We start from the raw sequence: 56,341 nt of genomic DNA on the forward strand, positions 1-56,341 counted from the left end.
TCGACTGTCTGGTCGAAAAGCACGAAAACTGCTTCCCCATGATCCCGTCGGGCAAAGCGCATAACGAGATGCTGCTGGGCGAAGCCGAAACGCAGGGCGTGATCGATAGCAAAGGTTCGGTTCTGGTCTGACAAAATTCGACGAATTTTGTCGGGCGCGGCGCTGCGCCCGATGCGTTAAAATGACGAAAGGGACATAAATGTCTGCCCTACAAATCAAAAAAGGCTCTACCCGCCATTCGGCGTATAACCTAAGGCCCACGTTTTCCGACGTTCAGGAACGTCACACGATTGCCGTTCTGGTCGAAAACGAACCCGGTGTTCTGGCCCGTGTGATCGGCCTGTTCTCGGGCCGCGGGTATAACATCGAAAGCCTGACCGTGGCCGAGGTTGACCATACCGGCCACCTGAGCCGCATCACCATCGTCACCACCGGGACCCCGCAGGTGATCGAGCAGATCAAGGCGCAGCTGGGCCGGATCGTGACGGTTCACGATGTGCATGACCTGACGGTCGAGGGCCCTTCGGTCGAGCGGGAACTGGCGATCATCAAGGTCGTCGGTGAAGGTGACAAGCGGGTCGAGGCATTGCGGCTGGCCGATATTTTCCGCGCCAATGTGGTGGACAGCACGTTGAATTCATTCATCTTCGAGATCACCGGCGCCCCCGACAAGATCGACGCTTTCGCCGATCTGATGCGGCCGCTGGGTCTGGTCGAAATCGCCCGCACCGGTGTTGCCGCTTTGTTGCGCGGCGACTGATAAAATACCTGCCTTCGGCTGGGCAACCAGCCGAAGGTTTCTGACACTCCTCGAAAATCAGGGTTCGCCCATATGTTAAGCACGTGCTTGTCTAATAAATACGTGCTTTTTGGCCCACTTCCGCAATAAAGCTCAGACAAATCCACGCAAAACTGTTGCCTTTGACCTGCAGCGCGTTAGCTTGCTTTTCGCAGCGGTAGAAGGGGAAACGTTGCAGGGGTTCACCTTTGTGATTTCTAACGCGCGTTCGGTCTGCTGATCGGCGCCGTTGTGGTTTTTTCCTCAGAGTTGGAAGCAAGGCCTGGGATAGTATGACCGACCACATTCGCAGCCCGGCGGAACTGCGCGCCATGTTTGGCTCGAATCTCAATCGGTTGGTGCGGCGATACCCGACTGTCTCGGGGCTGTGTCGGCAGCTTGGCATCAACCGGACGCAGTTCAACCGCTACCTGACCGGCGAAAGCTTTCCGCGCCCCGAGGTGCTGGACCGCATCTGCCGGTTTTTCGACGTCGACGCGCGTATTCTGCTGACCAATCTGAATGATATTCCAAGGCCCTCAGATCACCCGGCGGCTTCGCTGTTGACCGAGTTTTTGGGTTCGGGCTCTGACTCCACCCAGAGCGCCGGTTTCCCGTCGGGCTTCTATAGCGTCACCGAACGCGACGGTGGCGGCATGCTGAACCTTTTGTATGCCAAGCGGTTGCCTCAATGCACGCTGGTGCGCGGGTACATCCCCCGCTCTGCTATGCCCCGTGCCCTGCCCAATGCGCGCGAGATACAAGGCATCGCCGCCGGTTCGGCGCAGCAGACCTATATCCTCATGTCCCGCCGCAATGGCGAGAACAGCCAGCTCTATCTGATCTCCAGATCACCGAACGGTGGCGAAACCGGTTGGAGCGGCGCGCTGATCCCGATTTCCAACCCGTCGCACGACGAAGGGCAAACCCGCCTGATCGATCTGCACCCTCTGGCGCAGGACGCGAAAGCTGTGCTGGGGGCCGCCCGCAAAGCGGCGGGGCCTCAGGTCGGGGCGCTTGAAGCTGAAATCGGCTAACCCCAGCTACCGCCCGCCTCGGTATCCTGAGTGATCTGACGGTACAAATGCCAACTGGCATGGCCCAACAGCGGAAGCACCAGAAACAGGCCCAGAAACCACGGGATCATCGACAAAAGCGTCACGACCGCGATGAACGCACCCCACCCGAGCATGACGGGCAGATTGGCCGCGACATAGGAATAGCTGGAGATCATCGCCGTCACAAAATCCAGTTCCCGATCCAGCAGCATCGGGATCGACAGCACGGTGATCATGTACAAAAGCGTCGCAAAGATGGCACCGACCGCTGTGCCCACCGCCAGCATCGTCAGACCGTTCAGGGTCCAAAACACTTCAAGCGATGAGGATACATTGGTCATCGTCGACAGCCCCATGAACAGCGCAAAGATCATGTGCCCGAGGAAGAACCAGAACAGAAACATGACAACGATAATGGCGCAGATCGACGGCAACTGGCGGCGGCTTTGCTGTACGACGACGCCGAAGATCGAGCTGAAATCCAGCGGCTCACCCTGTTCCAGCCGGTGCGAGACCTCGTATAGACCCACCGCCGCAAACGGGCCGATCAGCGGAAAACTGATGGCCGCAAGCACCAGCCAGAACGTTGTTCCGGTCTGGATCGTGACCCAAGCCATCGCCCAACCGGCCAGTACATAGACCCCCGCAAAGATCAGCCCAAACAGCGGCGCGCGCCGGAAATCGCCCCAGGCCTGCTGTAAGGCCGTGCGCAGCATCGCCGTATCAGCCGGGCGCATCTTGGGAACGCCAAACGGTTTGTCCATGTCTCTTCCTCCTCCCGTTCCGGCGTTATGGCATCGCCGGTCTTCTTTCCGGCCATCTGGTTGCCGCATGATAGGCCGCCCCGAATGACAACAGGCGCGCATCCGCCCCGCGTGGGCCGAAAAGCTGCACTCCCATCGGCAGCCCGTCCGCACCAAACCCTGCGGGCGCGGCCAGACAGGGCAACCCGATCAGGCTGACCGGAACCGTCACCTGCATCCAGCGATGATAGGTATCCATACCCTGCCCGGCAATCTGGGCCGGGTACTCCGCTTCGATGCCAAAGGGCCAGACCTGAGCTGCGGGCAGGACCAGCGCATCGTAGTCCTGAAACAGCGCAGCCGCTTTCCGGAACCAGTCAGACCGGATCAGGCTGGCCCGGTGCACCTCCATCGCTGTCATGGCAAGACCGCGATCCAGTTCCCACTGCGCGCTGTCTTTCAAAGATGCGCGGTGGTCCAGCAAGGGCTCAAGGCCCGTCGCCACGCTCCAGGATCGCAGGGTGATCCAGCTGTTCCACATCTTTTCCGGGTCGAAAGGCGGGGGCACAGCGTCGACCTGCGCACCGAGGTCTTCGAACACGGTCAGCGCATCCCGGCACAGGCTCAATATGCCGTCTTCCATCGGGAACGCTCCGCCCCAATCGCCAAGCCAGCCAATTCGAACGCCAGTCAGATCGGCGGCCTGCACCGGGGACACCGGTTCGTCTTGCGTTGCCAACGGCGACCGGGGGTCAGGCCCCGAGATCACGTCCAGCAGCAACCCCAAATCTTCGGGGCTGCGCGCCATGGGGCCGAGGGTTGATAGCTGATGCAGGAACCCGTCGCCGACCGGATCAGACGGCACCCTGCCCCAACTGGGCCGGAACCCGTAAACATTGTTCCACGCCGCCGGGTTGCGCAGGCTGCCCATCATGTCGGACCCGTCCGCCAGCGCCACCATCCCCGTCGCCAGTGCAACGGCAGCACCGCCGGACGACCCGCCGCAACTGCGGGCGATATCGTACGGGTTCCGGGTCGCCCCGTAGACCGGGTTGAACGTGTTTGAGCCCAAACCGAACTCTGGCGTGTTTGTCTTGCCGATGAGGATCGCCCCAGCCGCCCGCACCCGCTCCGCGATCAAGGCGTCCGTCTCCGGCACAAAGTCCCGAAAAATCGGAGAGCCCTGAGCCGACAGGATGCCCGCCACATCGACCAGATCCTTGACCGCAATCGGCAACCCGTGCAGCGGCCCGCGGATGGGTCCGGCATCACAGGCCTGCGCCTCGGCCAGCAAGGCGTCTTTACTCCGCAGCGCGACGATGGCGTTGACCGCGCCATTGACCGCTTCGATCCGGTCCAGCGTCTTATGCATCAGGTCCACGGCCGACAATTGGCGGTTCGCCAGCTTGCCCAGCAACTCGGTGGCTGATGTGAAAGGATGGATCATTCTTGCCTGCGCTGCTGCCGTTCGCGGCCAGCCTAACCAGACGTGCAGATCATTTAAACCTGCCGTTCAGATGTATTTTTACCCAAACCGCAGCGTTGATCAGGCTTACCCGTCGCCCTGCGCCTCGGACCGGCTTTTGCCTGCCACGTTCAGCGCCAGCGTCGCGGCCATGAAGCCGTCCAGATCACCGTCCAGAACCCCTTTGGTGTCCGAGGTTTCGTGGTTCGTCCGCAGGTCCTTCACCATCTGGTAGGGCTGCAACACGTAGGATCGGATCTGGTTGCCCCAGCCCGCATCGCCCTTGGCCTCATGCGCGGCGTTGATATCCGCATTGCGGCGGTCGAGTTCCTGCTGGTAGAGCCGCGATTTCAGCGCCTTCATTGCGATATCACGGTTCTGGTGCTGCGACTTTTCGGAACTGGTCACAACGATGCCCGTAGGAATATGCGTGATCCGCACCGCCGAGTCCGTGGTGTTCACGTGCTGACCGCCCGCGCCCGAGGACCGGTAGGTATCGATGCGGATATCCGCCGGGTTGACCTCGATCTCGATATTGTCGTCCACCACCGGATAGACCCAGACCGAACTGAACGAGGTATGCCGCTTGGCCGCCGAGTCATAGGGCGAGATGCGCACCAGCCGGTGCACGCCGCTTTCCGATTTCAGCCAGCCATAGGCGTTATGCCCGGAAATCTTGTAGGCGGCAGACTTGATCCCCGCCTCTTCCCCTGCCGTCTCGGACTGCAACTCGACGGTATAGCCCTTTTTCTCGGCCCAGCGCACATACATCCGTGCCAGCATCGATGCCCAATCGCAGCTTTCGGTCCCGCCTGCGCCCGAGTTGATCTCGAGGAAGGTGTCATTGCTGTCGGCTTCACCATCCAGCAGCGCTTCAAGCTCTTTCTTGGCGGCTTTGGCTTTCAGGGTCTTGATGGCAGCTTCGGCGTCCTGGACGACCTCTTCATCCTCTTCCATCTCACCCAGTTCGATCAGTTCGATATTGTCGCTCAGATCGGTCTTGATGGATTCGTAGGTCTCGATGGCGTCCACCAGCATCTGACGCTCGCGCATCAGTTTCTGGGCGTTTTCGGGGCTGTCCCACAGGTTCGGATCCTCGACGCGCGCGTTGAATTCCTCAAGCCGATGCGGCGCGGTTTCATAGTCCATGCGCTGCGCCAGCAGCTCCAGCGACTTTTCGATTTCCGCCACGATGTTCTGGGTTTCGGCGCGCATGGTCTTGTCCCAACTTGCTCAATCAGGCCTGCGTGATAGCAAGAGGCGCAGGCCACCACAAGACAGGCGAGACGCGAATGCAGAACCCTCCGCAGCAGATTCTGGATCAATGGGGTTTGACCTTGCCAATCGGCGTGGCCGACACCGGAGCGGCGCTCGTATGGAAGGTCATCCAGGCCGACGAGTCTGCTGCTGCGTTGAAACTGTATCGCAATCCTGATCGTGGCAACGAGGCGCCGGGCACGGCGTTGTTGACGGCATGGCAAGACCGAGGTGCCGTTCGGATCATTGCGGAGGTCGACAACGCTGTACTGATGGAGTGGCTGACCGGGCCCTCGCTGGGAGACATCGCGAGACGTGGTCAGGTGGACAACGCCACGCAGATGCTTGCGGAAACGGCGCATCAGTTGCACCGGCATCCACCGGTTCAATGCTCAGGATTAAAGCCTTTGGGTGATGTGTTTGCGCCCCTGTTCGATTGTACGTTCGCCGACAGTTGCCATACCGCTTTGGAAAGGGACATGCAGCGCGCAATGGCTTTGGCACAAGACCTGCTGGACACTCAGACAACGCTTGCACCGCTGCATGGGGATTTGCATCCCGACAATGTCATCCTGACGCTGGATGGTCCTCGTGTGATTGATGCCAAAGGGTATCTGGGCGACCCCGCCTTCGAACTGGCCAACGCGTTGCGTCATCCCAAGGGCATGCCCGACGTAGTGCGCCAAAGGCGGCAAATTGAGACCTGCCTGACCCTCTATGCAAACGCGATGGAACTGCCGCGCGCACGGCTTGCCAATTGGGCGGCAGCGAAATGCGCCTTGTCGATTTTCTGGAGGTCAAACGGCCTGGTCACCCACGATGACGAGGCCGATTTGCTGAACCTGTTCCTGAAAGCCGCAGGTCAGTAAAGCCCACCGGTCGTCACATCGCCCTGTGTGGCTTTCGGCCCGACAATGACGGTCTGACCGGTCGAGGTTTGCACCTGAACACCGGCGCGCTGCACCTCTTCGAACAAGGGCAGGTCCGAGCCGATGGCAAAGCCGCCGTCATAGACCCGATCGATGAACCCATCGACGCCGTCGCGGAAGTATTCAGCCACCACGTATTCGCCGCTGGCATCTGCGGGCAGACGCGCGCCGCTGAAACGATCGATCTTGATGAAGTGACCACCCGGAGGCACTTCGAACGGGCCGCCGCCATATTTCTCGACCGCTTTTTCCATGAAGCTCTGGAACACCGGGCCGCACATGGTGCCGCCGTAAGCCCCGCGCCCCATTGGACGGGGGCGGTCATAGCCGATGTAACACCCGGCAACGATGTTGGATGTGAAGCCGATAAACCACGCGTCCTTGGATTCGTTGGTCGTTCCGGTTTTACCGGCGGTCGGCACCGGCAGGTTCACATGACGGGACGCCGTGCCCCGATCCACAACGCCTTTCATCATCGAGGTCAGCTGATACGCGGTGATCGCGTCCATGACCTGGCTGCGGTTGGTCTCGATAGTGGGCGACTCATCCGGTTCCAGCCAGCTGGAATTACAATCCAGACACTGCCGGTCGTCATGACGGTAGATCGTTTTGCCGAACCGGTCCTGAATGCGGTCGACCAGAGTGGGTTCGACCCGCTCACCGCCATTGGCAAACATCGCGTAGGCGGCGACCATCTTGTAGAGCGTGGTTTCTTCGGACCCCAACGAGTTCGCCAGAAATGCGCCCATGCGGTCGTACACACCGAACCGTTCCGCGTATCCGGCGACAACCGGCATCGTGACCTCCTGCGCCAGACGGATGGTCATCAGGTTCCGCGATTGCTCGATCCCGGTGCGCAACGGCGTCGGGCCGTAGAACTTGTTGGATGAGTTCTTGGGCCGCCACAGGCCTTGTGGCGTGTTCACCTCGATCGGGGCATCCACAACAATGGTGGCGGGGCTATAGCCACTGTCCAGCGCGGCGGCGTAGACGAAGGGTTTGAAACTTGAACCGGGCTGGCGCTGCGCCTGCGTGGCGCGGTTGAATACGGTGTCCTGGTACGAGAACCCACCCTGCATTGCCAGAACGCGGCCCGAGTTCACGTCCATTGCGACAAAGCCGCCCTGCACTTCGGGCACCTGACGGGCGGACCACTGGCCCTCTTCCCCGGCCATGACAAGGATCACGTCGCCGCGTTTGAAATTGGCTGCGAAATCGCCCTGCATCCACTTGATGTCCGAACGCGGGATGATGCCGTCGGCGGGGCCGTCCTCGACCCCGACGGTCAGGGACTGATCGGCCACGTTCAGCACCACGGCAGGATACCATTGGGTCGGCAGCACCACATCGCGCGGGATTTCGATGATGGACAGCGCTTCGCGCCATTGCGCTTCATCTGACAGTTTTTCTTCGGCGATGACCTCGCCCGTGCCACGCCATTTGCCACGCGACAGGTCGTATTTCTGTAGCGCCTCGCGCAACGCGCGCGCCGCTTCGACCTGCATTTCTTCGTCGACCGAGGCGCGGACGGTGAAGCCGCCGGTAAAGAATTCACCCTCGCCGAAATCTTCGCTCAGCTGGCGGCGGATTTCGTCGGTAAAATAGTCACGCGGCGGCAAGGCGGTGCGGAAGCTTTCGAAATCACCGTTCTGGACAGAGCGCAGGGGCATCTCGACCTCGGTGTCATAGGTAGCCTGATTGATATAGCCGTTCTGACGCATCTCGCGCAGCACGTAGTTGCGGCGATCCAGCAAGCGCTGTTTCTGCCGAACCGGGTGGTAGTCCGAAGGTGCCTTGGGCATCGCGGCCAGCATCGCCGCTTCGTGCGGGGCCAGTTCCTGCAGCGTCTTGTTGAAATAGGTCTGGGCAGCGGCGGTCACGCCATAGGAGTTCTGGCCCAGAAAAATCTCGTTCATATAAAGTTCGAGGATCTGTTCCTTGTCCAACGTATCCTCAAGCCGTGTCGCAAGGATGATCTCCTTGATCTTGCGCTCGGCCCGGCGGTCACCGGACAGCAGGAAGTTTTTCATCACCTGCTGCGTGATGGTTGAGGCCCCGCGCACGGTCTCACCTTTGGTCCGCACGGCCTCAACCCCGGCGGCGATGATACCGCGCGGATCATAGCCCTGATGTGTATAGAAATTCTTGTCTTCCGCCGAGATGAACGCCTGTTTCACCAGATCGGGGATTTCCTCGGACGGCGTGAACAGGCGGCGTTCCTGTGCGAATTCGTCGATCAGTTGCCCTTCGCCTGAATAAATCCGGCTGATGGTCGGCGGCTTGTACTGCGCCAGCGATTCATGGCTGGGCAGGTCACGGCCATACATCCAGAACACCGCACCGATCACCAGTGCAGCCATAAAAATACCCAAAGTCACGAGGCTGAAGATCGCCCCGAAAATCGAAAGAATGAACCGGATCACGTTACTGCCTTTTTCTCGCGCTGCCGCCTATATAGGGATGCACCGCCCGAGGGTCAAAACCACAAGCGCATTCTAGCCGTTTTGGACGCCCGGGTCACTGACCAATGAGGGATTGCCTGATCACATCCTGCTGGTGCCAGTCCTCGAGCCCCTGATAGATGCCCTTTGCCATCCTGGCGCGCCATTCCGGATTTTTCAGGTTTTTCAAGTCTCTGGGGCTGGAAAGAAACCCAAGCTCAACAAGTACCGAGGGGATATCCGCCGCCTTGAGCACCGAAAAGGATGCCGTGCGCAAGGGTTTGCTGTTCATGGGTCCGCCCTGTTGCGCCATGCCGTTCGCCAAAGCCTGTGCCAGCGCGTTGGTGCGGGGTTTGGTTTCCTGCCGTGCCATGTCCAGCAGAACATCGGCCACCTGATCGTCGGCCCCGTTCAGATCGATGCCTGAAATCAGGTCGCCCCGGTCATGCCGTTCCGCCAGTTTTACACTGGCCACATCCGATGCGTCGGCGGACAGAGTATAGACCGCTGCACCATGTGCCTGCCCTTCAGAGAGTGAATCGGCATGCAGCGAAATGAACACATCCGCCCCGGCCCGATGCGCCAGCGCGATGCGGCGTTCCAGCGAGACGAACTGATCTTCGACGCGGGTCAGGATCACCTCGTAACCGCCTGACCGCAATAGCAGTTCCCGCAGCTCGCGCGCGAAAACCAGCATCATGGTCTTTTCGTCGATCCCGCCAAACTCGGCCCCCGGATCGATACCGCCGTGGCCCGGGTCCAGCATAACGCGCAGGGGGCGGTCTGCACGGCGTGGGGCCTCACCCTCGATCACAGCCGGTTCCGGCAAATCCCACCCGGGGTTGCGCGGCGCACCGGCCGCAGCGTTGAAGGCGTCGAAATAAGTACCTTTCAGATGCAGGGACAGCAGCGCTGCGCCCGAGCTTTCGTCGATCCGCAATTCCGCCGTATCCACTGCCATCGGCGCACCCAGTTCCAGCACCAGACGCGACCAGCCCGGCACATACGCTCCGAACTGCACACCGCTGATGCGCTTGGACTGCAGAAAGTCGTCGCGGGTCAGGCCGGTCCAGTCGACCTCCTGAAAATCCAGAACCATCCGGTAGGGATCGCGCAGGGTGAAGATGCGGTATGGCACGCCCTGGCTTAAACTCAGGTCCACGCGGACACCGGTTTGCCCGGTATCCACAATCCGGCTGTCCTTGGGCTGAACACGCGCCAACGCGCTGATATCCTGCGCAACGGCAGCACCAGCCAGCGCCCAGATCAGCGCAATGCAAAAGAGTATCCTGCTCATGGCCTCAAGTTTACCCGAGATCGTTTGCGCGCCAGCCTATCCCATCGGGGCGCGTTTGTGAACGGCTCAGGCCTGTTCCGTGACTGCCCCGCGTTCCGCCATGAAGATACGCAACCGGTCCAGCCCCTGCTGAATGTCAGCGGTGGCGCGGGCGTAGGAAAAGCGCAGCGTCCTGTGGCCGCGCTGAGGGTCGAAGTCCAGCCCCGGCGTCACAGCGACCCCGGCCTTGTCCAAGATCTCGGCCGCAAAGGCGCGGCTGTCATCGGTCAGGTCCGACACGTCGGCATAGACATAAAACGCCCCGTCAGGAGGCGCGATATTGGTGAATCCGGCCTTGGGCAGACCGTCCAGCATCAATGCACGGTTTCGGCGGTAGACGTCCAGATTGGCCTGCAACTCATCCTCGCAGTCCATCGCCGCCAGGGCCGCGACCTGACTGGCATGCGGCGCGCAGATGAACATGTTTTGCGCGATGCGCTCGACCACGCGCACCTGATCCTCGGGCACCACCATCCAGCCCACGCGCCAGCCAGTCATCGAGAAATACTTGGAGAACGAGTTGATCACGTAGCACTCATCCGTCAGTTCCAGCGCGGTGACGGCTTTGGCCTCATATTCCAGCCCGTGATAGATTTCGTCGCTGATGAAGGATGCGCCCTGCCCCTGCGCCGCGTCGATCAGAGACGACATCGCCGCATGATCCAGCATGGTGCCGGTGGGGTTAGCGGGCGAGGCAACCATAAGCCCCTGCAAGTCCAACCCGGCGAAATCGGTCGGAACCGGCTGCAGCCGGTTTTCCGGCGCGGTCGGCAGATCGACCGGAACCAGACCGAGCGCTTTCAAAATCTGACGGTACGAGGGGTAGCCCGGCGCACCGATCCCGACCCGATCTCCGCTGTCGAACAGTGCCGTGAAAGCCAGCAGAAAACCGCCCGAGGATCCGGGCGTGATCACCACCCGGTCAGGATTCAGATCGACGTTGTACCATTCGCCATACATCCGGGCGATGCGTTGGCGCAATGCGGGCAAACCAAGCGCCACGGTATAGCCCAGCGGGCCGTGTTCCATTGCGCTTGCCAAGGCCTCGGTCGCGCCTTTGGGGGCACCGGTTCCGGGCTGGCCGACCTCCATATGGATGACATGTCGCCCGGCCTCTTCCGCTTTGCGCGCGGCCTCCATCACATCCATCACAATGAAAGGATCGACCCCGGACCGGGTTGAGTTTCTCATGCCCATCTCCCATGTTTCTGACATGGCTTTTGAACGCGTATCCCGGCTGGCGTCAATCCCGGCCCTGATGCTGGCTGCGGTGATGTGGCTGGCAGCCGCCGCGCAAAGCCATGCACAAGGCCTGATCCGGGACCCAGATATCGAACACGGGCTGCGCGAACTGGCCTTTCCGGTGCTGCGCGCCGCTGGGCTGAACACCAACCGGGTTCGCATCCTTGTGGTCAATGACAGCACCTTCAACGCCTTCGTCATCGATTACAACGCCATCTATCTGAATTACGGGCTGATTCTGACGGTGGACAGCCCCGACATGCTGCAGGCCGTGATCGCGCATGAAGCCGCGCATATCGCCAACGGCCATCTGGCCCGGCGCGCCGAGAACCTGAAAGCTGCGAAGCGCAAGGCGGGTTTGGGAACGGCCCTTGCCTTGATCGCCGGTGCCGCCGGTGGCGGAGAGGCCGCCGCAGGCATCGCTGCGGGCACGCAATCCGCCGCCCTGCGCAGTTTTCTGGGACACACGCGCGCCGAGGAATCTGCCGCCGACCGCAGCGCCGCCGGTTATCTGCGATGGGCGGGCATTTCGCCCAGCGGCATGGTCAAACTGCACCGGAAGTTTGCGGGTCAGGAACTGCTGAGCCCGGCCAATCAGGACCCCTATATGCGCTCGCACCCCACCAGCCGCGAACGCTTGCGCGCTGCCGAAACCTTTCTGGATCAGTTCGGCGACAAGGCGCAGCCCAATGCCAATGCCGATTATTGGTTTGCGCGGGTCAAGGGCAAACTCTCGGCATTTCTGCGCTCGCCCGCCTGGACCCTGCGCCGGTCACATGAGGAAACCGATTACGACATCCGCATGATGCGCGAGGCCTCGGCCCATCACCAGAACCGCGATCTGGCCCGTGCCCGCGCCGCGATTGACGAGGCACTGGCAATGCGCCCCGACGATCCTTTCTACTATGATCTGAAAGGGCAAATCCTGCTGGAAAACAGACAGTTGTCCGAGGCTGTTGCAGCATACAGCCAGGCCGTGGACATGGCCCCCAATGACTCTCTGATCCTCGCCGGGTATGGCCGCGCCTTGCTGGCGCATGGCAAGACGAACGAAGCCCTGCAAGCCCTTGAAAAAGCACGCGCTCGGGACTATCGCGACGTCCGGCTGATGCGCGATCTGGGTGCGGCTTACGCCAAGGTTGGCAATAACGGGATGGCCTCGACCGTCACCGCAGAACGATACGCTTTGCAAGGCAAGCTCGCCGACGCAGGCATTCACGCAAAACGGGCCATTGGGCAGTTGCCCGAAGGCTCACCGGGTTGGCAAAGGGCGCAGGATGTGTTGATTGCTTCACAACGCGCCGAAAAGGAAAAAAGGAAACGGAAATGATCCTCAGACATGCAGCACCCGCCCTTCTGGGGCTTTCCATGCTCACCAGTCCTGCACAGGCGCTGGACCTGAACGCCATGAGCCAGGCCGAGAAAGACGAATTCGGCGCGCAGGTCCGTGAATACCTGCTGGAAAACCCCGAGGTGATCATCGAGGCGATCAATATTCTGGAACAACGCAACGCCGCCGCCGAAGCGCTGGCCGACAAGGAACTGGTCGCAGCAAATGCCGACGAGCTGTTCGACGATGGCTATAGCTGGGTCGGCGGCAACCCCGAGGGCGATATCACGCTGGTCGAGTTCATGGACTATCGCTGCGGCTATTGCCGCCGCGCCGTGCCCGAGGTGACCAGCCTACTGGCCGAAGACGGCAACATCCGCCTTGTGATCAAGGAGTTCCCGATTCTGGGCGAAGCGTCGGTCCTGTCCTCGCGGTTTGCGGTCGCAACCAAACATGTGGCCGGGGGCGATGCCTACAAGCAGGTGCATGACGCATTGCTGGAGTTCAGTGGAGAACCCTCCGAAGTCACCCTGCGCCGTATCTCGGACGGTCTGGGGCTGGACAGCGACGCGATCATTGCCGCGATGGACAGCGATAAAGTGACCGAGGAAATCGCCCAGACCCGCGCGCTGGCGCAACGGATGCAGATCACCGGCACGCCATCCTTCGTGCTGGGCACCGAAATGCTGCGGGGGTTCCTGCCAGCAGAGCAGATGCAGCAGATTGCCGATGGAGTTCGGGCTGAACAGGGGTGATTGGAGCGTTTTTTGAACGCGCCTTACCCTAGTACGGGTAGGGCGCGTTGCACTTCAAAGATACGAACCACTCAGGCGTTCCATCTCTGCTGAAACGCGTCGCAGACACTGGCTGCCCTTTGATTCCCGCTGGTATGACATCGCGACCTTGCCGGGTACTTTCGGCAAGAATGGCATTCAGATCCTCGGGTTTCGTGTAACGGCGTATCCCGGTGTTTTCGGTAATCGGCCCCGACCTGCAATAAGTTGCTCTCGCAATCTGCTTGGCCAAACCCAGCGCCGCAGCTTTATCCTGTCCGTCCCGCAAAGATACCGCCACGCGCGAAGCGAGTTGCGGGTCAGCGTTGATGATCGTCGACTTTCGTGACGGATTGCCCTGTCCGCCCGGTCCGATCCGCACCCGGGCCAGCGTGTTCGTCCCGCTTTCATTATACCCCGAAACATGAACAGACAGATATCCCAGCTGTGTTCCGGCTGTTGGCTGCGGCACCGGAACACTCACAAAACCCGGTCTGTTATCATATTCGCTTGAAGGACTGGTGCATGCCGTCAGAAGCACCGTAGCGACCAACGCCGCCGAAAACTTAAAATGCAAGGGAATCGCTCCGAAAACTGATTTTGTTCAGCCAGTTCTGGAACGGAAATTCGACCGAATGAAGGCATTCCGGAATGGTGAGTTACTCCGCCGCCTCTGCAGCAGCATCCAGTTCAGCCGCCTTCTTCTCGACCTGCTCGACGATGTGATCGATCATCTGTTCATTCGACATCTTGTGGCTGGCCTTGCCCGCCAGATAGACCATCCCCGACCCGGCCCCGCCGCCGGTGAAGCCCACGTCGGTCATCAACGCCTCACCCGGTCCGTTCACGACGCAGCCGATGATCGACAGGGACATGGGCGTCTTGATGTGTTCCAGCCGGTGTTCCAGCGCCTCGACCGTCTTGATCACGTCGAACCCCTGACGCGCGCAGGAGGGGCAGGAGATGATGTTGACGCCACGATGCCGCAGGCCGAGGGATTTGAGGATCTCAAACCCGACCTTGACCTCTTCCACCGGATCGGCGGACAGGCTTACGCGGATCGTGTCGCCGATGCCCATCCACAGCAGATTGCCCAGACCGATGGCCGATTTGATGGTGCCGCTGACCAGCCCGCCGGCCTCTGTAATGCCAAGATGGATCGGCGCGTCGGTGGCTTCGGCAATGCCCTGATAAGCGGCAGCCGACAGGAAGACGTCGCTGGCCTTGACGCTGATCTTGAAGTTGTGGAAATCGTTGTCCTCAAGAATGCGGATATGTTCCAGCCCGCTTTCGACCATCGCCTCGGGGCATGGCTCGCCGTATTTTTCAAGCAGATGCTTTTCCAAAGAGCCCGCGTTCACCCCGATACGGATCGAACAATTGTGGTCGCGCGCCGCCTTGATGACCTCTTTCACCCGTTTCTCATCACCGATATTGCCCGGATTGATCCGCAGACAGGCAGCCCCAGCCTCGGCCGCTTCGATCCCGCGACGGTAGTGGAAATGGATGTCGGCCACGATCGGCACCGGGCTTTCGCGCACGATCTCTTTCAGCGCTTTTGACGAGGCTTCATCCGGAACCGAGACGCGGACGATATCCGCGCCAGCCTCGGCTGCGGCCTGAACCTGAGCCACGGTTGCTGCTACGTCGGTGGTCAGGGTGTTGGTCATGGTCTGCACGGCAATGGGCGCATCCCCGCCAACTGGCACGGTCCCGACCATGATCTGACGGGATTTGCGGCGATAGATATCGCGCCATGGACGTACGTGATTAAGGGACATGAGGACCGGTCCGCGTCTGCCTGGGTTGCGCCTTTAGATAGTCCGGCAACCCGTGCTCCGCAATGGCTAGATCACTCGGCAGGCTCTTCTGTCGCCTGCGACTGAAGCTCGGCCACGACTTGTTTCAGCGCGCTGTTCTGTTCGGCTTCCAGATCGGCAACCGCATAGGTTTCGGCCACTGATTCCTTCGACAGAACAACGCCCTTGGCGACCGTTCCCGGCGCGCCCACGGGACCAAAATGTTCACCGTTCATCGAGAAGAACACAGATCCGGATGCGCCAGCGCGCAGTTGCGGGGGTTCTTCGGTCAGGGGGACTTCGAACACGTTGCCTTGCTCAATCGTTCCCAGCGTGCCTTCGAAGATCACGCTGCCATCGGCGGCAGTGACCCGCATCCATGCCGGATTGACGGCCACGATCTTGAGGGTCGTATCGATCTGCTCGACCACCTGCGGCAGCGCCGGTCTTTCGACCGTATGCACCTCGGCCAGTTCGGCCTTTGGCAGTTCCGGCGGGCGGAAGGTGCCAACATTGCGCGGATCAAGGGTCGAGATCGGGGCGTCGCGGGCAACCAGGACCGGAACGTCCAGCGCCTGCGGGCGATAAAGGCGATCCAGCGCCTCTGCCGTCGGGGCAGCCGCTGTTTCGACCGTGTCGCTGTTGTTACGCGCTGCGTCCAGCGGGTCGAGATCGGCCAGCACCACGGGCGCCTGCTCAACCGGGCTGACCTGCACCTGCTGAATCCGGTTCAGAACCGACCAGCCGCCATAGCCAATCCCGCCGATCAGCATCAGCAGCACCAGCGAGGAACCGATGGCGCGAGGTTCGATCTGGCTGACCAAAGACTCGCGGCCCGGAACGAACGGCGTATTCGGAGAGATAAACGGATCATGCCCCATCGGACCGCGCGCCGGGGTGCCGCCCAGGGGTTTGCGCACCACCGAGGCCTCGGCCGACATGCCATGAGCGACCTCGAACCCGCTTTCCTTGCAGAAGGCGGCAAAGGTTTCGTCCGGGTTCATGCCCAGATAGCGGGCGTAGGAACGCACATACCCGGCGATGAAGCCGGGTGTGTCGAATGCATCGGGGTCAGCGTTTTCGATGGCGGCGATGTAGGTGGCCTTGATCCGCAATTCGCGCTGCACGTCCAGAAGCGACTTGCCCATGGTGGCGCGTTCACCGCGCATCATATCGCCAAGCCGAACCTCATAGTCGTCATAACCTTTCGGTCTGACATCCGTGTCCTCTTCGGAATCGCGCTGAGATCTGCGCCCAATCATTCCTGCCGCCCCATTTTGCCTGTCGCGCGTTTCGCGCTAACGGCGAATCATTCCCTTAACGATTCGTCCGTTGTTTTTGTTAGCGTAAGCTTAACATGCGACAAACCAGTTGCACACTTAACCGTGACGTTAGCCTGCAAGTTCGGCGCGATTTAGCGCACAATGTGACCAAAGTTCGTCCATCGCCTGCACCAGACGGTTCATTTCGTCGGGTCCATGCACCGGGGATGGGGTAAAGCGCAGACGCTCGGTTCCGCGCGGGACGGTCGGGAAATTGATCGGCTGCACATAAATGCCATAGTCGTCCAGCAGCATGTCGCTGAGTTTCTTCGTGTGGACAGGGTTGCCCACGATGACCGGAACGATGTGGCTGCCGTGATCGATCAGCGGCAAACCCATCCCCTTCAGCCGCAGCTTGAGGATCTTTGCCTGGGTCTGATGCTGCTCGCGCAGTTCGGGCGCACGCTTGAGATGCGCGACCGAGGCCGCAGCACCAGCAGCAATCGCCGGCGGCAGCGACGTGGTGAAGATGAACCCCGGCGCATAGGACCGCACCGCGTCGCACATCTTGGCGCTGGCCGCGATGTATCCACCCATAACGCCATAGGCCTTGGCCAGCGTCCCGTTGATGATGTCGATCCGATGGGCCAGACGGTCCCGCTCGGTCACGCCACCACCGCGGGGGCCGTACATGCCAACCGCGTGGACCTCATCAATATAGGTCAGGGCACCGAATTCATCGGCCAGATCGCAAATCTCTTCGATCGGGCCGAAATCGCCATCCATCGAATACACCGACTCGAACGCAATCAGCTTGGGCGCGGCGGCATCGTCAGCCTCGAGCAATTCGCGCAGATGGGCGACGTCGTTGTGGCGGAAGATGCGCTTGGCCCCGCCATTGCGGCGCACGCCTTCGATCATCGAGGCATGGTTCAGCGAGTCGGAATAGATGATCAGGCCAGGGAACAGCTTGGGCAGCGTGCTGAGCGTTGCGTCATTGGCGATGTAAGCGCTGGTGAACAGCAAGGCGGATTCTTTGCCGTGCAGATCGGCCAGTTCCGCCTCAAGCCGCTTGTGATAGACCGTTGTGCCCGAGATGTTGCGCGTGCCGCCCGATCCGGCACCGGCCGCATCAACCGCGTCATGCATCGCTTCCAGGACAACCGGGTGCTGCCCCATGCCCAGATAGTCATTGCCGCACCAGACGGTGATGTTCTGCTGCGAGCCATCAGGGCGGGTCCGTACCGCGTGGGGGAAATGCCCGTTGCGGCGTTCGATATCGATAAAGGTCCGGTAACGTCCTTCGTCATGCAGCCTGGCAATCGCTGTATCGAGCTGAGCAGTATAGTCCACCGGACCCTCCTTGACTGCCCGGCGCGGATTTCCACCCCGGACAAAATTCCACCGCTTTAACAGAGTGCTCTGTTCAGGCGGCTATTTTGCGTTCGTATGCTTCAACTCACTACAGCCGAACCGCAGAACCCAACTTTGATTTGCATCAAATATAAGTTTGGTCCCTCTCCGACAAGCAAAGTTACGGCCTTCAAGCGCGAGGAAACGACGCAGGCGCTATATCCAGCATCGGCAGGTTTCCGATATTAGACGAATTTCAACGCCTTGCCCACTGGACGGCAAGTATAACCCTGTTAGGTTCCCGCAAACACCACCAAAGCAGGAGCCCGCCATGTCCTTGGACGCCGTGCTGAGCCGGATCGACGACGATCTGCAAACTTCAATTGACCGTTTGATGGAGCTGTTGCGCATCCCGTCCATCTCAACCGATCCGGCTTATAAAGAACAGGTCGATCAGGCCGCCGACTGGCTGGTTGCCGATCTGCAGAGCATCGGTATCGCCGCCGAGAAACGGGAAACACCCGGACACCCGATGGTCGTTGGCCATGTTGGGGAAGGCGGAAACGGGCCGCATGTGCTGTTCTATGGCCACTACGATGTCCAGCCGGTGGACCCGCTGAACCTGTGGAACCGCGACCCGTTCGACCCGGCGATCGAAGAAACGGAACACGGCCCGGTGATCCGGGCGCGCGGTGCCTCTGACGACAAAGGGCAGTTGATGACGTTTGTCGAGGCATGCCGCGCCTGGAAAGCGGTCCACGGCACCCTGCCCTGCCGCATCACCTTTTTCTTTGAAGGGGAAGAGGAATCGGGCTCTCCGTCGCTGGTGCCGTTCCTCAAGGAAAACGCTGCCGAACTGAAGGCCGACCTCGCGCTGGTCTGTGACACATCGATGGTGTCGCGCGGGGTGCCGTCCATCGCCTCGCAACTCAGGGGGATGCTGAAGGATGAGTTCACTATTGTCGGCCCCCGTATCGACCTGCATTCCGGCCACTATGGCGGCCCCGGCCTGAACCCGCTGCGGGAATTGTCGAAGATCGTCGCATCGTTCTATGACGAGGAAACCGGGCGGGTGGCCGTCGAAGGATTCTACGAAGGCGTCCACGAGGTTCCGGCTGAGCTGTTGCGCCAATGGGAAGGCTGCGGGTTTGATGAGGCCGAGTACCTGAACTCGGTCGGATACACGCAGGCCCACGGCGAAAAGGGCTATTCCACCCTCGAACAGCAATGGGCGCGCCCGACGCTGGAAGTGAACGGGCTTTGGGGCGGCTACAACGGCGCAGGTTCGAAAACGGTGATCCCGTCCGAGGCCCACTGCAAAATCACCTGCCGTCTGGTGGGCGACATGGACCCTGACGCGCTGCGCGACAAAATCCGCAAGCACGTCCAGGATCGCCTGTCCCCTGATGCGAAGGTTGTGTGGGACAACGATCTTGAAGGGTCCCCGGCCTCGGTCATGAACCTGGATCGACCTGAGTTTGAAACCGCCCGTGGCGCGCTGTCAGACGAATGGGACCGCGAGGCCGTGTTTACGGGCATGGGTGGATCAATCCCCGTCGTCGGCTATTTCAACACGGTGCTCGGGCTGGATTCGATGCTGGTCGGATTTGCCAATGAAGACGACGCTATTCATTCGCCGAACGAGAAATACGACGTGAAAAGCTTTCACAAAGGCATCCGGTCCTGGGCCCGGATATTGGAAGCGCTCAGCAAATAACTCAGGGATTTTGCGAGGCTCTGCCTCGCGCTCCGGGATATTTTCAGCCAGATGAAGAACGGATCCCCTGCTTCATCTGGCCCATAAATATCCCGGGGGAGTCGCGGCTTGCCGCGGCGGGGGCAGAGCCCCCTATCCCTACATGTGGATTACGCGACCGTAAGCATCCAGCACGCTTTCGTGCATCATCTCCGACAGAGTCGGGTGCGGGAAGACGGTGTTCATCAGGTCTTCTTCCGTGGTCTCCAACTGGCGGCCGACGACATAGCCCTGGATCAGTTCCGTCACTTCAGCGCCGATCATGTGCGCGCCCAGAAGTTCTCCGGTCTTGGCGTCGAACACGGTCTTGATCAGACCTTCGGGTTCGCCCAGAGCAATGGCCTTGCCATTGCCGATGAAGGGGAAGCGCCCGACCTTGATGTCATAGCCAAGCTCTTTGGCCTTCGCTTCGGAATATCCAACCGATGCAACTTGTGGCTGGCAATAGGTGCAGCCTGCGATGCTTTCGGGTTTCACCGGATGCGCGTGCTTGCCGGCGATCAGGTCGGCGACCATGACGCCCTCGTGGCTGGCCTTGTGCGCCAACCAGGGCGCACCCGCGATATCGCCGATGGCATAGAGGCCATCGACCCCGGTTCGGCAATATTCATCGGTCACAACATGGGTCCGGTCGATTTTCACACCCAGCGCTTCCAGCCCCAGGTTTTCGACATTGCCGACGATGCCAACCGCCGAGATCACGGTGTCAAACTCGTGTTTCTCGACTTTGCCCTTGACCTCGATATGCGCTGTCACTTTGCCCTTGGCGCGGTCAAGCTGCTTGACCATCGCCTTTTCCATGATCTTCATGCCCTGCTTGGTAAAGGCCTTTTTGGCGAGCGCGCTGATCTCGGCGTCTTCCACCGGCAGAACGCGGTCCATGACCTCGACAACGGTCGTATCCGCGCCCAGCGTGTTGTAGAAGCTGGCGAATTCGATGCCGATTGCGCCCGAACCGATGACCAGCAGTTTCTTGGGCATGCGGGGCGGCTGCAGCGCGTGTTTGTAGGTCCAGACCAAATCACCGTCTGCCTCAAGACCCGGCAGTTCGCGCGCCCGCGCACCGGTTGCTAGGACAATGTTCTTCGCAGTCAGATCCTCGGTGCCCTTGTCGGTCTTGACGCTGACCTTGCCTTTGGCGGGAATGGATGCCTCACCCATCACCACGGTGACTTTGTTCTTCTTGAGCAGATGCCCGATACCACCCGACAATTGCCCCGCAACCCCGCGTGAGCGTTTGACGACCGCATCCAGATCGTAGCCAACCTTGTCTGCCTTGAGGCCGAAATCCTTGGCACGTTCCATAAGGTGAAACACCTCGGAAGAGCGCAGTAGCGCCTTGGTGGGGATACAGCCCCAGTTCAGGCAGATGCCGCCCAGATGCTCACGCTCAACCACTGCGGTTTTCAACCCCAGTTGCGCACCGCGGATTGCGGCGACATAGCCCCCCGGCCCGGCGCCAATTACGATCAGATCAAAAGATTGTGCAGCCATGTGTCCCTCTCGGCGCAGGTCGATAGAAATTTAGTTTACCATTAAACTAATTTTCGCAACGCATCAACACACCGCCCCGCGACAAAAGCGACGCAGGGTCAATTTGGTCGAATTGTGCGGTTTTCAGCCTATACCCGAGGGGGCGCAATAGCTAGAAAAGAAGAGGTTGAACCCTGCACACGTTCTTAATTCCAAGATATTCGAAAGGCTTACCATGGCCAAAACGCTCAAAGATCTTTTGCTTGCCCTGCTGAACGCGACGCTGATTTTGGTGGCACTTTGCCTGTTTCTGGGTTGGAAACTGGCCTCGACCGTCAACGGGATCACATCAGAATTTGCCGAGAACCTGCAGATCGTGACCCCCTTGCGCGATCAGGCGCAGGACCTGCGCGGCGAGCTAGCGAGCCTACGCAGTGAACTGGCGGAGCTGCGGACTGACGGCGGCGCGCTGGATGAGGCGGCGGCGCAGCGCCTTGGTCAGACGCTGGGCAGATTGGAACAGATCGAAGAAAAGCTGCAATCCGTTCAAACCCGGTTTGCGGACATGGCGGACTCGCCCGAGCTGTTGATTGATCAGGCAATCAGCACCTCGGCCGACGTTATCGCCGACCAGGTGAACGAAATCCGAGGTTGCGTGCCCGAGGCCTAACCGGCGGCCTGCAACTCGCGCACCGTTGCGCCATAGCCGCCCATGCTGACATAGGCTGCCTCATGCTCGGTCGTGGCGCGGGACAGGGCCTCATTCCGGTACGGGAAGCGCCCGAACTTGCGGATCACTTCGCGATGCGCCCTTGCATGCAGCAGATTGCGCGAATTGTCCTTGCTCATGTTCTCGCACATCAAACGCACGCAGCGTTCCTGATCGCACAGGTTTTCCGAATGCATCAGCGGCAGGTAGAAGAACTGCCGTGCCGGTTCGTCGATCTTCAGATCCCAGCCCTTGTCGATGGCGCATTTCGCTGCCGCCAGCGCCGCGCGGTCGGTTGCAAAGGCCTTGGCCTCGCCCCGGAACATGTTGCGCGGAAACTGATCCATCAGGATGATGTACGCCAAAGCGCCGCTTGGATAAGTCAGCCAGAGCGAAAATTTGCCCCCATTCGCTGCTTTCCATGTCTCAAAGAAACGATCCCGGATGTCGGCGTCCATCGCCTCATCCTGCAGATACCAACCCTTGGGACCAACCTCATCTAACCAATAACTCAATACACTTTCAGGACCAACCATGCCCTAAACTCCGTCTTGCACCCTCCCCAGGGACGTAACTTTATTTAAGTCCGTTTTACAGAACTGTTACAGTAACATATTGCAACACTGGCGACATAATCTCGTGTCCTAGGCAACATCTTGCGTATCCTGGTCCGCCTCGGCGGCTTCTATAGCGACTTCCTGTGCCACCTCGAGCGCAACAGGTGAAGCAGTTGGATACAATGTGGACATTGTGCCGGTTTCGTCCACGGGAATCGCGGCACGCTGAGTCGTGCGGTAGAGCGCATAGGTGGCCATCGCGAACAAAAGCAATGCGATAAACAGGAAAAAGCCCGGCGGTCCAAAGACCGTATCGCCCATCAGCCAGCCTGTGATCAGCGGCCCGGCAATCGCCCCCAGCCCATTGATGAACAGCAACCCGCCCGAGGCTGCGGCCATGTCTTCGGGTTCCAGAAAGTCATTCGCGTGAGCGATGAGAAGAGAGTAAAGCGGGTTCGACATGCCACCGATGATGAAGGCCGCAGCCAGCAGGATCGGGAACGCGATGCCAAACATCATACCCGCAATTGCGCCACATCCCCCCGTTGCGGCGACAAGTAGGATCAGGAACCGGCGGTCCATTCGGTCCGAGAACCAGCCCAGAGGGTATTGCAGCACGATGGCCCCGATGTAGAACGCGGCGACAAAGGTCGAGATTTCGACCAGCGACAGACCGGCCCGGGCGCCGTAGACCGACGCCATGCCAAACTGAGCCGAGAAAACGCCCCCCAACAGGAACATGCCCACGCAGCCCAGCGGTGACTTTCCCATCAGCTCGCGCAGGGTCATCGCCTTGGTGGTATCGAAAGCGGGCGTGGGCGAAATCGACAGCAGGATGGGCGCAAACGACACCGAAACCAGTATCGACGCGATTACGAACGTTTCATACCCCGCCGGATCACCGGCCAGCACCAGCGCCTGCGCCCCGATAATGCCGGACATCTGAACGATCATGTAAAGCGACAGCGCCTGGCCCCTGTTTTCATTGCTCGCGGCGTTGTTCAGCCAGCTTTCCGCAGTGACATACACGCCCGAGAAACAGAACCCGATCACGACCCGGCCCAGAACCCAGGCAACCGGGTCGGTCAGCATCGGGTACATGATCATGACCGCTGAAATGAATGAGGCCAGCGCCGCGAACACGCGCACATGACCAACACGGCGGATCATCTCGGGCGCCAAACGCGAGCCGCCCAGGAACCCCACAAAGTAGGCAGACATGACAAATGACATCTGCAGGGTCGAGAAGCCTTCGATCTCGCCGCGCACACCAAGAATCGTGCCCTGAAGGCCGTTTCCGACCATCAGCAGCCCCATGCCAAGCAAAAGAGCCCACGCGCTGGACAGGACCTGAATCATTGGGGCCTCCGAAGTAATGCCGATCTGTATTGGGGTCCGTTTTGCGATCAAAACCCGCCCTGGTCGCGCTTGTCTACGACATTCCCGAAAAATGATGCCCGGAACGCGCCCTTCACGGGATTAAAAGCGACGCGTCACCGTAGGAAAAGAAACGATATTTCTGACGGGTGGCATGGTCGTAGACGTCCCGCATCCGGTCCTGCCCCATCAGGGCCGAGACCAGCATCAGCAGGGTGGATTTCGGCAGATGGAAATTGGTCATCAGCGCGTCTGTCACCTGAAACTGAAAACCGGGATAGATGAAGATGTCGGTCTCACCTTCCCACGGTTCGATCCGGCCGCCGCGTGCCGCGCTTTCGATCAGGCGCAGCGCTGTGGTTCCGACCGGGATGATCCGCCCGCCCGCCGCTTTGGTGGACCGGATCTCTTCGGCGGCGGTGGCGCTGACCCTGCCCCATTCCGCATGCATTTTATGTGTGGTCACGTCCTCGACCTTCACGGGCAGGAACGTGCCCGCCCCGACATGCAGGGTGACATGGCTGATATGTACCCCGCGATCCGCCAGCGCCTGCATCAGCGGTTCATCAAAATGCAAAGATGCCGTGGGGGCTGCAACCGCGCCCGAGTTGCGCGCCCAGATGGTCTGATAGTCGGTCTTGTCTTGTTCATCCGCTGGTCGCTTGGCCGCGATATAGGGCGGCAATGGCATCGCGCCCGCCTGTTCCAGCGCCGTGTCGAAATCTTCGCCGGTCAGGTTGAACCGCAGGCAAGCCTGCCCGTCTTCCACCCGCTCGAGCGTGGCGCTCAGGTCGTCCGAGAAAACGATGCGCTCTCCTGGCTTGATCTTTTTTAGCGGCTTGATCAGGGCCGCCCATGTGCCATCGGCCTGCGGATCCAGCAAAGTGGCCTCGATCGCGGCGGAAACCGGCCCCTGCGCGCTGTCCCGATGACGCCGCCCCTTCAGGCGCGCGGGGATCACCCGCGTGTCGTTCAACACCAGCCGGTCGCCCGGCTGCAGCCATTGCGGCAGGTCGAACGCGTGGCTGTCAGTGATCGTGTCCCCCTGCGCCACCAGCAGCCGCGCGGACGAGCGCGGGTTGGCAGGACGGGTGGCGATCAGGTCTTCGGGCAGGTGGAAATCAAAGTCGCTCAGTTTCATGGCCGCGCCTTACAGGGCCGGAACAGATTCGGCCATATTCGGATTTACCGGTCGCTTGTCCGTGACCCGAATGTCTTCTTCACCTCATCCGGCTTTTGCGGCTTGGCGTTGGGTCCGTCCGAGACGGTGGGCGCAGGCGCGCGCAGAAGGTTGCGCAGGAACAGCGGGGCAAGGCCGGACAGCGGGTTCACCGAAACCTTGGGCGAGGCCAGCGGCCCGGTTAACGTGTAGTTGAAGCCAATGACCCCTTCGCCCTTCTTGGTGAAGACACTGCCGATGGCATTCACCAGATAGATGGGTGAAATCGCGCCACGCAGGTTCAGCAGCCCCGCCACCGTGTCGATGGTTCCGTCAAAAGACAGGCCCATCGAGGGGCCGACCGCGCTGCCGCTGAGCACTTTGATTTCCGTCGGGGTGATCCGCATCCGGCTGTCGATGGTCGAGAAAAAGATGCCCTGCCCCGCCATTTCATCCAGCAACCCGACCAGACTGATCGCGTTTAGCAGCGCAGCCATGGCCGGAGCATCCTGAATGCGCGTGTTGACGATTTTCAGGATCACGTCGTAGCTGCCCGGCGCAGTGACCGGCTCGAGCTGCAGGTCAAAGCCGCCGCCACGCGCTTGCGTCAGCACGCCGGCAGACCGAAGGACGGCCCCTGCATTGTCGGATTTCAGGTTGACCGCGCTGCGCCCACCGCGCGGCGTTACCTCCCCCCGGACCGAGGCCCCGCCGTTGACCAGAGCCGTAAAGGGCCCGTGGACACCGCCGCTGGTCTGGAACGCGCCTTTGAACCCGGTCAGCGCAATTGTCTCGGTGACCTGCAGACGGTCCAGCGTGACGTCCAGTTTAGGGCTGGATGCCGCGCCGCCACCGCCGCCTGATCCAAAGGTCGAGCGGCCCAGATTCAGAACGCCGCCCAGAACGCGGATATCCGGGGCTGCCGAGCCTCGCGACACAAGCTCCGCCGGAACCGCCAGCCAGTTGCCCAGATCGAATGAGCTAAATTGCATACGGTCGAACTCGCCCTCGTTGAAGGAAATCGAGGCTGTCGTGCGCAGTCCAGCGGCGTCAAGACGCAGGGAATCCACCTTTAGCTGATCCCCCAACGTTGCCTCGGCGGTCAGCGTGCCGGAACTGTTCGCACCTTTGCGCCAGCCCAGTTCCGGGATCGCAAGCGCGACGCCAACCAGATCGGAGGACGCGCTAAGCTTCGGTGGTTCCCCCGCGCCGATGCCCAGTGTGATATCCGCCGTCCCCTTGCCCGTCAGCATGCCTTGCGGCAAGCCCGCCTTGATCTCGTCCATCAGGCGCGGTGACAGTTCAATCTGCCCGGTCAGTTCGCTGCGCTGTGCGGTTTTGCCGTCGATCGGCTGATACCAACGGGCCTGAATCGGGACATCTCCGAACAGGCCCCGCCCGTCGATTTCAACACCGGTCTGATCGCCGCTCAGGTCGAGCAGAGCGGCACTGACCGCGAAGCCGGGCACCAGACCGTCACTGCTGAGGTTGCCCAGATCGCCTGAGAAGTGGAACTCGGTGTCCTGAAACTGCAACCCTTTTTTCATGGGCAGAGACAAGGTGCCCGACAGCGCCACGGACCCATCTGCCAGATCGACCGGCAGCCCCGCTTTGCTGAGCAGGCTCAGCGGCGGACGGTCCAGCAGGGACAAAGCAGCCGTCACGCTTCCCGCCGCATTGATCCGCGCGATGGCGGGTGAGGATTTCTTGATCTCGGTGTCGGGAACGATGAAGGACGTCCCTGAGGCGTCAACTGCCCCGCCCTCATCTGCGATCACGACACCGCTTTCGGCGGTGGCGGTGAACCTGTTTTCGATCAGGATGGCCTGCCCCTGCGCGTTTTCAATCGGGGGCAGCGTTTTGACGAACCGGATCTTGGCCTTGCTGAACCCGAAATCCAGATAGATATCCGGCCTCTCGTCGGGTCGCAGCCGCAGTGCGAAATCCATATCCGACAGTTCGCCCTCGTACAGGTTCTTCGTCACCCATTCGCGGGGTTTGGCGGCCAGACGCTCGGGCCAGTAGCTTAGCACCTCGTCCGAGGTCATCGCGTCCAGATGGGCATCCAGATCGACCGACCACCCATCGGGCAGGCCGATCAGAATGCCGGACGCGCGCAGCGTGTGTTCCGCATCCTCTACCGTCAACTGACCGACACGCAGTTGGAACGGGTCGAATTTCATCTGCAGGTCAAGTTCCGCGTGCGTCAGGTCCAAGGCTTCCGGGAACAGGTTCGCGGGGTTCACGTTCAGCCCTGAAAACTGCAATTGCGAGGACAGGCTTTCCAGAACGCCGTTTTCCACCCCCTGCAGAAAGGCTTTGCCATCGGCCTGAATCGATCCCCAGGCCGAGACCACCGAGAACTCGTTGAAGTCCAGTGCCTGTTGTTTCGGATCGTAGGTGAAATAAGTGCGGGCCGAGTCGAACTGCACCGGAAGGGTCTCGGGGTTCGGCTGCAGCGCCCCCGCCCCGAGGTTCAAGGTCGCAAACAGGGGGCCAATTGCGCCCTGGTCATCCACACTGCCGCGCAGCGCGCCGGATATCGGCGCGCGCAGGTATTGCAGCCAGGCCAATGCCGCGCTTTGCCCGGCGATGTCTTCGGCCGGCAGATCGGTGATCGAAACGCCGAAGCTCGCCGCCGGAGTACCCAGAACGCTTGTATAGTTCGCCTCGATCTCGCTGGCATAGTCCCTGCCCGACAGCACGGAAAACCCGGTTGCCAGACGCATTTCACTGGCGCTGCGCGTGGCCTGAATATGGCCGCCATCCATGACCCAGGACCGCCCCTGCCGCAGATCGGTGAAATCCAGCGTGATCGCATTCACCTGAACCGAGGTCAGTGCTGAAAGCACCGGCGACAGAAAGACCTCATCCGAGGTTTCGATCAGTTGGGCGAGGTTCGGCGCCTCCTGCACCGGCGCGCTGCCCGCGCCCACGGTCAGGGTCAGCGCCCCGTCCATCCCACGCGTCAGCGCGATCTGAGCCCCGCTGAGGATGATCCGTTTGGGCCGCACATGCCCGCGCAGCAGCGGGCGCATCGCAAGGCTGGCGCGCATGTCCGACACCTGAGCGATCTGCTGTCCCGCCGCGTCGCTGATGCTGACATCCGTCAGGCGCAACCGGGGACGCCATCCTTCGTGAATGATGAAGCTGACATCGCCAAAGCGGATTTGCAGCCCGCCCATATTCTGTTCCAGCCGGGCCTCGACCCGGTCACGGACCCAGACCGGCGCGTGGAAGGTCTGCCCCAGAACCATGAAACCGGCAAACAGTGCCAGAACCACCAGTAGCAACGTGCCCCGCATGGCCCAAATTCCGGCAGCACGGCGACGGGAACGGCGACGTTTGGGTTTCCCCGCCGTCCCGTTACCTTCCTGTTTCTGCTGCACCAATTTGCTATCCACGCCTTTCCACCCGTCCAGGATGCCCTATGATAACCGGCAGCCCTTAAATCTCTTTACCGGAGTTTCCAATGCCCGACATTTCAGACATGGCCCCTGACTTCACCCTGCCGCGCGACGGTGGCGGTGAGGTGACACTTTCGGATCTGCGCGGCGGCACCGTCGTTTTGTTCTTCTACCCCCGTGATGATACGCAGGGCTGCACCAAGGAATCTATTGGTTTCTCAGAACAACTTCAGGCCTTTGCCGATTCAGGCGCTCACGTTTTCGGCATTTCGCGGGACAGCGTGGCCAAGCATGACAAGTTTGTCGCCAAGCACGGGCTGACCACGCCGCTTCTGTCGGACGAGAACTCGACCGTCTGCGAGGATTACGGCGTGTGGGTCGAAAAGAACATGTATGGGCGCAAATCGATGGGGATCGAGCGGTCGACCTTTATCATCGATGGCGAGGGCAAGATTGCCCACGTCTGGCGCAAGGTCAAAGTCCCCGGCCATGTCGATGAGGTGCTGGAGGCGGTCAAGGCCCTCTGACCCTCGACCCCGAGCGCCATCCGGTCTATCACCCGCAGCGAAGCAAGCAGGCGGAGCGACAGAGTGCCCCAAACACTGACCCAGATGGCGACCGAGGTTCTGACAACGGCGGACGGGCGGGCGAAAACCGCCCTGTCCAAACGTCACGCCGCCGCGTGGTTCGCCGCCCGCAAGGGCGAGGCCGAAGCCATCGAGGTCGGTACGGCAACACCACCGCTGAACCCCGCCCGCCCAGACAAGCCGGAACTGCTGTCGCCCCGCGACGTACCGAAACGGCGACCGGGAACCGAGGCAGGGCGTATCGCCTTGCTGCATGCTGTGGCGCATATCGAGCTTAACGCGGTCGATCTGCACTGGGACATCATCGCGCGGTTCGGGCATGTGCCCATGCCCATCGGGTTCTACGACGACTGGGTCAAATGCGCCGAAGAAGAGTCGCGCCATTTCGAGATGGTCTGCGATTGTCTGGAAAGCATGGGCAGCCATTACGGCGCCCTGCCCGCCCACGCAGGCATGTGGCGCGCGGCGGAGGACACCGCCGAGGATCTGATGGGCCGCCTTGCCGTGGTCCCCATGGTGCTTGAGGCGCGCGGGCTGGACGTCACCCCCGGCATGATCGAAATCTTTCGCAAGGCCAAAGCCGAACAGGCCATCGCCGCGCTGGAAGTGATCTATGCCGAAGAGGTTGGCCATGTGGCTTATGGCTCAAAATGGTTCCATTTCCTTTGCGGTCGCGAAAACGCCGACCCCAAGGATGTGTTCCACGCCCTTGTCCGGCGCTATTTCCACGGGGTTCTCAAGCCCCCCTTCAACGAAGAAAAACGCGCCGAGGCCGGGTTGCCGCCCGACTTCTACTGGCCGCTGACCGAAGACCTGCCTGCGCCCGGGCATGTCTCAAAGTGATGCTTTTCAGTTGATTTCGGCAATATCCCGCCGATGAACCGCAGGAATTCCGCATGGATCGCTGCGGATGGGTCAACAAACTTGCCCGACCGCGACCGGCCCTTTATGCAAACGCCCCAAGGGACGGCGACGCACTCACTCACGACCGGTCCCGATCTTGGGGACGAGAGGATAAGACGCGTGAGAACACGTCTGGCAATCAAATTACACTCGCTGCTTGAACGGCACTTTCCCGAACGCCGGGTCTTTCTGAAATCCGACAAAGACACGCGGTTTATCCGTCTGAGTTCCGAGACGCAGGTGGCCGCGGTCGCCGGTGTCGCGGTCATGGTCGGCTGGACGACGGTGGCCACGGCGATCCTGCTGATGGACAGCATCGGCTCGGGCAACTTCCGCGAACAGGCGAAACGGGATCAGGCCACCTATCAGGAACGTCTGAACATCCTGTCAACCGAACGCGATGCGCGGGCGCAGGAAGCGCTGGCGGCGCAGGACCGGTTCAATGCGGCTCTGGATCAAATCTCGGCGATGCAATCCGAACTTCTGGCCTCGGAAAACCGCCGTCGCGAGTTGGAGACGGGGATCGAAGTGATCCAGACCACCCTGCGCGCGACCATGAAGCAGCGCGAAGAGGTTCGGACCGAACTGGCCAAGCTGCAGCAGGAAACCGACGGCACCGACATGTATATGGCCGCCGTCGCCAACCCTGCGCAGATGGAGTTCATGACCGACGCCCTGGCGCGCACGGCGGAACAGCGGGACCAGATCGCCGCCAACGCGCAGGACGCGCTGGATCAGCGGGACGATCTGGAACTGGAAATTCGCCTGATGCAAGAGCGCAACGACGAGATTTTCCGCCAGTTGGAAGAGGCGATGGTGATCTCGGTCGAGCCGCTGGACAAGATGTTCCGCAGCGCAGGCATGCCCACAGATCGCATCATCGAAGAGGTCCGGCGCGGATATAGCGGTATGGGCGGTCCGCTGACCCCTTTATCCTTCAGCACACGCGGTGAAAAAGAGGACCTGTCCGCGGACGAGGCCCGGGCAAACACGTTGCTGCAGCAGATGGATCAGCTGAACCTGTACCGTATCGCAGCCGAAAAAGCCCCGTTCGCCAGCCCGGTGAACGCGGCCGTGCGCTTTACCAGCGGTTACGGCACCCGCCGCGACCCGAAAACCGGCGGTCGGCGCATGCATAACGGTGCGGATTTTGCCGGCGCGCATGGCACGGATATCTTCGCAACCGCTGACGGAGTCGTCACCCACGCGGGCTGGCAATCGGGCTTTGGGCGGCTGGTCAAGATCCGCCACGCGTTCGGAATTGAGACACTTTACGCTCATAACACCAAGATCAACGTAAAGGTCGGTCAAAGGGTCTCGCGCGGGGATCATATTGCTGATATGGGTAGCACCGGACGGTCTACCGGCACACATTTGCACTATGAGGTGCGTGTGAACGGAAAACCTGTAAACCCAATGACTTACATCAAGGCTGCGAGAAATGTTTTCTAAGAGCAAAATCAACGAGCCCGGGTCGAAAGAAACCGAGGCAGCAAAACCGGCCGCTCCGGCCACTCCGGCGACCCCTGCACCGGCTGTAACCAAGGCCAGCACCGCGCCCAAGCCCAAGCCTCCGGCGTCGGTTCTGTCTTCGGACCTGCACATCACCGGCAACCTCAAGACGAGCGGTGACATTCAGGTTGAAGGCACGGTCGAAGGCGACATCCGCGCGCATCTGCTGACCATCGGCGAGACCGCGACAATCAAGGGCGAAGTGACGGCGGATGACGTGGTTGTCAACGGCCGCATCGTAGGCCGTGTGCGTGGTCTGAAGGTCCGCCTGACCTCGACCGCACGGGTCGAAGGCGACATCATCCACAAGACCATCGCCATCGAAAGCGGCGCGCATTTCGAAGGCTCGGTCCAGCGTCAGGACGACCCCCTGAACCCGGGCCGCAGCGGCAAATCGGGCGCAAACCCGGCGGCGGAAGTGAAGCAGTAAGCTTCTTTCGGCAAAGTGACACTATTCGGAAGCGCCGCAGGACCCCCTGCGGCGCTCTGGTTTTCTGGGGCGCTTTTCGTGGTTCTGGAATGTCCTTGGTGCGCAATGAAGCTGCCGTTCGATCCCGGAATGCACTTCAACCGACAAGCTTTTCCTGAACTGCAAACGGGCTGAGGCCGAGCCAGGTTTGAATTGTCGAGGAAATTTCTTTTGGCCCTGTAAATTCAAACTTCTCGCGTTCGGAAGCGACATCTGTCACACCCATCCAGATCGCCGTCATCGTGCGAAGATCGGTAGATACGAAAAGATCGACCTCGAATCCCGGGTCCGCCCAGCACAAATCGACATCCCCTGCCGGTTCAATTACCAGCCACCAATCGCGTTTGGTTGATGGCAGGTCGTGGTACAGAAATTGAATCACGGTTCGCCGGTTGGGTAGTGGATCGGGATTTAGGTTTCTGCGCATATCCCACATCAAGAGTGATGGATCGAGATTCTTCAAAGACAATGAGGACTCTACCCATTTTTGGCCCCACATTCCCATTGCGATAACAACGTCCCGAAGGTCTTTCCCAGCTTCGGTCAGGTGATACTCGAACACTCTGCGTTCATGAGGAACGGGTAGTTTCACAACAATCCCGGCCTCCTCCAATTCCTTGAGGCGTTGGGATAACAAGGTCGGTGACATCTTCGGCACGCCGCGTCGCAAATCGTTGAAGCGCGTTGAACCAGCGATCAGTTCGCGCATCAGGACCATGGTCCAGCGCGTGCAAAGAACCTCGGCCGCCATCGCGAGAGGGCAGAATTGTTTGTATCCGGCTTGTGCCATGTTGATCCTCGCTAGCTGGTTTTTTTGTATCTTAGTGACCTTGCGGGCGCGCACCAGTCCAGAAACTGTACTACCAACTCCAGATTTGTGACTGGATTCGATTCCCGAAAATCCGCCAGCCTTGTGGCCACATCGCGAACAGCCTCGTTCGCTTGCTCAATGGAGAGTCGAAATGAGTGTATTCCTAATCGCAGACATAAAGGTGACTGACGACGGGTGGATTCCGGACTATGCGGCCAACGTACATAAACTGGTTGAAAAACATGGAGGTCGCTACCTGTCGCGCAGCGGCAATATCGAAACACTGGAGGGAAACCAGAAGGACAGCACGTTGATCGCTATTTTGGAGTTCCCAACGCGGGAAGCACTGGACGCATTCGCTGCGGACCCGGAATACGCACCCCATGGAAAGGCGCGTCAATCGGGTAGCGTTTCGAACTTCCATGTCATCGATGACACGGACATTGCCGGCGCAATCCCCTATCTCAAAGCGGGTTGAAAACGTGGGCTGGCAGATCCGGTTCTGATTGGACCGGTTCTGTCGATGTACATGGCCAAATTTGACTCAGAACGAACGCTCTTAATCTGAAGAACGCGGGGCGACGCCCTTGACGCACCAGTGGTTCCGATCTGACGCATCCTGGTGGAAATTCCCCACTCTTTAACAATTTCACAAAAAGTGTTTTTTGAATTAACCTTAACCCCATTGAATTGTGGAGGAGTTTTCATGTCATCGAAACTTATGGCCGAGTTTTTCGGCACATTCTGGCTGGTCCTTGGCGGCTGCGGCAGCGCGGTTCTGGCAGCGGGTGTCGCTGATGTGGGCATCGGATGGCTGGGTGTTTCACTGGCCTTTGGCCTGACGGTCCTGACGATGGCCTATACGGTTGGCCATATCTCGGGCGGGCATTTCAATCCGGCGGTCAGTCTGGGCCTGATGATCGGCGGGCGCTTTCCGGCCAAGGACCTGCTGCCCTACTGGGCTGCGCAGGTGATCGGTGCGATTGCGGCTGCTGTGGTTCTGTATCTGATCGTCAGCGGCGCGCCGGATTTCGCTGGGGTCGGCGGGTTTGCGTCGAACGGATACGGCGAGGCCTCTCCCGGAGGGTACTCACTGATGTCCGCGCTGGTGATCGAGATTGTGATGACCGCGTTCTTCATCCTGATCATTCTGGGCGCGACGTCCAGCGGTGCGCCTGCCGGGTTCGCTCCGATCGCCATTGGTTTGGGGCTGACATTGATCCATCTGGTGTCGATCCCGGTGACCAACACCTCAGTCAACCCGGCCCGCTCGACCGGAGTGGCGCTGTTTGCCGATGGCCCTGCGCTTGCGCAGCTGTGGCTGTTCTGGGTCGCCCCGCTGATTGGCGGTGCGGTCGGTGCGCTGATCTGGAAGGCGATGTCGTCGGAGGATTGACACACCGCTTTGCGATAGGCGGCTGTAAAGAAACAAAACCCCGGCGCTTGATGCAGCGCCGGGGTCTTTTGTTACTCAGTGACGGTGACTTTTTTCATCACATCAGGCTGGCCGATAACGGCTCCGTTCTGGCCCTCGCCGCGTTTGATCGCGTCAACCACGTCCATGCCGCCTGTGACCTGACCGACGACAGTATACTGCCCGTCCAGAAACGGCCCCGGTGCGAACATGATGAAGAACTGCGAGTTGGCGCTGTTGGGATTGTTCGACCGCGCCATGCCGACGACACCCCGGTCAAAAGTGATGTCCGAGAACTCGGCAGGCAGATCGGGACGGTCCGAGCCACCACGCCCGGCGTAGTTGGCGTTGAAGCCGTCGCTGGTCTGATCGCCGTACTGAACATCGCCGGTCTGCGCCATGAAGCCGTCGATCACACGGTGAAACACCACGCCGTCATACTGACCCTCAGCCGCCAGCGCCGCGATCTGTTCCACGTGCTTCGGGGCGACGTCATCGAACAGATCGACGATGATGGTGCCATTCGCCCCCTCGCCTTCGACCTCGATCTCCAGGCCCGTGGCCAGCGCGGGGCTGGCCAGCAGAGCAAAAACAGCGGCCAGCTTATGCATCGGCGGCCACCTTGACGCTGATCATGCGGTCGGGGTTTGCAGGCGGCTCGCCGCGCACGATGGCGTCCACATGTTCCATCCCGTCGATGACGCGGCCATACACGGTGTATTGGCCGTTCAGGAAGTGGTTGTCCTTGAAGTTGATGAAGAACTGCGAGTTTGCCGAATCCGGGTTCTGCGACCGCGCTGCACCCAGTGTGCCCCGGTCATGCGGCAGCTTCGAGAACTCGGCCGGAACGTTAGGTAGCGACGACCCGCCGGTGCCCGCCATACGCAGGTTGAACCCGTCTTCCATATCGCCGTGCTGTACGTCACCAGTCTGGGCCATGAAACCGTCGATCACACGGTGGAAGGCCACGTTGTCATATTCGCCGCCGCGCGCCAGTTCCTTCATCCGCGCGCTGTGCTGGGGCGCGACATCCGGCAGCAATTCGATCACGACATTGCCGTCCTTCAGCTCGATGATGATTGTGTTTTCGGGGTCTTTGATCTCGGCCATGAGGCCCTCCTGTCGTTTGGTCTTGGCAAATACCTATGCCCCAAGCCGGTGAAAGCCAAGTGACGCATTGACCTGAGGGCAAAATGCAGGAAAAGAACCGCCTAAACTGGGTATCAAAACACGAGGATTGCGCGATGGGCTGGAAAACGCTGGACGATATGGACCTGAACGGCAAACGCGTCTTGGTGCGCGTCGATATCAACGTGCCGGTGGTGGATGGCGTTGTAACCGACGCGACCCGCATCCAGCGCATCGTTCCGACGGTGCGGGATATCCTTGCCGCGGGGGGCAAGCCGATCCTGTTGGCCCATTTTGGCCGCCCCGGCGGCGAACGGCGCGAGAGCCTGTCTCTGAAACAACTGGTTCCGACGCTCGAGGCTTCATTCGGGGCCGAGGTTCTGTTTGCCGCCGATTGCGTCGGGGCCGAGGCGGAATTGGCCGCCGAAACGCTGCAACCCGGTCAGGTTCTGCTGCTGGAAAACACCCGTTTTCACGCGGCCGAGACAAAGAACGATCCCGATCTGGCCGCCGGAATGGCGCGTCTGGGCGATGCCTATTGCAACGATGCGTTTTCCGCCGCGCACCGCGCCCATAGCTCGACCGAGGCGATTGCGCGCCTGCTGCCCGCCTGCGCCGGTCGCCTGATGCAGGCAGAGCTTGAGGCGCTGGAAGGCGCGCTGGGGGCGCCGAAACGCCCCGTGACCGCCGTGGTCGGTGGCGCGAAAGTGTCGACCAAGCTGGAACTGCTGGGCAACCTGATCGACAAGGTGGATTTTCTGGTGATCGGCGGCGGGATGGCGAATACTTTTCTTGTCGCCAAGGGCGTGAGCGTCGGCAAATCGCTGGCCGAGCGCGAGATGAAGGACACCGCAGCCGACATTCTTGCAAAGGCCGAAACCTCGGGCTGCAAGATCGTTCTGCCCACGGATATCGTTGTTGCCGAAAAGTTCGAAGCCCACGCGCCGCATCAAGTCCTGCCTGTGGACCAATGCCCCGAAGAGGGCATGATCCTGGACGCGGGCCCCGACAGCGTGGCGGCAATCTCGGATATCTTCGCGCAAAGCCAGACACTGATCTGGAACGGCCCCCTGGGCGCGTTCGAACTTGAACCCTTTGACGCGGCCACCAACGCTGCTGCGCTGAAAGCCGCGGCTTTGACACGGTCCGGCCAATTGGTCTCGGTCGCGGGGGGCGGGGATACGGTTGCGGCGCTCAATGCCTCGGGCGCGGCGCGGGACTTTTCGTATATCTCGACCGCTGGCGGTGCGTTTCTGGAATGGATGGAAGGCAAAACCCTGCCCGGCGTCGCCGCGCTGGAGCAGTGATTTCGACCCACATGGCGCGTTCTGCGCGCGCCATGTGACTTTCTGACTCATCCGGTGAATTTTGACGACTCAAGGGATTCACAACCCGAATCACCTGTGACATAGTGCTTTCAGATGCCCGCCAAGGGCACGTTTTTGAGGCAAGTTTCATACGGCGGTAACAGAGTGTCCCGTTCCAATCGGCCCGGTTTGGGCGCAGTCCTTTTCTTCTCGGTGGCTTTCATGCTGGGTGTTTATTTCACCTTCGCCGCCGTGCAGGGCGACTATGGCCTGTTCCGGCGGGTCGAGATTGCGGCGGAACGGGATGCTCTGTCACGCGACCTGGCGTCTCTGACCGCCGAGATCACCGAGATGGAAAACCTCACCCGCAGACTGTCCGACACCTATCTGGATCTTGACCTTCTGGATCAGCAGGCGCGTTCCGTTCTGGGTATGATCCGCGCGGATGAGATCGTCATTCGCTGAACCCGCCCGGTTACTGTCTCAAACTCTTCTTAAACCGAGGATTTCGCGGAAAAACCCCGGCTGGATTCCGCACGGGGTGCCGCTGCGTCACATTTGCACTCGCCAGACAGACGGAAATGCTTTATGAGATAGTTTAACGCTAAACTATCTTGCCGAAAGGGGGAGATCGCCACTATGGCTGCGCGAAAAACCACAAAGAAACCAAACGTTTCTGCGGAAGAACTTACCACCTATTACCGTGAAATGCTGCTGATCCGCCGATTCGAGGAAAAGGCCGGACAACTCTACGGCATGGGTCTGATCGGCGGTTTTTGCCATTTGTATATCGGCCAGGAGGCGGTTGTTGTCGGGCTCGAGGCCGCGGCAAAAGACGGTGACAAGCGGATTACCTCGTACCGCGACCACGGCCATATGCTGGCTTGCGGCATGGACCCGGGCGGCGTGATGGCCGAACTGACCGGGCGCGAGGGCGGTCTGTCCAAAGGCAAGGGCGGCTCGATGCACATGTTCTCGAAAGAGAAGAATTTCTATGGCGGCCACGGCATCGTCGGCGCGCAGGTCCCGCTGGGCGCGGGTTTGGCATTCGCTGACAAATATAAGGAAAACGGTGGCGTCACCTTTACCTATTTCGGCGATGGCGCAGCAAACCAGGGTCAGGTTTACGAGACCTTCAACATGGCGGCCCTCTGGCACCTGCCGGTGGTCTTCGTGATCGAGAACAACCAGTATGCCATGGGCACCGCTCAGGCGCGCTCGACTTCTTCCGCTGACATCTACCATCGCGGTCAGGCCTTCGGGATACCGGGCGAAATGGTCAACGGCATGGATGTTCTGGCTGTCAAAGCTGCTGGCGAGAAGGCCGTTGCCCACTGCCGCGCGGGCAAGGGCCCCTATATTCTGGAAATCAAGACCTACCGCTATCGCGGCCACTCGATGTCCGACCCGGCCAAATACCGCACCCGTGAAGAGGTTCAGAAGGTGCGCGAACAAAGCGACCCGATCGAACATGTGCGCGAGTTGCTGCTGACCGGCAAACACGCGACCGAGGATGACCTGAAGGCGATCGACAAAGAGATCAAAGAGGTCGTCAATCAGGCCGCCGAATTCTCAAAAGAAAGCCCCGAGCCTTCCGTCGAAGAGCTCTGGACCGACATTTACGCCTGAGAGGACGATTAAGACATGGCAACCGAAATTCTCATGCCCGCCCTTTCGCCCACGATGGAAGAAGGCACGCTGGCCAAGTGGCTGGTCAAGGAAGGCGACACCGTATCATCCGGCGACATCATGGCCGAGATCGAGACCGACAAGGCCACGATGGAGTTCGAAGCTGTCGACGAAGGTATCGTTGGCAAGATCCTGATCGCGGAAGGCACCGAAGGGGTCAAGGTCAATACCCCCATCGCCGTGCTGGTGGAAGAAGGCGAAGACGCCTCGGCCCTGCCCGAAGCGGCGCCTGCAGCCGCAGCGGTGACCGAAGCCGCCCCAGCGGCGGTTAAGGCCGCCGCTCCTGCCGCAGCCCCGGCGGCCCCGGTCGTCGATCTGTCGCCCGACTGGCCCGCAGATGCCGAGATGGCGCAACAGACCGTCCGCGAGTCCCTGCGCGACGCGATGGCCGAAGAAATGCGCGGTGACGAAGACGTTTATCTGATGGGCGAAGAGGTCGCTGAATATCAGGGCGCGTACAAAATCAGCCAGGGTCTGCTGGACGAATTCGGGTCCAAGCGCGTCATCGACACCCCGATCACCGAGCATGGCTTTACCGGCATCGCCGTGGGGTCCGCCTTTGGCGGGCTGAAACCGATTGTCGAGTTCATGACCTTCAACTTCGCCATGCAGGCGATTGACCAGATCATCAACTCGGCGGCCAAGACGCTGTACATGTCCGGCGGTCAGATGGGCTGCCCGATCGTGTTCCGTGGCCCGAACGGTGCCGCCGCCCGCGTGGCCGCCCAGCACAGCCAGGATTACGCCGCGTGGTACATGCAGGTTCCCGGCCTGAAAGTGGTCATGCCGTACTCGGCAGCCGATGCCAAAGGCCTGCTGAAATCGGCGATCCGCGACCCCAACCCGGTGGTGTTCCTGGAAAACGAAATCCTCTATGGCCGCTCGTTCGACGTGCCGCAGGTGGATGACCTGACGATACCGCTGGGCAAGGCGCGCATCTGGCGCGAGGGTTCGGATGTCACTATCGTCAGCTTCGGCATCGGCATGCAGTTCGCGCTGGAAGCCGCCGACAAGCTGGCCGAGGACGGCATCAGCGCCGAGGTGATCGACCTGCGTACCATCCGCCCGATGGACACCGGCGCGATCATCAACTCGGTGATGAAAACCAACCGTCTGGTGACCGTCGAAGAAGGCTGGCCGCAGGGTTCGGTTGGCAGCTACATCAGTTCCGTGGTGATGCAGGAGGCGTTCGATTACCTCGACGCACCCGTGATCAACTGCACCGGCAAGGATGTTCCGATGCCTTATGCCGCGAACCTGGAAAAGCTGGCCCTGATCACCACTGATGAGGTGATCGCCGCCGTCAAACAAGTGACCTACCGGTAAGGAGCGACAGACAGATGCCCACCGAAATTCTGATGCCCGCCCTTTCGCCGACCATGGAGGAAGGCACGCTTGCCAAATGGCTGGTCAAGGAAGGCGACACCGTCTCATCCGGTGACCTGCTGGCCGAAATCGAAACCGACAAGGCCACGATGGAGTTCGAAGCGGTTGACGAAGGCACCATCGGCAAAATCCTGATCCCGGAAGGCTCCGAAGGGGTCAAGGTCAACACCGCCATCGCGGTTCTGCTGGACGATGGCGAAAGCGCCGATGATATTGCCGCCACACCTGCTGCTGCACCCGCGGCTGCCCCCGCAGCCGCCGCGGGCAACGAGGCCGCCGCACCAGCGGCGTCCGAGGCGCCTGCCCCTGCCCCGGCAGCTCCGGCCAAGGCAGATGGCGGACGCATCTTTGCCTCGCCTCTGGCCCGCCGCATCGCCGCTCAGAAAGGTCTGGACCTGACACAGATCACAGGTTCCGGCCCGCATGGCCGGATCGTCAAAGCGGATGTCGAAGGTGTGACTGCGCCGGCGGCCGCCCCTGCACCGACTGCGGCGGCACCTGCGCCTGCAGCCGCTCCGGCCGGTCCATCGGCGGATGCTGTGGCCAAGATGTACGAAGGTCGCGAATACGAGGAAATCAAACTCGACGGCATGCGCAAGACCATCGCCGCGCGCCTGTCCGAAGCCAAGCAGACCATCCCACATTTCTACCTGCGCCGCGATATCAAGCTGGACGCGCTGCTCAAGTTCCGCAGCCAGTTGAACAAGCAGTTGGAAGGCCGTGGCGTGAAGCTGAGCGTCAACGACTTCATTATCAAAGCCGTCGCCAATGCGCTGCAGCAGGTTCCCGAGTGCAACGCCGTTTGGGCGGGTGACCGGGTGCTGCAACTGAAACCCTCGGACGTCGCGGTTGCGGTCGCCATCGAGGGCGGGCTGTTCACTCCGGTCCTGCAGGATGCCGACACCAAGTCGCTGTCTGCGCTATCGACCGAGATGAAAGATCTTGCCGGTCGCGCCCGCGAGCGCAAGCTGGCCCCGCATGAATATCAGGGCGGCACCTTCGCGGTTTCCAACCTCGGCATGTTCGGCATCGACAATTTCGACGCCATCGTGAACCCGCCGCATGCGGGTATCCTGGCCGTCGGCACCGGTTTGAAAAAACCGGTCGTAGGCGATGATGGAGAGCTGACCGTCGCCACCGTGATGTCCGTCACCATGTCGGTCGATCATCGGGTTATCGACGGCGCGCTGGGGGCCCAGTTGCTGCAAGCCATTGTAGACAATCTGGAAAACCCGATGGTGATGCTGGCGTAGTCACCTGTGAAATCTCAATCCCGCCGGACACACAGCCCGGCGGGATTGACGGACCCCGCGCCGGGATTTGAGCGCACGTGATCGCCCGAACGATTGCGTGCAAGGGTGAAACATCCCACCTTCTTCTTACCGAACATGCTGGAAGATGTTGTGCGATGCGCCCGAAAACAACCACCAAAAGCCTGATCGTGCTGGCCTTGCTGGCAACCGCCTTGCCTGCAGTGAGCGCGGCAAAGCCCAACAGCTATCCGGGCGAAAACTCCAGGTTCAAGTCAACCGACCCTGCCGTGATCGCGCAGCAAAAGGCCGAGCGGCAGAAGAAAATTGAGCTACGCAAACAACGGCGCGCGCAAAAACGGCAAGAGCGGCTGCTTAGAAAAAACAGCCGCTCGAACTGAACATCGCGTTTTTTGACGTTACTGGTCCTTGCCCAGCATATGATCCATCGAGATCGACGGCTGGTCGCAGCCTGCCTCACCCACGATCTTGGCCGGGATACCCGCCACGGTCGTGCAGGCTGGAACCTCTTGCAGCACCACCGATCCGGCGGCGATGCGGCTGCAATGGCCAACCTCGATATTGCCCAGAACCTTGGCTCCGGCCCCGATCAGAACGCCATCGCCAATAGTGGGATGACGCTGTTCCTCTTCCTTGCCGGTCCCACCCAGGGTCACGGAATGAAGCATGGATACGTTGTCGCCGACCACAGCCGTTTCGCCGATCACGATGGAATGGGCGTGGTCGATCATGATGCCCTTGCCGATCCTCGCGGCGGGGTGAATGTCGATCCCGAAAATCTCGGATGACCGCATCTGGAAGAAATAGGCCAGATCGTGCCGCCCCTTGCGCCACAACCAATGGGACACGCGATAGGCTTGCATGGCCTGATAGCCTTTGAAGTACAGGATCGGCTGCAACAGACGGTGGCAGGCCGGATCGCGTTCGTAGACCGCCATCAGGTCGGCACGGGCCGCTTCGATCAGGCTGGGATCGTTGGCATACGCCTCATCCACGATCTCACGCAGGACCATCATCGACATCTCGTTCGAGCACAGCTTCGCCGATACCCTGTAAGACAGGGCACGTTCCAGACTGCGGTGATGCAAGATACAGGCATGCACCAGCCCCCCCATCAGGGGTTCTTTTTCGACCGCTGCGGTGGCTTCGGCGGTAATGCGTCCCCAAACCGGGTCCACGGACGTGACTTGGCTGCGCTTTTCGAACATAGCTTTTGATCCTCTGCTGCGCCTAGAATGCCATTTAGTGGTAAAAACACCAAACGCAAACCCGTGATCTGCGATGCAACAGAAATGAATGAATCACAACGCCGTTATTTCGAGGCAAAAATTCAAGCGCGTCTGGCGGAATTGAGCCAGCTTTCAACCGCGGGCCAACAGGCGCAGGCGGTTGTCGAGTTGGACCAGCAGGCCGTTGGCCGGTTAAGCCGGATGGACGCTTTGCAAAATCAGGCGATGGCCAAGGCGCAGCAGGCCAATCGTGATCTGGAAACCCGTCGTCTGCACGCCGCATTGGCCCGCCTGCAGGAAGATGAATACGGGTATTGCGAAGATTGCGGCGACGAGATTCCCGAGGGCCGACTGAACCTGGACCTCGCCGCCAGCAAATGTGTCAGCTGCGCTGCCGGTTGATCTGAAACCGGATCAAGTGGTTCAGAACCAGTTCAAAACACTGGCAATATTGCACATCGTCAAAGCTGGGTTCCGTCGGCAGCACTCTGTTCCGCGCGGCGGCCATTAGCGAGCCATTGCCGTAAAGCGGGTGCAAGCGCCCCGTCTTGGTGACATACGCATCCGCCAGTTCCGCCCCGGCGATCATGCGGACACACAGGCTGTCGCGGTCCCGCTGCGGCACGGCCAGCAAAGCCCGCGCCGCAGAGCTGATATCACCGTGGAGCACGGGCCGCATCGGGCCGCTTACCCCACCGCCAGTTGTGCGAACGGACCCGGCCCGAAGCTGGCCGAAACCTGCGCCACCTCAAGCCGATAGGGGCCCGTCAGACCATCCGCCGCCTTCATCGCGGTCGAATAGGTCCATCGCGGTCCCGCCGTCACCACTTCGCGCAGTACCGCGCCGTTGGCACGCACGCGCAGAAGATAGGATTCGTTTTCCTCGGCCAGTGGCACGTCCAGCCCGGCCCAGTCATCGCCATCCAAACGTGTGCGGCGGATCCAGGTTGCCATGTCCCCCGCAGAGGTCGGCCTGACCCGCACATGCGCCGGCGCATAGGGACGCAATCCGTTGCCATCGAAAGACTGTACGAGGTGCTCGTATGACGGATCGTCATAACTCCGTGCGGCGGGGCCGATGCGATAGTGCTTGGCCACCCGCCGCTCGGTGCGCAGCAGGCTGGTCTGGACCACCCGGTCATTCAGCAGCACAAAGACCGAGCCGTCAGGCCAGACATCCGGCATCAGCGCATCGGTCCCCAACTGCCCCCGCAAGCGACCGGACAAGGCGTAAATGCCCGGAGATTGCAGGGCGGCATCTGCGAACTGAAAAACCTCCCAATTATTGGGTGATCCGTCGCCGATGGCCGCCGCGTTGACGCCGCTCAGCAGGGCCGAACGCGGGCGCGATTCCAGCAAACCGTCGATCAGTTTGACCTGCAGCGCTGGCCCCTCGTCCCAGATACCGCTTGCAGCGCGCCTGAGCGGGGTTTCGGTGAATCCGATGATGGCCTGGCCTGAAATTGCATCGCTCAGCCGGTAATCCTCGTCATTGGATGACGAATAGACGGCAGCGCTGCCCGGCCATGGATCGGCTGACACGGCAAGGTAGGGCGCATGCGGCACCTCGGCGCCGGTGATCAGGGGCAGGTCCATGAACACAGGCAAGACCGGAACAGGAGCGATGTATGGCTTCACCGAAACCGCATCTTCCGCAAGGTCTGAGGTGGAATAGACCCCTTGCTCGATCCTTACCGCGTCAGCCATTTGCATCTCGGCCTGCTCCAGACGGTCGATCCGATACCGCGCTCCGCCTTGATCGCCCGAAAGGCTGACCACATCCCCGGCCCCCAGATGCATCAACGAGGGCGGCAACGCAAAGCGCACCGTGTCGCGCGACACACGCGCTTCACTCAACCATCGCTCAACTGTCTGACGTCCTTCGGTGCGGGTCATCGACAGGGGCATTTCATTCACGGCCACGCCATGGGTACTGTCGTCCGGCAGCACAGCCTCTTCGGCGACCACGTCGTGATCCGCGTCTGATTGCACAAAGCGCAGACGCACCCTGCCGGTCATTTCCGCCTCGGCCTCGCGACGATGGTCGACCGTGCCTTCAATGTCCGGGCTGACGGCGAGTTGATCGGGACCGACCGTAGTTGCACCCAGCGCATCGCGCATACGGAATTGCAGCATCCCGCCGCGCTCGATCGCATCGAACCCGTAGCGCAGCATCAAAGGCTGCAACGCCGATCGCGCGTCCGACACTTCCTCGACCGCATAACCCCGGACAACCCCGTAAAGGGCTGAGACGTCGATATCCGTCACCCCTGCCCCATGGCAGATTTCCGTCACCACCGACGCCAGAGTGCGGGACCCAGACCGGCCATTCAGCCAATGGCCGCGCGCATAGTTCTCACCATCGCTCCATTGGCTGCGCAGGTTCGGGAAGGTGGGAAATGGCCGCGCGTCCCAGGCCCAGACATAGGCGTTCGACATGTCCACCATGGGTGCGCCATAGACAGCCGACACCGGGTTAACGCTAGCATCGCCCCAATAGCCCAGCATGGCCGTCAAGTATTGAACCTGAATGTAATCGTCCCGCAGGCCGTTGGAATAGGATGGCAGTTTGGATTCCGACGATTTGTGGTCCAGGAATTTGTTGGGCTGGTTCGTGCCCTTGTCGATGGCCGCACAGCCCAGTTCATCCACCCAGGCCGCATCAAACTGCGGCCCCCGCAATCCTTCGGGGTCATGCGCCGAAAACGCCTGCGCCTCGGCCCCGTTGGGCCAGACCAGTTTCCGTTCCGTTGCCTTCCACACAGGCCGACGATCCGGCGGCGAGCACTGCAATATCCCGCTGTCGCCAAAGATCATCACATCGCGCACCTGATCGAAGGTTTCACCGACCAACGCCACCCGACAGGCCTCGCCATAATCCAACGGCAAAGACCCCTCGACCATCGACCGAACCCACTCGGCCCCGGCGCGCGTCTTACCGGCCCCACGCCCGCCCACGATCACCCAGGATCGCCAGTTCCCCTCGGGCGGCAACTGATGAGGCAGCGCCCAGAACTCGAACAGGAAAGGGAGGGCACACAGCCCCCCCTCCCCGATCTCACTCAGAAATCTGTCCTGCACCGCAGCAGGCGCGGAGGCGAGCCAGCCTGCACCCGATCTCAGATCGTGCCCGATCAAGGTCGAGCGCATACCCCCCTTGGGCAATTCCGGCTTGTCTGTGATGTTGTTCGACAAAGCTTGTCTCCACTTTCTGGCAACTGCGGATCAGCCCCTCTAGCTGCCCCAGTTGCTTGCCTGTTCCGGCAAGGTCTGCATCCTCCCCGGCACCGATCTGCCTGCGCAGTTCTTCCGCTGCATGGCGCAGATCGCGAATGGATCGCTCAAGCGACTGCAGCAAGTCAGCCGTCTGGGAAATCCGCTCTTCCGGGGTAATCAAAGTCATGTTTGCCTGTGACCTCATGCGTGAGTTTTCTCCGCACGAGAGAAACGAAAAACGGCCACCGGGTCGCCCCGGGGCCGTTGCCCACTTCTTCTAGCATGACACAACTTATGCGGGTGTCCGCGCGCAAAGTCAAGATTTCGCGCAACACCGGCGCAACGGGCACCGTGCGACGTGATCAGAAATGCGCACGTTTTGTTAAGTCAAATGACCCAAACGGCGTCACCCTCTCACGATCTCCAACAGCGCCGCACTTACGATAAGCGTTGCGCCCGTGAACTCGCGCACCCCGAACGGCTCGCCCGAAAAAACCGCGGCTGAGATCAGGCCTACCACGACCTCGCTCATCAACAACAGCCCCACACGGGCCGGAGAAAGCTTGGTCGCGGGCCAGATCGTCAGAAATATCATCGGCAAAGTGTACAGGGCCGAAAGCAAGGCAAACGGCACAATATCCCGCGCAAAACTACCCTCAACGATTTGCAGAAGCGGACTGGAACTGAACGGTAAACTGACCAGAGACAGGACCAGCGCGCCAGAAAGGAAAGCGAAAACCTGACCGGGGACGGTAATGCCTCTGGTTCGATACAAACCAAGCGACCCAACGGCCCAGGCCATGCCGGAAATCAACGCCAGCCAATCCCCGACATTGCGCGGCCAGGGAATGATCTGCTCGCCGCCCAGCACAATGACCAACCCCGCCAGACCGCATACCAACCCAAGCACACGCGTGGGCCCCAAACGCTCGCCAAGAAAAACGAGACCCAGCAAGGTGCCCCAGACCGGGGTCAGATAAAACAACAGGATCGAGCGTACGACGTCTGTATAAACCAGACTGATCGTGAACAGGCTGAACGCGGCTCCGGTAAACATGCCGCTGAAAATCAGGCCCCGCCAGTCCGAGAAAAGCGACTGCGGCTCACGCCAAAAAAGCGGCAGCAACGCAATCAGGGCCGAGGCATACATGACAATCCCCGGCCACGGGCCGCTTAGCCCCTGATCGACAAAGTAGCGCACCGGGATCCAATACAGGCCCCACATCATGCCACCGACAACAAGGGCGATGCTGGCCACCCTCAGGTTAGCTCCATGCACATTTTCGATTGTCATCGCAAACCCTGAAAACGAAACATCGGTTGAGCGCCGGACCCGGCGCATCGCCGGTGACTGACCCCAAGACACTTGGAAGCGAATGACCCAATCGGTGCAAAAACGCCAGCCAAAAGTTGTTGCGGTCGCACCAGTTGCCTCGGGCGTGAAGAAAGCCAACGCTTGACAATCCCGCCCGAAACCCGCAATAGCCCGCCAAACAGCGCTGACGCGTGAGCTTTCCCGGGTCGAAAACTGGCCCCACAGCGCCCACACACCTCCAGTTCCCCTTCACGCAGGGTTCTTGACGCGATGGCCGGATGCCGCAGGAACCGCCTGCCTGTCCCGAGGTCTCGCACAACCCCTGCGGGTCGCGCATGATGCGTGGCCCATTAAAAGTGCCTGCTGGCGTATCGGCGTCAGGGGCCTAAAGGATAGTTATTTGTTCGACTTCGACATGCTCGGCCTTGCGCCGGCACTGAATGACGCTTTGAAACGCGCGAATTTCACTCAACCCACCCCGATTCAGAACCAGGCCATCCCGCTTGCGCTGAACGGTCACGACATTCTGGGCCTTGCCCAGACCGGCACCGGCAAGACACTGGCCTTTGGCCTGCCGCTGATCGACCACCTGCTGGCGCAACCCGGCAAACCCGCGCCCAAGACCGCCAAGGCCCTGATCCTTGCCCCCACGCGTGAGTTGGTGAACCAGATCGCCGAAAGCCTGCGCGCCCTGACGCAAAAGACCAAACTGCGGGTCGCGACCGTTGTGGGCGGGCAGTCCATCAACAAGCAGATTTCGTTTCTGTCTCGCGGCACGGACATCCTTGTCGCAACACCTGGCCGCCTGATCGACCTGATGGATCGCGGCGCGGTCGACCTTGGTTCGGTCCGCCATCTGGTGCTGGACGAAGCGGACCAGATGCTCGATCTGGGGTTCATCCACGCCCTTCGCAAAATCGCGCCTCAACTCGGAACGCCGCGCCAGACGATGCTGTTCTCGGCCACCATGCCCAAGCAGATGGAAGAGCTCAGCCGCGCCTATCTGACCAACCCGCAACGGGTGCAGGTCTCTCCCCCCGGCAAAGCCGCAGACAAGATCACGCAATCGGTTCACTTCGTCAGCAAGCCTGAAAAACCGGCGAAGCTGCGCGAGATTCTGTCTCAGGACATGGACGCCCTGACACTGGTTTTCTCGCGCACGAAACATGGTGCGGAAAAGCTTATGAAAGGGCTTGTGGCCGATGGGTTTAACGCCGCGTCGATCCATGGCAACAAAAGCCAGGGCCAGCGCGACCGCGCCATCAAGGCGTTCCGGGCCGGGGAAATCAACGTCCTCGTCGCAACCGATGTCGCCGCACGCGGCATTGATATTCCGGGCGTTGCCTATGTGATCAACTACGATCTGCCCGAAGTGGCCGACAACTATGTCCACCGCATCGGTCGCACCGCCCGCGCCGGGCGCGAGGGCGAAGGCATCGCCTTCTGTTCCGCGGAAGAGGTCGATCTGCTGCGCCAGATCCAGAAGCTGATGAAGATCGAGATTCCGGTGGCCAGCGGCACCCAACCCGAAGCGGTTGAACCCAAGAAACCTGCGCGGCGTCAGAACCACCGTCGTCGTGGCCCGAAACCGCAAGCCGCCAACGGCGATTCCAAACCGTCGTCGAAACGCCGCCGCCCCCGGCGCCGGCCCGCTGCATAAACAATAAAGGGCGGTGTTCTGACACCGCCCTTTTTTATTCAAACCTGCGGATTTAGTTGCCCGAGTTCCTCTCGGCCTCAATCTCTCGCCATTTGGCGACGTTCCGATTGTGCTCTTGCAGCGTTTCGGCGAATGCATGCCCGCCCGTTCCATCCGCTACGAAGAACACATAATTCGTCGCGTCGGGGGCAACAGCCGCCTCAAGGCTCGCCTGTCCCGGATTGGCAATCGGGGTTGGCGGCAGACCGTCAATCACGTAGGTATTCCAGGGCGTTGGACGGCGCAATTCGCTACGGCGCAAACCACGGCCCAGCACGCCCTGCCCCTTGGTAACACCATAAATCACCGTCGGGTCCGTTTGCAGTTTCATGCCCTGACGCAGGCGGTTCACAAACACGCTGGCCACCTGACCGCGTTCCTCCGGCACCCCGGTTTCCTTCTCGATGATCGAAGCAAGCACCAGCATTTCTCCGGGGTTTTCCAAAGGCAGATCATCTTGACGGCTCTCCCACACGGCGTTGATCCGCAGCTGCTGTTTGTCCTGCATCGCCTGCAGCACCGCACTCCGATCATCGCCCGGTTTGATGTCATAGCTGTCAGGGGCAAGCATCCCCTCGGCGGGAATCTCGGCAATCTCACCGGTCAAAGCTTCAAAGCCTTTCAGCGCGTCAACCACTTGCCACGAGGTCACGCCTTCGGCGACCGAAACCCGATAGCGGGTGTCCGCCTCGGCACGCTTTTCGGTGTAGGCCTCGGGGATCTCCTTATCCGTTGCATCAAACAAAGCAATCTGGTCAAAATCCAACGTAGCCGGGTTCAACTCGCGCACGCGGGTCTGAACGCGCGTGACACCGATCCGATACTCGATCTCGGACCCGCAGGTGCTGACACCGCTGCTGGTGATCTCATCGATGATCTGCTCCATCGACGCACCTTCGCGAACCAGAAAGCTGCCCGCCTTCAACTGCGGAGCCTTGTCCGTATAATCCGCCGCCATCCGGAAGATCATCGCGCTGCTGACAGCCCCCTGATCTTCAAGATCGCGGCTGACGCGGGTCATAGTCGACCCACTTTCCACTCGAAGGCAGATGGCGGTTTCCAGCGGGCCTTCGGCCTTGTACTGCGTCTGGCCCCACAGGATCAGGCCGCCCAGCAAAAACATGCTGACCACCAGAATAGTCAGCGCGTTCGATGCCAAGGCCCGCCACATTTAACTGACCTTTCCGAAGATCACGCTGGCATTGGTGCCGCCAAACCCGAACGAGTTCGACAGCGCCACGTTTATCTCACGCTCGCGTTTCGCGTTGGGCGCCAGATCAATCGGAGTTTCCACGGCAGGATTGTCCAGATTGATCGTCGGCGGCGCGACCTGATCCCGGATCGCCAAGATCGAAAAGATCGCTTCGATCGCACCTGCGGCACCCAGCAGGTGCCCAGTGGCCGATTTGGTCGAGGTCATGGTCGCATTGGCCGCGTGATCGCCCAGCAGACGCTCGACCGCACCCAGTTCAATCGTATCCGCCATGGTCGAGGTGCCATGCGCGTTGATGTAATCCAGATCCGTGGGTTCCAGTCCGGCGCTGCGCAGCGCCGCTTTCATCGACCGCTCGGCCCCGTCGCCATCTTCGGACGGCGCGGTGATGTGATAGGCATCGCCCGACATCCCATAACCCAGCACCTCGGCATAGATTTTCGCGCCGCGCGCCTTGGCGTGCTCGTAATCTTCCAGAACGACGATGCCGGACCCTTCGCCCATCACGAACCCGTCGCGATCAATGTCATAGGGGCGGCTCGCCTTTTTCGGGTCATCGGCATATTTGGTCGACAACGCCTTGCACGAGTTGAACCCGGCGATACCGATTTCACAGATGCAGCCTTCACCACCACCTGCGATCATGACATCTGCGTCACCCGCGCGGATGATCCGGCTGGCATCTCCGATGGCATGCGCCCCGGTCGAACAGGCGGTCACGACAGAATGGTTCGGCCCTTTAAAGCCAAACCGGATCGACACCTGCCCCGACGCAAGGTTGATCAGCGCGCCCGGAATAAAGAAGGGCGAAACCCGGCGCGGGCCCTTGTCGCGGATCAGATTCGCGGTTTCCGCAATGGACCCAAGCCCGCCAATCCCCGAGCCGATCAGAACGCCCGTACGCAGCCGCTCCTCTTCATCCTCGGGCAGCCAATCCGCGTCCTTGCAGGCCATTTCTGCTGCAGCGATGGAATAGAGGATAAAATCCTCGATCTTGCGCTGCTCTTTTGGCGGCATCCAGTCATCGGGATTGAACGTACCGTTTGTACCGTCGCCGCGCGGCACCTCGCAGGCATAGGTGGTTGTGACACCGCTCGCCTCGGCATCGAACAGGGTGATCGGGCCTGCGCCGGATTCCCCGTCCAACAGACGCGACCAGGTTTCCTCGACCCCACTGGCCAAAGGAGTGACCAATCCCAGACCGGTAACAACGACTCTGCGCATGAAGTGCCTCTTGCCTGCTTCCTGTTATGAGAACCGCTCTTACCCCGGCGCAGGGGGCGGGGGCAAGAGCAACAGCGCAATCCGCACTCTCCTGCGCACGCCGATAGCTGTTGAAGCAAATGGATAACGACCCAAATCCGCCGGCCCAACGCAAATGCCGCCCCTTTCGGTTTCCCGAAGAGACGGCATTTATCCGGCGTTATGAACCTTACTGGAACTGCGCCACCGGCTCATGTGCGCCGGTTGTGACCGCAAGCGCCTCGTGCAAATCCACCGTCTTGCGGAACAGCGCCCGCCCGACAATCGCACCGGCAATGTTGGGAATATACGCCAGCCGCGAGATATCATCGACCGTTCGCACCACACCACTTGCAATCACCGGCGTCCGCGAATGCTGCGCCAGACCCGAGATCAGGCCCAGCTGCGCCTCGACATCTTCCATGTCGCTGTCGATATCGGTCACCAGAAGGGCCGCGAACGGCGTACCCGCAAAGGCATCGATGAACGCTTCGGGGGTGAACGCGCTTTGGCTGCGCCAGCCTTCCGTCATCACAAAGCCCTGCCACACGTCCACGGCAAGCACGATCTGATCGGGATAAAGCTTGGCCAGTTCCTTGACCAGGTTCGGGTCCCAGGCGGCCAGCGTACCGATCACGACACGTCCAACGCCCTTGCCGATCCAGTGCTCTACCTGCTCGCGGGTGCGCATGCCGCCCGCCAGTTGCACCGACATTTCGGATGTCCGAATAATCTCTTCTATAAGCTCGGCATTGGTGTCCCGGCCTTCGATCGCATCGAAATCCGTCAACTGCATCCAGTCAGCCCCGGCCGCAGACCAACTGCGCGCCGTCTCTGCCGGGTTTACATGCCAGATCATCGCATCTTCCAGACGGCCCTTGTCCAGCGTAACGCACCGGCCGTTCTGCAGTTCCATCGTGGGGTAAATCCTCATGAGCCTGGTCCTCCGCTCAATCGCTTTGCAAATCCAGCATATCATACAAGCGGATCGTACGTGTGATTGGACTGGGATCGGCACAGTTTGGTCTTTTTGCGGCATGTGCAATGCCCGGCGGATTTACGCCCGGGTCGGAGGACCGTTCCGCCGCAGCAGATGCACAGGCGTTCCCTCGTACGTTTCTTCGCGCATAACGACATAGCCCAGTTTTTTTGCGAGCTTCTGCGAAGCGATGTTGTTTGCATCAACCATTGCAACCAACCGCCCCGGAATGACCCTGTCGAACCAATCATGCGCCGCCTGCACGGCCTCATGGCCGTAACCTTGCCCCTGCATATCAGGTGCCAGAACCCATCCGGCCTCGGGGAAGGCGTCAAAATCGTCACCCAAAGAACGGTTGCCATAGAAGAACCCGGCCTGCCCGATCAGCGTGCGATTCGATTGCAACATCACGCCCCATTGACCAAACCCTGTCATCTGCCAGTGCCCGGCATTGCGCAGAAATTTGTCCCACGCCTCGCCCCGCGTTAGCGGTGAGCCGGTAATATGACGTACGACACAAGGGTCCCGCCAAATCTCGGCGAAGCGGTCGAAATCCTCGGGACGCATCGCGCACAGCGTCAACCGGGAGGTATTGATCATCGGGGTGGATCTTATCATGGTCTGTCCACTGGGAATTATGCCTCAGTGGAAACAGTGCTAAGCCAAAAAGCGTTACGCAAGCGTGAATCTTTGGCAAACAAAAAAAGCGGCGCCCCCGTTGCCCGGAAGCGCCGCTTTTTCAGACTTCGAAACGCTTAGGACGCTTCGGTGATAAACTTGACGGCGTCGCCAAAGGTCTGGATGGTCTCGGCTGCGTCATCGGGAATCTCGATGCCGAACTCTTCTTCGAAGGCCATGACCAGCTCGACGGTGTCCAGGCTGTCTGCGCCCAGATCATCGATAAAGGACGCGTTTTCCGCGACTTTATCTTCTTCGACACCCAGGTGCTCAACAACGATCTTCTTAACGCGATCTGCGACGTCGCTCATATCAATTCCTCATTCCGTTTCAGGGCGCTGTGCCCGGTTCTGCCCTTGCCCGCGCGGGGTGGCCTTGATTTGCCCGTTCCGGGCGGTTTGGGTCCCGTGTCAGCGGGAAAGTAGAAGGCCGACCTGAACAACCGGCCCCTGTTTGAATGCGCCGCCTATAGCACAGACAACGCCCAAGGCAAACGCTTTCGCACCTGCCTCGTGTCGCGGTCACAACATGGCCATACCGCCGTTCACATGCAAGGTGCTTCCTGTCACATAACCCGCTTCGGGGCTTGCAAGATACACGACTGCCGCCGCGATTTCCTTGGGATCACCCATGCGACCCGCAGGAACTTTGTGCAACAGACCCTTCTTCTGTTCCTCTGTCAGCTTCTCGGTCATCGCGGTCGTGATAAAGCCAGGGGCCACGGCGTTCACGGTTATACCGCGCGTGGCAACCTCATGGGCCAGTGCCTTGGAAAAGCCGATCATTCCGGCCTTTGAGGCCGCATAGTTGGTCTGCCCCGGATTGCCGATCGCCGCCACGACAGACGAGACATTCACGATCCGGCCCCAGCGCGTTTTCATCATGCCGCGGATGACGCCTCTGCACAGCTTCATGGTCGAGGTCATGTTCACATCGATAACGCTCTGCCATTCTTCATCCGACATGCGCATGAACAGATTGTCCCGCGTGATCCCGGCGTTGTTGACCAGAATGTCGACCGACCCCATCGCCTCGGCAGCCTGCTTTGGCAGTGCGTCAACGGCATCCGAGTCACTCAGGTTGCAAGGCAGCACATGGGCGCGCTCTCCCAGTTCATCGGCCAGCGCCTGCAGCGGCTCGACCCGGGTGCCGGACAGACCGACCGTGGCTCCGGCCTCATGCAGCGCGCGGGCGATGTCGCCGCCAATTCCGCCCGAAGCACCGGTGATCAGCGCGTTCTTACCAGTCAAATCAAACATTCTGTTTCCTTCGCACTGCGCCCCGTGGGGGCGCGTTTGTCCTCACGAATCGGCCTGAACAGCCTTTTGTACATCCTCGGGCGTACTCACCGCCTTGCCCGCCACGGCGCGGTCGATCTTGCGGATCATACCAGACAGCGCCTTGCCTGCACCAATCTCCCACGTCTCGGTGACGCCCTGCGCCGCCATATACTGAACGCTTTCCCGCCAGCGGACCGAGCCTGTGATCTGCTCGACCAGCAATTGCCGGATCAGGTCCGGGTCACTGACCGCTTCGGCGCGAACATTGGCGACCAGCGGGACGGCAGGCGCTTTGATTTCAACCGCAGCCAGGGCTTCGGCCATGACATCGGCGGCGGGCTGCATCAGCGCACAATGGAACGGCGCGCTCACCGGCAGCATAACCGCCCGCTTGGCGCCTTTTTCCTTGGCAATCTCAGCCGCGCGTTCAACGGCAGCCTTTGACCCCGACACCACGACCTGAGTCGGATCGTTGTCGTTGGCGGCCTGACACACCTCGCCCTGCGCCGCCTCTTCTGCAACGGCGCGCACCGCATCCAGATCAAGCCCCAGAATGGCAGCCATCGCGCCCTCACCCACCGGAACGGCGCTCTGCATCGCCTGCCCGCGCGTCCGCAAGAGGCGTGCGGTGTCGGCGACGCTCAACGCCCCAGCGGCAGCCAAGGCCGAGTATTCCCCCAGCGAATGCCCCGCCACAAACGCTGTATTTGTGACCGGAACGCCCTCGGCCTCAAGCGCGCGCACCGCCGCCATCGAGGTTGCCATCAGCGCCGGCTGCGCGTTCTGCGTCAAAGTCAGATCGGCGATGTCGCCTTCCCAGATCAGGCTGCTCAGCTTTTCCCCCAGCGCCTCGTCCACCTCATCGAAAACGGCCTGTGCGGCGGGATATGCCTCGGCCAGGGCCTTGCCCATTCCGATGGTCTGGGCGCCCTGCCCCGGAAAAACGAACGCGAGTGTCATTGCAACCTCATGGATGACGTTAGGTTGCGGCGGGGTGTAAACTGACTGGGCACGCGGCACAAGCGCTGCGTTTGCTCTGCATTCGGGCACCGGTGTTGTGCGCAACCTCCTACTTGTGTCCCGTCCGCGCCGCTTTAGGTTGGTCGCAACCGACCAACCCCGGAGCGTTCGATCAATGGCCCTGACCAACACTTTCTCCAGCTACGGCAGCGTGACCAAGACCTTTCATTGGCTCATCGCATTGCTGATCTTCACGGCGCTGCCTCTGGGCTGGATCGCAAACAACCTGGCCCACGCGATCTATGACCCGAACATCCCGACGACCGAGGCGGATATCGCCCTGGCCGCGCGTCTGTTCACGATCCACAAGACAGTTGGCGTTACCGTTTTCTTTGCCGCCCTCGCCCGCATCCTGTGGGCGCTGTCGCAACCCAAACCGGGGCTCTTGAACGCAGAAAACAAGCCCGAGGCCTTCGCGGCCGAGACCGTGCACTGGATGCTCTACGCCTCGCTGGTACTGGTGCCTCTGACCGGATGGATCCACCACGCCGCCGCCGAAGGGTTTGCCCCGATCTTCTGGCCCTTCGGCCAGAACCTGCCCTTTGTGCCGAAATCCGCGCATCTGGCCGAGCTTACGGCGGCGCTGCACTGGCTTTTCATCTGGGTTCTGGCCGGTTCGCTGGTGCTGCACATCGCGGGTGCCCTGAAACATCACGTGGTCGACAAAGACAGCACCTTGCGCCGCATGCTGCCCGGCCAGTCCGATGCCCCCCAGCCCCCGAGCCAGAAACACTCGGCTGTGCCCGCGCTGGCTGCGATTGCCATCTGGGGTGCCGTGCTGGCAGGCGGTTGGAGCATGGGGGTCTTTTCCCATCACTCGACCGCAGCGACAGACACAGCCGAACTGGCCGAGGTTCAGTCGGACTGGCAGGTACAGGACGGCACGCTGTCCATTACCATCACCCAGCTTGGCAGCCCTGTCACCGGCAGCTTTGCCGACTGGACCGCTGCGATTGCCTTTGATGACCCTGCCGAACCCGGACCGGCAGGGTCCGTCGATGTGAACATCGCCATCGGGTCGCTCAGCCTGGGCACGGTGACCGATCAGGCGATGGGGACGGATTTTTTCGACAACGGCCAGTTTCCGACGGCCAGCTTCAAGGCTGACCTGTTCAAAACGGAAACCGGCTACGAAGCCCGAGGCCCGCTCACAATCAGGGATAAATCTCTGGATGTCGTGCTGCCCTTCACGCTGGAGATGCAGGACGGCACCGCAATGGTAGCCGGAGAACTGGAACTGAACAGGCTGGATTTCAACATCGGCGCCTCAATGCCCGCCGAGGATTCATTGGCCTTTGCAGTGAAGGTCGCAATCGAATTGACCGCGACACAAGGCGAATAAAAAGACCGCCGGGGCAAGGGCCACCGGCGGTTTCGCTGTTTCGGGGAACAGATTTAATCGGCCTTTTGCGCCTCGACCGAGATCTGAACCTGAACCTCATCGCTGACAAAGGGTGCGAACTGGCCCAGATCAAATTCGCTGCGGGTCAGGGTCGTGGTTGCGTTGAACCCGGCCCACGGCTTGTTGGCCATCGGGTGTTGATCCACCTTGTTGAGCTTGGCGTCCAGAACAATCGATTTGGTTACGCCGTTCATGGTCAGATCGCCGGTGATGTTGGCGGTATTCTCGCCTGTCACTTCGATTCCGGTTGAGGTGAAAGTGATCAGATCGCCTTCGGCAGCACCAAAGAAATCCTCGGTCATAAAGTGCTCTTCGCGCGGCTTCCAGCCAGTAAGCATCTCAACCACCGGCATCGACACGCTCACGGTCGATGCGGACGGATCTTCC

General features: G+C 60.7%; 54 protein-coding genes (2 of these 54 only partly in view). 23 read left to right on the plus strand and 31 right to left on the minus strand.

Annotated elements, in window-relative coordinates:
- The 3 genes from ACR0K1_RS03485 to ACR0K1_RS03495 all read left to right on the plus strand — a co-directional run.
- A protein-coding gene (locus ACR0K1_RS03485; RefSeq protein ID WP_480613838.1) for an acetolactate synthase 3 large subunit crosses the window boundary here: on the plus strand, positions 1–131 show its end. The gene continues 1,621 nt to the left of window position 1, outside the view; only the last 131 of its 1,752 coding nucleotides appear in the window; its start codon lies off the left edge, out of view; its stop codon occupies positions 129–131.
- Between the two features lie 68 nt (positions 132–199).
- Positions 200–760, plus strand: a complete 561-nt coding sequence (ilvN, locus tag ACR0K1_RS03490) for an acetolactate synthase small subunit (RefSeq protein ID WP_480613836.1) — start codon at positions 200–202, stop codon at positions 758–760.
- Between the two features lie 311 nt (positions 761–1,071).
- Positions 1,072–1,815, plus strand: coding sequence for a helix-turn-helix domain-containing protein (locus ACR0K1_RS03495; protein ID WP_480848777.1), 744 nt, complete (start codon positions 1,072–1,074; stop codon positions 1,813–1,815).
- On the opposite strand, the gene ACR0K1_RS03500 is transcribed toward ACR0K1_RS03495, so the two are convergent.
- From ACR0K1_RS03500 to prfB, 3 genes are all read right to left on the minus strand, one after another.
- Complete coding sequence (locus ACR0K1_RS03500) at positions 1,812–2,600, minus strand: DUF2189 domain-containing protein (RefSeq protein WP_480848779.1); 789 nt, start codon at positions 2,598–2,600, stop codon at positions 1,812–1,814. The genes ACR0K1_RS03495 and ACR0K1_RS03500 overlap by 4 nt on opposite strands.
- A gap of 25 nt (positions 2,601–2,625) precedes the next feature.
- Positions 2,626–4,026, minus strand: coding sequence for an amidase (locus ACR0K1_RS03505; RefSeq protein ID WP_480848781.1), 1,401 nt, complete (start codon positions 4,024–4,026; stop codon positions 2,626–2,628).
- Between the two features lie 105 nt (positions 4,027–4,131).
- The gene (gene prfB / locus ACR0K1_RS03510; RefSeq protein WP_480613827.1) at positions 4,132–5,259 is read right to left on the minus strand and encodes a peptide chain release factor 2; all 1,128 of its coding nucleotides are present in this window, start codon (positions 5,257–5,259) and stop codon (positions 4,132–4,134) included.
- Positions 5,260–5,336: 77 nt separating this feature from the next.
- Between prfB and ACR0K1_RS03515 the strand changes: the two genes are divergently transcribed.
- Positions 5,337–6,170 (plus strand): aminoglycoside phosphotransferase family protein, encoded by an 834-nt coding sequence (locus ACR0K1_RS03515; protein ID WP_480613825.1) that lies wholly within the window; start codon positions 5,337–5,339, stop codon positions 6,168–6,170.
- Here the strand turns inward: ACR0K1_RS03515 and ACR0K1_RS03520 are convergent.
- The 3 genes from ACR0K1_RS03520 to ACR0K1_RS03530 all read right to left on the minus strand — a co-directional run bounded on the left by ACR0K1_RS03520 (position 6,164) and on the right by ACR0K1_RS03530 (position 11,198).
- Positions 6,164–8,653, minus strand: a complete 2,490-nt coding sequence (locus ACR0K1_RS03520) for a penicillin-binding protein 1A (RefSeq protein WP_480613824.1) — start codon at positions 8,651–8,653, stop codon at positions 6,164–6,166. The genes ACR0K1_RS03515 and ACR0K1_RS03520 overlap by 7 nt on opposite strands.
- Before the next feature lie 94 nt (positions 8,654–8,747).
- Positions 8,748–9,968, minus strand: a complete 1,221-nt coding sequence (locus ACR0K1_RS03525; RefSeq protein WP_480848785.1) for an N-acetylmuramoyl-L-alanine amidase — start codon at positions 9,966–9,968, stop codon at positions 8,748–8,750.
- Between the two features lie 66 nt (positions 9,969–10,034).
- Entirely contained in the window at positions 10,035–11,198 is a 1,164-nt protein-coding gene (locus ACR0K1_RS03530; RefSeq protein ID WP_480613820.1) for a pyridoxal phosphate-dependent aminotransferase, read from the minus strand.
- Between ACR0K1_RS03530 and ACR0K1_RS03535 the strand changes: the two genes are divergently transcribed.
- Entirely contained in the window at positions 11,197–12,579 is a 1,383-nt protein-coding gene (locus ACR0K1_RS03535) for a M48 family metalloprotease (RefSeq protein ID WP_480613818.1), read from the plus strand. The genes ACR0K1_RS03530 and ACR0K1_RS03535 overlap by 2 nt on opposite strands.
- Positions 12,576–13,334: a DsbA family protein gene (locus tag ACR0K1_RS03540; RefSeq protein WP_480613816.1), complete on the plus strand. Its 759-nt coding sequence runs from the start codon at positions 12,576–12,578 to the stop codon at positions 13,332–13,334. The genes ACR0K1_RS03535 and ACR0K1_RS03540 overlap by 4 nt, the downstream gene beginning before the upstream one ends.
- A 28-nt stretch (positions 13,335–13,362) precedes the next feature.
- Here ACR0K1_RS03540 and ACR0K1_RS03545 read toward each other — a convergent pair whose 3' ends face one another.
- From ACR0K1_RS03545 to hemA, 4 genes are all read right to left on the minus strand, one after another.
- Positions 13,363–13,929 (minus strand): hypothetical protein, encoded by a 567-nt coding sequence (locus tag ACR0K1_RS03545; protein WP_480613814.1) that lies wholly within the window; start codon positions 13,927–13,929, stop codon positions 13,363–13,365.
- Between the two features lie 82 nt (positions 13,930–14,011).
- Positions 14,012–15,133 (minus strand): flavodoxin-dependent (E)-4-hydroxy-3-methylbut-2-enyl-diphosphate synthase, encoded by a 1,122-nt coding sequence (gene ispG, locus ACR0K1_RS03550; protein ID WP_480613812.1) that lies wholly within the window; start codon positions 15,131–15,133, stop codon positions 14,012–14,014.
- A 71-nt stretch (positions 15,134–15,204) separates the two neighbouring features.
- Positions 15,205–16,413: a helix-turn-helix domain-containing protein gene (locus ACR0K1_RS03555; RefSeq protein WP_480613810.1), complete on the minus strand. Its 1,209-nt coding sequence runs from the start codon at positions 16,411–16,413 to the stop codon at positions 15,205–15,207.
- A gap of 129 nt (positions 16,414–16,542) precedes the next feature.
- A complete protein-coding gene (gene hemA / locus ACR0K1_RS03560; protein ID WP_480613808.1) occupies positions 16,543–17,766 on the minus strand; it encodes a 5-aminolevulinate synthase in 1,224 nt (407 codons plus the stop codon).
- Positions 17,767–18,097: 331 nt separating this feature from the next.
- On the opposite strand from hemA, the gene ACR0K1_RS03565 reads away from it, so the two are divergent.
- The gene (locus tag ACR0K1_RS03565) at positions 18,098–19,483 is read left to right on the plus strand and encodes a dipeptidase (RefSeq protein WP_480613806.1); all 1,386 of its coding nucleotides are present in this window, start codon (positions 18,098–18,100) and stop codon (positions 19,481–19,483) included.
- 138 nt (positions 19,484–19,621) lie between these two features.
- On the opposite strand, the gene lpdA is transcribed toward ACR0K1_RS03565, so the two are convergent.
- On the minus strand, positions 19,622–21,016 hold the full coding sequence (gene lpdA / locus ACR0K1_RS03570) for a dihydrolipoyl dehydrogenase (RefSeq protein ID WP_480613804.1): 1,395 nt from the start codon (positions 21,014–21,016) through the stop codon (positions 19,622–19,624).
- A gap of 214 nt (positions 21,017–21,230) precedes the next feature.
- On the opposite strand from lpdA, the gene ACR0K1_RS03575 reads away from it, so the two are divergent.
- Positions 21,231–21,665 carry a hypothetical protein gene (locus ACR0K1_RS03575; protein ID WP_480613802.1) on the plus strand — a complete coding sequence of 145 codons (435 nt, stop codon included), beginning with the start codon at positions 21,231–21,233 and terminating at the stop codon, positions 21,663–21,665.
- On the opposite strand, the gene ACR0K1_RS03580 is transcribed toward ACR0K1_RS03575, so the two are convergent.
- The 4 genes from ACR0K1_RS03580 to ACR0K1_RS03595 form a co-directional block, all read right to left on the minus strand.
- Complete coding sequence (locus ACR0K1_RS03580) at positions 21,662–22,240, minus strand: DUF924 family protein (protein ID WP_480613800.1); 579 nt, start codon at positions 22,238–22,240, stop codon at positions 21,662–21,664. The genes ACR0K1_RS03575 and ACR0K1_RS03580 overlap by 4 nt on opposite strands.
- 108 nt (positions 22,241–22,348) lie before the next feature.
- A complete protein-coding gene (locus ACR0K1_RS03585; RefSeq protein ID WP_480613799.1) occupies positions 22,349–23,620 on the minus strand; it encodes an MFS transporter in 1,272 nt (423 codons plus the stop codon).
- A gap of 112 nt (positions 23,621–23,732) precedes the next feature.
- A complete protein-coding gene (queA, locus tag ACR0K1_RS03590) occupies positions 23,733–24,779 on the minus strand; it encodes a tRNA preQ1(34) S-adenosylmethionine ribosyltransferase-isomerase QueA (RefSeq protein WP_480848791.1) in 1,047 nt (348 codons plus the stop codon).
- A gap of 44 nt (positions 24,780–24,823) precedes the next feature.
- Positions 24,824–28,201 (minus strand): YhdP family protein, encoded by a 3,378-nt coding sequence (locus ACR0K1_RS03595; RefSeq protein WP_480848793.1) that lies wholly within the window; start codon positions 28,199–28,201, stop codon positions 24,824–24,826.
- Positions 28,202–28,269: 68 nt separating this feature from the next.
- Here ACR0K1_RS03595 and ACR0K1_RS03600 point away from each other — a divergent pair, with 68 nt between their 5' ends.
- From ACR0K1_RS03600 to ACR0K1_RS03615, 4 genes are all read left to right on the plus strand, one after another.
- Positions 28,270–28,731, plus strand: a complete 462-nt coding sequence (locus ACR0K1_RS03600; protein WP_480848796.1) for a peroxiredoxin — start codon at positions 28,270–28,272, stop codon at positions 28,729–28,731.
- Positions 28,732–28,815: 84 nt separating this feature from the next.
- Positions 28,816–29,634, plus strand: coding sequence for a ferritin-like domain-containing protein (locus ACR0K1_RS03605; RefSeq protein ID WP_480613944.1), 819 nt, complete (start codon positions 28,816–28,818; stop codon positions 29,632–29,634).
- A gap of 180 nt (positions 29,635–29,814) precedes the next feature.
- Positions 29,815–31,146, plus strand: coding sequence for a DUF5930 domain-containing protein (locus ACR0K1_RS03610; RefSeq protein WP_480848798.1), 1,332 nt, complete (start codon positions 29,815–29,817; stop codon positions 31,144–31,146).
- Positions 31,136–31,636, plus strand: a complete 501-nt coding sequence (locus tag ACR0K1_RS03615) for a bactofilin family protein (RefSeq protein WP_480848800.1) — start codon at positions 31,136–31,138, stop codon at positions 31,634–31,636. Before ACR0K1_RS03610 ends, ACR0K1_RS03615 begins: the two co-directional genes overlap by 11 nt.
- A 136-nt stretch (positions 31,637–31,772) precedes the next feature.
- Here ACR0K1_RS03615 and ACR0K1_RS03620 read toward each other — a convergent pair whose 3' ends face one another.
- Positions 31,773–32,465, minus strand: a complete 693-nt coding sequence (locus ACR0K1_RS03620) for a winged helix-turn-helix transcriptional regulator (RefSeq protein ID WP_480613787.1) — start codon at positions 32,463–32,465, stop codon at positions 31,773–31,775.
- Between the two features lie 172 nt (positions 32,466–32,637).
- Between ACR0K1_RS03620 and ACR0K1_RS03625 the strand changes: the two genes are divergently transcribed.
- Both ACR0K1_RS03625 and aqpZ read left to right on the plus strand, forming a co-directional pair.
- Complete coding sequence (locus tag ACR0K1_RS03625; protein WP_480613785.1) at positions 32,638–32,964, plus strand: DUF1330 domain-containing protein; 327 nt, start codon at positions 32,638–32,640, stop codon at positions 32,962–32,964.
- A gap of 228 nt (positions 32,965–33,192) precedes the next feature.
- Complete coding sequence (gene aqpZ, locus ACR0K1_RS03630; protein WP_480613783.1) at positions 33,193–33,882, plus strand: aquaporin Z; 690 nt, start codon at positions 33,193–33,195, stop codon at positions 33,880–33,882.
- Between the two features lie 71 nt (positions 33,883–33,953).
- On the opposite strand, the gene ACR0K1_RS03635 is transcribed toward aqpZ, so the two are convergent.
- Together ACR0K1_RS03635 and ACR0K1_RS03640 are read right to left on the minus strand one after the other, a co-directional pair.
- Positions 33,954–34,511, minus strand: a complete 558-nt coding sequence (locus tag ACR0K1_RS03635) for a peptidylprolyl isomerase (RefSeq protein ID WP_480848804.1) — start codon at positions 34,509–34,511, stop codon at positions 33,954–33,956.
- The gene (locus ACR0K1_RS03640) at positions 34,504–35,010 is read right to left on the minus strand and encodes a peptidylprolyl isomerase (protein WP_480573455.1); all 507 of its coding nucleotides are present in this window, start codon (positions 35,008–35,010) and stop codon (positions 34,504–34,506) included. The genes ACR0K1_RS03635 and ACR0K1_RS03640 overlap by 8 nt, the downstream gene beginning before the upstream one ends.
- Positions 35,011–35,144: 134 nt before the next feature.
- On the opposite strand from ACR0K1_RS03640, the gene ACR0K1_RS03645 reads away from it, so the two are divergent.
- From ACR0K1_RS03645 to ACR0K1_RS03670, 6 genes are all read left to right on the plus strand, one after another.
- Complete coding sequence (locus ACR0K1_RS03645) at positions 35,145–36,335, plus strand: phosphoglycerate kinase (protein WP_480613942.1); 1,191 nt, start codon at positions 35,145–35,147, stop codon at positions 36,333–36,335.
- A 165-nt stretch (positions 36,336–36,500) separates the two neighbouring features.
- Complete coding sequence (locus ACR0K1_RS03650) at positions 36,501–36,800, plus strand: FtsB family cell division protein (RefSeq protein ID WP_480613779.1); 300 nt, start codon at positions 36,501–36,503, stop codon at positions 36,798–36,800.
- 174 nt (positions 36,801–36,974) lie between these two features.
- Positions 36,975–37,964, plus strand: a complete 990-nt coding sequence (pdhA, locus tag ACR0K1_RS03655) for a pyruvate dehydrogenase (acetyl-transferring) E1 component subunit alpha (protein ID WP_480613777.1) — start codon at positions 36,975–36,977, stop codon at positions 37,962–37,964.
- A gap of 15 nt (positions 37,965–37,979) precedes the next feature.
- A complete protein-coding gene (locus ACR0K1_RS03660) occupies positions 37,980–39,350 on the plus strand; it encodes a pyruvate dehydrogenase complex E1 component subunit beta (protein WP_480613775.1) in 1,371 nt (456 codons plus the stop codon).
- A gap of 14 nt (positions 39,351–39,364) precedes the next feature.
- On the plus strand, positions 39,365–40,663 hold the full coding sequence (locus ACR0K1_RS03665; protein WP_480613773.1) for a pyruvate dehydrogenase complex dihydrolipoamide acetyltransferase: 1,299 nt from the start codon (positions 39,365–39,367) through the stop codon (positions 40,661–40,663).
- Between the two features lie 77 nt (positions 40,664–40,740).
- Positions 40,741–41,061 carry a hypothetical protein gene (locus ACR0K1_RS03670; RefSeq protein ID WP_480848807.1) on the plus strand — a complete coding sequence of 107 codons (321 nt, stop codon included), beginning with the start codon at positions 40,741–40,743 and terminating at the stop codon, positions 41,059–41,061.
- A gap of 18 nt (positions 41,062–41,079) precedes the next feature.
- On the opposite strand, the gene cysE is transcribed toward ACR0K1_RS03670, so the two are convergent.
- A complete protein-coding gene (gene cysE, locus ACR0K1_RS03675; protein ID WP_480613769.1) occupies positions 41,080–41,889 on the minus strand; it encodes a serine O-acetyltransferase in 810 nt (269 codons plus the stop codon).
- Positions 41,890–41,973: 84 nt separating this feature from the next.
- On the opposite strand from cysE, the gene ACR0K1_RS03680 reads away from it, so the two are divergent.
- Entirely contained in the window at positions 41,974–42,312 is a 339-nt protein-coding gene (locus ACR0K1_RS03680; protein ID WP_480848810.1) for a TraR/DksA family transcriptional regulator, read from the plus strand.
- On the opposite strand, the gene ACR0K1_RS03685 is transcribed toward ACR0K1_RS03680, so the two are convergent.
- The 4 genes from ACR0K1_RS03685 to ACR0K1_RS03700 all read right to left on the minus strand — a co-directional run bounded on the left by ACR0K1_RS03685 (position 42,293) and on the right by ACR0K1_RS03700 (position 46,420).
- A complete protein-coding gene (locus tag ACR0K1_RS03685) occupies positions 42,293–42,589 on the minus strand; it encodes a DUF7742 family protein (protein WP_480613763.1) in 297 nt (98 codons plus the stop codon). The two genes, ACR0K1_RS03680 and ACR0K1_RS03685, sit on opposite strands and share 20 nt — an antisense overlap.
- 8 nt (positions 42,590–42,597) lie before the next feature.
- Positions 42,598–45,060 (minus strand): phage tail protein, encoded by a 2,463-nt coding sequence (locus ACR0K1_RS03690; RefSeq protein WP_480848812.1) that lies wholly within the window; start codon positions 45,058–45,060, stop codon positions 42,598–42,600.
- Positions 44,969–45,313, minus strand: a complete 345-nt coding sequence (locus tag ACR0K1_RS03695; protein ID WP_480613731.1) for a hypothetical protein — start codon at positions 45,311–45,313, stop codon at positions 44,969–44,971. Before ACR0K1_RS03695 ends, ACR0K1_RS03690 begins: the two co-directional genes overlap by 92 nt.
- A 219-nt stretch (positions 45,314–45,532) precedes the next feature.
- Positions 45,533–46,420 (minus strand): DMT family transporter, encoded by an 888-nt coding sequence (locus ACR0K1_RS03700; protein WP_480613729.1) that lies wholly within the window; start codon positions 46,418–46,420, stop codon positions 45,533–45,535.
- Positions 46,421–46,841: 421 nt separating this feature from the next.
- On the opposite strand from ACR0K1_RS03700, the gene ACR0K1_RS03705 reads away from it, so the two are divergent.
- Positions 46,842–48,101, plus strand: coding sequence for a DEAD/DEAH box helicase (locus ACR0K1_RS03705; protein ID WP_480848817.1), 1,260 nt, complete (start codon positions 46,842–46,844; stop codon positions 48,099–48,101).
- Positions 48,102–48,153: 52 nt separating this feature from the next.
- Here ACR0K1_RS03705 and mltG read toward each other — a convergent pair whose 3' ends face one another.
- The 7 genes from mltG to fabD form a co-directional block, all read right to left on the minus strand.
- Complete coding sequence (mltG, locus tag ACR0K1_RS03710; RefSeq protein WP_480848819.1) at positions 48,154–49,311, minus strand: endolytic transglycosylase MltG; 1,158 nt, start codon at positions 49,309–49,311, stop codon at positions 48,154–48,156.
- A complete protein-coding gene (gene fabF, locus ACR0K1_RS03715; protein ID WP_480613723.1) occupies positions 49,312–50,577 on the minus strand; it encodes a beta-ketoacyl-ACP synthase II in 1,266 nt (421 codons plus the stop codon).
- 208 nt (positions 50,578–50,785) lie between these two features.
- The gene (locus ACR0K1_RS03720; RefSeq protein WP_480613722.1) at positions 50,786–51,529 is read right to left on the minus strand and encodes a 1-(5-phosphoribosyl)-5-[(5-phosphoribosylamino)methylideneamino]imidazole-4-carboxamide isomerase; all 744 of its coding nucleotides are present in this window, start codon (positions 51,527–51,529) and stop codon (positions 50,786–50,788) included.
- A 123-nt stretch (positions 51,530–51,652) separates the two neighbouring features.
- Positions 51,653–52,192 (minus strand): GNAT family N-acetyltransferase, encoded by a 540-nt coding sequence (locus tag ACR0K1_RS03725; RefSeq protein WP_480613720.1) that lies wholly within the window; start codon positions 52,190–52,192, stop codon positions 51,653–51,655.
- Between the two features lie 137 nt (positions 52,193–52,329).
- Positions 52,330–52,563 (minus strand): acyl carrier protein, encoded by a 234-nt coding sequence (locus ACR0K1_RS03730; protein WP_039529899.1) that lies wholly within the window; start codon positions 52,561–52,563, stop codon positions 52,330–52,332.
- Positions 52,564–52,773: 210 nt separating this feature from the next.
- Positions 52,774–53,511, minus strand: coding sequence for a 3-oxoacyl-[acyl-carrier-protein] reductase (gene fabG / locus ACR0K1_RS03735; RefSeq protein WP_480613718.1), 738 nt, complete (start codon positions 53,509–53,511; stop codon positions 52,774–52,776).
- A 42-nt stretch (positions 53,512–53,553) separates the two neighbouring features.
- A complete protein-coding gene (fabD, locus tag ACR0K1_RS03740; protein ID WP_480613716.1) occupies positions 53,554–54,492 on the minus strand; it encodes an ACP S-malonyltransferase in 939 nt (312 codons plus the stop codon).
- A gap of 175 nt (positions 54,493–54,667) precedes the next feature.
- Here fabD and ACR0K1_RS03745 point away from each other — a divergent pair, with 175 nt between their 5' ends.
- Positions 54,668–55,894: a cytochrome b/b6 domain-containing protein gene (locus ACR0K1_RS03745; protein ID WP_480848823.1), complete on the plus strand. Its 1,227-nt coding sequence runs from the start codon at positions 54,668–54,670 to the stop codon at positions 55,892–55,894.
- Positions 55,895–55,947: 53 nt separating this feature from the next.
- Here ACR0K1_RS03745 and ACR0K1_RS03750 read toward each other — a convergent pair whose 3' ends face one another.
- On the minus strand, positions 55,948–56,341 hold the 3' portion of the coding sequence (locus ACR0K1_RS03750) for a YceI family protein (protein WP_480613712.1). It continues 179 nt past the right edge of the window; the window shows 394 of its 573 coding nt (coding positions 180–573); the start codon falls outside the window, past its right edge; it ends in the stop codon at positions 55,948–55,950.

This window comes from Ruegeria sp. F5, from assembly GCF_056533845.1.

What these genes read in the sequence shown, in the direction of transcription:
- ilvN (WP_480613836.1), top strand. Translation starts at nt 200, where the DNA reads ATGTCTGCCCTACAAATCAAAAAAGGCTCTACCCGCCATTCGGCGTAT.
- ACR0K1_RS03495 (WP_480848777.1), top strand. Translation starts at nt 1,072, where the DNA reads ATGACCGACCACATTCGCAGCCCGGCGGAACTGCGCGCCATGTTTGGC.
- ACR0K1_RS03500 (WP_480848779.1), bottom strand. Translation starts at nt 2,600, where the DNA reads ATGGACAAACCGTTTGGCGTTCCCAAGATGCGCCCGGCTGATACGGCG.
- ACR0K1_RS03505 (WP_480848781.1), bottom strand. Translation starts at nt 4,026, where the DNA reads ATGATCCATCCTTTCACATCAGCCACCGAGTTGCTGGGCAAGCTGGCG.
- prfB (WP_480613827.1), bottom strand. Translation starts at nt 5,259, where the DNA reads ATGCGCGCCGAAACCCAGAACATCGTGGCGGAAATCGAAAAGTCGCTG.
- ACR0K1_RS03515 (WP_480613825.1), top strand. Translation starts at nt 5,337, where the DNA reads ATGCAGAACCCTCCGCAGCAGATTCTGGATCAATGGGGTTTGACCTTG.
- ACR0K1_RS03525 (WP_480848785.1), bottom strand. Translation starts at nt 9,968, where the DNA reads ATGAGCAGGATACTCTTTTGCATTGCGCTGATCTGGGCGCTGGCTGGT.
- ACR0K1_RS03535 (WP_480613818.1), top strand. Translation starts at nt 11,197, where the DNA reads ATGCCCATCTCCCATGTTTCTGACATGGCTTTTGAACGCGTATCCCGG.
- ACR0K1_RS03530 (WP_480613820.1), bottom strand. Translation starts at nt 11,198, where the DNA reads ATGAGAAACTCAACCCGGTCCGGGGTCGATCCTTTCATTGTGATGGAT.
- ACR0K1_RS03540 (WP_480613816.1), top strand. Translation starts at nt 12,576, where the DNA reads ATGATCCTCAGACATGCAGCACCCGCCCTTCTGGGGCTTTCCATGCTC.
- ispG (WP_480613812.1), bottom strand. Translation starts at nt 15,133, where the DNA reads ATGTCCCTTAATCACGTACGTCCATGGCGCGATATCTATCGCCGCAAA.
- ACR0K1_RS03555 (WP_480613810.1), bottom strand. Translation starts at nt 16,413, where the DNA reads ATGATTGGGCGCAGATCTCAGCGCGATTCCGAAGAGGACACGGATGTC.
- ACR0K1_RS03565 (WP_480613806.1), top strand. Translation starts at nt 18,098, where the DNA reads ATGTCCTTGGACGCCGTGCTGAGCCGGATCGACGACGATCTGCAAACT.
- lpdA (WP_480613804.1), bottom strand. Translation starts at nt 21,016, where the DNA reads ATGGCTGCACAATCTTTTGATCTGATCGTAATTGGCGCCGGGCCGGGG.
- ACR0K1_RS03575 (WP_480613802.1), top strand. Translation starts at nt 21,231, where the DNA reads ATGGCCAAAACGCTCAAAGATCTTTTGCTTGCCCTGCTGAACGCGACG.
- ACR0K1_RS03580 (WP_480613800.1), bottom strand. Translation starts at nt 22,240, where the DNA reads ATGGTTGGTCCTGAAAGTGTATTGAGTTATTGGTTAGATGAGGTTGGT.
- ACR0K1_RS03585 (WP_480613799.1), bottom strand. Translation starts at nt 23,620, where the DNA reads ATGATTCAGGTCCTGTCCAGCGCGTGGGCTCTTTTGCTTGGCATGGGG.
- queA (WP_480848791.1), bottom strand. Translation starts at nt 24,779, where the DNA reads ATGAAACTGAGCGACTTTGATTTCCACCTGCCCGAAGACCTGATCGCC.
- ACR0K1_RS03600 (WP_480848796.1), top strand. Translation starts at nt 28,270, where the DNA reads ATGCCCGACATTTCAGACATGGCCCCTGACTTCACCCTGCCGCGCGAC.
- ACR0K1_RS03605 (WP_480613944.1), top strand. Translation starts at nt 28,816, where the DNA reads ATGGCGACCGAGGTTCTGACAACGGCGGACGGGCGGGCGAAAACCGCC.
- ACR0K1_RS03615 (WP_480848800.1), top strand. Translation starts at nt 31,136, where the DNA reads ATGTTTTCTAAGAGCAAAATCAACGAGCCCGGGTCGAAAGAAACCGAG.
- ACR0K1_RS03620 (WP_480613787.1), bottom strand. Translation starts at nt 32,465, where the DNA reads ATGGCACAAGCCGGATACAAACAATTCTGCCCTCTCGCGATGGCGGCC.
- ACR0K1_RS03625 (WP_480613785.1), top strand. Translation starts at nt 32,638, where the DNA reads ATGAGTGTATTCCTAATCGCAGACATAAAGGTGACTGACGACGGGTGG.
- aqpZ (WP_480613783.1), top strand. Translation starts at nt 33,193, where the DNA reads ATGTCATCGAAACTTATGGCCGAGTTTTTCGGCACATTCTGGCTGGTC.
- ACR0K1_RS03635 (WP_480848804.1), bottom strand. Translation starts at nt 34,511, where the DNA reads ATGCATAAGCTGGCCGCTGTTTTTGCTCTGCTGGCCAGCCCCGCGCTG.
- ACR0K1_RS03640 (WP_480573455.1), bottom strand. Translation starts at nt 35,010, where the DNA reads ATGGCCGAGATCAAAGACCCCGAAAACACAATCATCATCGAGCTGAAG.
- ACR0K1_RS03645 (WP_480613942.1), top strand. Translation starts at nt 35,145, where the DNA reads ATGGGCTGGAAAACGCTGGACGATATGGACCTGAACGGCAAACGCGTC.
- pdhA (WP_480613777.1), top strand. Translation starts at nt 36,975, where the DNA reads ATGGCTGCGCGAAAAACCACAAAGAAACCAAACGTTTCTGCGGAAGAA.
- ACR0K1_RS03660 (WP_480613775.1), top strand. Translation starts at nt 37,980, where the DNA reads ATGGCAACCGAAATTCTCATGCCCGCCCTTTCGCCCACGATGGAAGAA.
- ACR0K1_RS03665 (WP_480613773.1), top strand. Translation starts at nt 39,365, where the DNA reads ATGCCCACCGAAATTCTGATGCCCGCCCTTTCGCCGACCATGGAGGAA.
- cysE (WP_480613769.1), bottom strand. Translation starts at nt 41,889, where the DNA reads ATGTTCGAAAAGCGCAGCCAAGTCACGTCCGTGGACCCGGTTTGGGGA.
- ACR0K1_RS03680 (WP_480848810.1), top strand. Translation starts at nt 41,974, where the DNA reads ATGAATGAATCACAACGCCGTTATTTCGAGGCAAAAATTCAAGCGCGT.
- ACR0K1_RS03685 (WP_480613763.1), bottom strand. Translation starts at nt 42,589, where the DNA reads ATGCGGCCCGTGCTCCACGGTGATATCAGCTCTGCGGCGCGGGCTTTG.
- ACR0K1_RS03690 (WP_480848812.1), bottom strand. Translation starts at nt 45,060, where the DNA reads ATGCGCTCGACCTTGATCGGGCACGATCTGAGATCGGGTGCAGGCTGG.
- ACR0K1_RS03695 (WP_480613731.1), bottom strand. Translation starts at nt 45,313, where the DNA reads ATGACTTTGATTACCCCGGAAGAGCGGATTTCCCAGACGGCTGACTTG.
- ACR0K1_RS03700 (WP_480613729.1), bottom strand. Translation starts at nt 46,420, where the DNA reads ATGACAATCGAAAATGTGCATGGAGCTAACCTGAGGGTGGCCAGCATC.
- mltG (WP_480848819.1), bottom strand. Translation starts at nt 49,311, where the DNA reads ATGTGGCGGGCCTTGGCATCGAACGCGCTGACTATTCTGGTGGTCAGC.
- fabF (WP_480613723.1), bottom strand. Translation starts at nt 50,577, where the DNA reads ATGCGCAGAGTCGTTGTTACCGGTCTGGGATTGGTCACTCCTTTGGCC.
- ACR0K1_RS03720 (WP_480613722.1), bottom strand. Translation starts at nt 51,529, where the DNA reads ATGAGGATTTACCCCACGATGGAACTGCAGAACGGCCGGTGCGTTACG.
- ACR0K1_RS03725 (WP_480613720.1), bottom strand. Translation starts at nt 52,192, where the DNA reads ATGATAAGATCCACCCCGATGATCAATACCTCCCGGTTGACGCTGTGC.
- ACR0K1_RS03730 (WP_039529899.1), bottom strand. Translation starts at nt 52,563, where the DNA reads ATGAGCGACGTCGCAGATCGCGTTAAGAAGATCGTTGTTGAGCACCTG.
- fabG (WP_480613718.1), bottom strand. Translation starts at nt 53,511, where the DNA reads ATGTTTGATTTGACTGGTAAGAACGCGCTGATCACCGGTGCTTCGGGC.
- fabD (WP_480613716.1), bottom strand. Translation starts at nt 54,492, where the DNA reads ATGACACTCGCGTTCGTTTTTCCGGGGCAGGGCGCCCAGACCATCGGA.
- ACR0K1_RS03745 (WP_480848823.1), top strand. Translation starts at nt 54,668, where the DNA reads ATGGCCCTGACCAACACTTTCTCCAGCTACGGCAGCGTGACCAAGACC.